Annotated in this window: 55 protein-coding genes (2 of these 55 cut by a window edge); 26 read left to right on the top strand and 29 right to left on the bottom strand. The window is 62.7% G+C overall.

The window, feature by feature from the left end; translation table 11 throughout:
* From ACMTA2_RS19740 to ACMTA2_RS19685, 12 genes are all read right to left on the bottom strand, one after another.
* Positions 1-151: the start of an amino acid ABC transporter ATP-binding protein gene (locus ACMTA2_RS19740; protein ID WP_413791379.1), read on the bottom strand. Its footprint begins 572 nt before the window's first position; the window shows 151 of its 723 coding nt (coding positions 1-151); its start codon is at positions 149-151; its stop codon lies off the left edge, out of view.
* Positions 144-794, bottom strand: coding sequence for an amino acid ABC transporter permease (locus ACMTA2_RS19735; RefSeq protein WP_413791378.1), 651 nt, complete (start codon positions 792-794; stop codon positions 144-146). Before ACMTA2_RS19735 ends, ACMTA2_RS19740 begins: the two co-directional genes overlap by 8 nt.
* A gap of 12 nt (positions 795-806) precedes the next feature.
* Complete coding sequence (locus tag ACMTA2_RS19730) at positions 807-1,472, bottom strand: amino acid ABC transporter permease (RefSeq protein ID WP_305470770.1); 666 nt, start codon at positions 1,470-1,472, stop codon at positions 807-809.
* Positions 1,465-3,243 carry a cis-3-hydroxy-L-proline dehydratase gene (gene lhpI / locus ACMTA2_RS19725; protein WP_413791377.1) on the bottom strand — a complete coding sequence of 593 codons (1,779 nt, stop codon included), beginning with the start codon at positions 3,241-3,243 and terminating at the stop codon, positions 1,465-1,467. Before lhpI ends, ACMTA2_RS19730 begins: the two co-directional genes overlap by 8 nt.
* 10 nt (positions 3,244-3,253) lie before the next feature.
* Positions 3,254-4,072, bottom strand: a complete 819-nt coding sequence (locus ACMTA2_RS19720; protein WP_024616202.1) for an ABC transporter substrate-binding protein — start codon at positions 4,070-4,072, stop codon at positions 3,254-3,256.
* Positions 4,073-4,304: 232 nt separating this feature from the next.
* The gene (locus ACMTA2_RS19715) at positions 4,305-5,054 is read right to left on the bottom strand and encodes an AraC family transcriptional regulator (protein WP_413791376.1); all 750 of its coding nucleotides are present in this window, start codon (positions 5,052-5,054) and stop codon (positions 4,305-4,307) included.
* A gap of 114 nt (positions 5,055-5,168) precedes the next feature.
* Positions 5,169-6,425, bottom strand: coding sequence for an FAD-dependent oxidoreductase (locus ACMTA2_RS19710; protein ID WP_413791375.1), 1,257 nt, complete (start codon positions 6,423-6,425; stop codon positions 5,169-5,171).
* Positions 6,422-6,658 (bottom strand): 2Fe-2S iron-sulfur cluster-binding protein, encoded by a 237-nt coding sequence (locus tag ACMTA2_RS19705; RefSeq protein WP_003202550.1) that lies wholly within the window; start codon positions 6,656-6,658, stop codon positions 6,422-6,424. The genes ACMTA2_RS19710 and ACMTA2_RS19705 overlap by 4 nt, the downstream gene beginning before the upstream one ends.
* A complete protein-coding gene (locus tag ACMTA2_RS19700; RefSeq protein WP_413791374.1) occupies positions 6,651-7,766 on the bottom strand; it encodes an NAD(P)/FAD-dependent oxidoreductase in 1,116 nt (371 codons plus the stop codon). The genes ACMTA2_RS19705 and ACMTA2_RS19700 overlap by 8 nt, the downstream gene beginning before the upstream one ends.
* The gene (locus ACMTA2_RS19695; protein ID WP_413791373.1) at positions 7,763-8,695 is read right to left on the bottom strand and encodes a 4-hydroxyproline epimerase; all 933 of its coding nucleotides are present in this window, start codon (positions 8,693-8,695) and stop codon (positions 7,763-7,765) included. The genes ACMTA2_RS19700 and ACMTA2_RS19695 overlap by 4 nt, the downstream gene beginning before the upstream one ends.
* Positions 8,696-8,807: 112 nt before the next feature.
* Entirely contained in the window at positions 8,808-9,479 is a 672-nt protein-coding gene (locus tag ACMTA2_RS19690) for a GntR family transcriptional regulator (protein WP_413791372.1), read from the bottom strand.
* Between the two features lie 227 nt (positions 9,480-9,706).
* Positions 9,707-10,873: an MFS transporter gene (locus ACMTA2_RS19685; RefSeq protein WP_413791371.1), complete on the bottom strand. Its 1,167-nt coding sequence runs from the start codon at positions 10,871-10,873 to the stop codon at positions 9,707-9,709.
* Positions 10,874-11,010: 137 nt separating this feature from the next.
* Here ACMTA2_RS19685 and ACMTA2_RS19680 point away from each other — a divergent pair, with 137 nt between their 5' ends.
* Both ACMTA2_RS19680 and ACMTA2_RS19675 read left to right on the top strand, forming a co-directional pair.
* The gene (locus tag ACMTA2_RS19680; protein ID WP_413791370.1) at positions 11,011-12,402 is read left to right on the top strand and encodes an aminotransferase-like domain-containing protein; all 1,392 of its coding nucleotides are present in this window, start codon (positions 11,011-11,013) and stop codon (positions 12,400-12,402) included.
* Between the two features lie 584 nt (positions 12,403-12,986).
* Entirely contained in the window at positions 12,987-13,259 is a 273-nt protein-coding gene (locus tag ACMTA2_RS19675) for a hypothetical protein (RefSeq protein ID WP_413791369.1), read from the top strand.
* Positions 13,260-13,935: 676 nt separating this feature from the next.
* Here the strand turns inward: ACMTA2_RS19675 and ACMTA2_RS19670 are convergent.
* The gene (locus tag ACMTA2_RS19670) at positions 13,936-15,111 is read right to left on the bottom strand and encodes an integrase core domain-containing protein (protein ID WP_413790701.1); all 1,176 of its coding nucleotides are present in this window, start codon (positions 15,109-15,111) and stop codon (positions 13,936-13,938) included.
* A 353-nt stretch (positions 15,112-15,464) separates the two neighbouring features.
* On the opposite strand from ACMTA2_RS19670, the gene pdxH reads away from it, so the two are divergent.
* From pdxH to ACMTA2_RS19635, 7 genes are all read left to right on the top strand, one after another.
* On the top strand, positions 15,465-16,112 hold the full coding sequence (pdxH, locus tag ACMTA2_RS19665; protein WP_413791368.1) for a pyridoxamine 5'-phosphate oxidase: 648 nt from the start codon (positions 15,465-15,467) through the stop codon (positions 16,110-16,112).
* Positions 16,113-16,200: 88 nt separating this feature from the next.
* Positions 16,201-16,755 (top strand): molybdenum cofactor biosynthesis protein B, encoded by a 555-nt coding sequence (gene moaB / locus ACMTA2_RS19660; RefSeq protein WP_413791367.1) that lies wholly within the window; start codon positions 16,201-16,203, stop codon positions 16,753-16,755.
* Entirely contained in the window at positions 16,752-17,987 is a 1,236-nt protein-coding gene (locus ACMTA2_RS19655; RefSeq protein WP_413791366.1) for a molybdopterin molybdotransferase MoeA, read from the top strand. Before moaB ends, ACMTA2_RS19655 begins: the two co-directional genes overlap by 4 nt.
* Positions 17,988-18,067: 80 nt before the next feature.
* Entirely contained in the window at positions 18,068-19,063 is a 996-nt protein-coding gene (ubiU, locus tag ACMTA2_RS19650; RefSeq protein WP_413791365.1) for a ubiquinone anaerobic biosynthesis protein UbiU, read from the top strand.
* Between the two features lie 11 nt (positions 19,064-19,074).
* Complete coding sequence (locus ACMTA2_RS19645) at positions 19,075-19,965, top strand: U32 family peptidase (RefSeq protein ID WP_413791364.1); 891 nt, start codon at positions 19,075-19,077, stop codon at positions 19,963-19,965.
* Positions 19,959-20,429, top strand: a complete 471-nt coding sequence (gene ubiT / locus ACMTA2_RS19640) for a ubiquinone anaerobic biosynthesis accessory factor UbiT (protein WP_053184645.1) — start codon at positions 19,959-19,961, stop codon at positions 20,427-20,429. Before ACMTA2_RS19645 ends, ubiT begins: the two co-directional genes overlap by 7 nt.
* Positions 20,429-20,818 (top strand): putative zinc-binding protein, encoded by a 390-nt coding sequence (locus tag ACMTA2_RS19635; protein ID WP_413791363.1) that lies wholly within the window; start codon positions 20,429-20,431, stop codon positions 20,816-20,818. The genes ubiT and ACMTA2_RS19635 overlap by 1 nt, the downstream gene beginning before the upstream one ends.
* A 171-nt stretch (positions 20,819-20,989) precedes the next feature.
* Here ACMTA2_RS19635 and ACMTA2_RS19630 read toward each other — a convergent pair whose 3' ends face one another.
* From ACMTA2_RS19630 to ACMTA2_RS19620, 3 genes are all read right to left on the bottom strand, one after another.
* Positions 20,990-21,667 (bottom strand): Crp/Fnr family transcriptional regulator, encoded by a 678-nt coding sequence (locus tag ACMTA2_RS19630; RefSeq protein WP_413791362.1) that lies wholly within the window; start codon positions 21,665-21,667, stop codon positions 20,990-20,992.
* A 208-nt stretch (positions 21,668-21,875) separates the two neighbouring features.
* On the bottom strand, positions 21,876-22,523 hold the full coding sequence (gene narL / locus ACMTA2_RS19625; RefSeq protein WP_413791361.1) for a two-component system response regulator NarL: 648 nt from the start codon (positions 22,521-22,523) through the stop codon (positions 21,876-21,878).
* Positions 22,520-24,319: a HAMP domain-containing protein gene (locus tag ACMTA2_RS19620; RefSeq protein ID WP_413791360.1), complete on the bottom strand. Its 1,800-nt coding sequence runs from the start codon at positions 24,317-24,319 to the stop codon at positions 22,520-22,522. The genes narL and ACMTA2_RS19620 overlap by 4 nt, the downstream gene beginning before the upstream one ends.
* Before the next feature lie 309 nt (positions 24,320-24,628).
* Here ACMTA2_RS19620 and ACMTA2_RS19615 point away from each other — a divergent pair, with 309 nt between their 5' ends.
* The 12 genes from ACMTA2_RS19615 to ACMTA2_RS19560 all read left to right on the top strand — a co-directional run bounded on the left by ACMTA2_RS19615 (position 24,629) and on the right by ACMTA2_RS19560 (position 39,733).
* On the top strand, positions 24,629-25,930 hold the full coding sequence (locus tag ACMTA2_RS19615; RefSeq protein WP_413795691.1) for an MFS transporter: 1,302 nt from the start codon (positions 24,629-24,631) through the stop codon (positions 25,928-25,930).
* Positions 25,908-27,305: a NarK family nitrate/nitrite MFS transporter gene (locus ACMTA2_RS19610; RefSeq protein ID WP_413791359.1), complete on the top strand. Its 1,398-nt coding sequence runs from the start codon at positions 25,908-25,910 to the stop codon at positions 27,303-27,305. The genes ACMTA2_RS19615 and ACMTA2_RS19610 overlap by 23 nt, the downstream gene beginning before the upstream one ends.
* A 66-nt stretch (positions 27,306-27,371) precedes the next feature.
* Positions 27,372-31,145 (top strand): nitrate reductase subunit alpha, encoded by a 3,774-nt coding sequence (locus tag ACMTA2_RS19605; protein ID WP_413791358.1) that lies wholly within the window; start codon positions 27,372-27,374, stop codon positions 31,143-31,145.
* A 1-nt stretch (position 31,146) separates the two neighbouring features.
* Positions 31,147-32,685, top strand: a complete 1,539-nt coding sequence (gene narH / locus ACMTA2_RS19600) for a nitrate reductase subunit beta (protein WP_413791357.1) — start codon at positions 31,147-31,149, stop codon at positions 32,683-32,685.
* Between the two features lie 2 nt (positions 32,686-32,687).
* Positions 32,688-33,443 (top strand): nitrate reductase molybdenum cofactor assembly chaperone, encoded by a 756-nt coding sequence (gene narJ, locus ACMTA2_RS19595; protein WP_413791356.1) that lies wholly within the window; start codon positions 32,688-32,690, stop codon positions 33,441-33,443.
* Positions 33,436-34,116: a respiratory nitrate reductase subunit gamma gene (narI, locus tag ACMTA2_RS19590; RefSeq protein WP_013693500.1), complete on the top strand. Its 681-nt coding sequence runs from the start codon at positions 33,436-33,438 to the stop codon at positions 34,114-34,116. Before narJ ends, narI begins: the two co-directional genes overlap by 8 nt.
* A 10-nt stretch (positions 34,117-34,126) precedes the next feature.
* Complete coding sequence (locus ACMTA2_RS19585; RefSeq protein WP_413791355.1) at positions 34,127-35,095, top strand: peptidylprolyl isomerase; 969 nt, start codon at positions 34,127-34,129, stop codon at positions 35,093-35,095.
* A 25-nt stretch (positions 35,096-35,120) separates the two neighbouring features.
* A complete protein-coding gene (moaA, locus tag ACMTA2_RS19580) occupies positions 35,121-36,113 on the top strand; it encodes a GTP 3',8-cyclase MoaA (RefSeq protein WP_413791354.1) in 993 nt (330 codons plus the stop codon).
* On the top strand, positions 36,110-36,736 hold the full coding sequence (locus ACMTA2_RS19575; RefSeq protein WP_413791353.1) for a hypothetical protein: 627 nt from the start codon (positions 36,110-36,112) through the stop codon (positions 36,734-36,736). The genes moaA and ACMTA2_RS19575 overlap by 4 nt, the downstream gene beginning before the upstream one ends.
* 96 nt (positions 36,737-36,832) lie before the next feature.
* Positions 36,833-38,848 carry a ribonucleoside triphosphate reductase gene (locus ACMTA2_RS19570; protein WP_413791352.1) on the top strand — a complete coding sequence of 672 codons (2,016 nt, stop codon included), beginning with the start codon at positions 36,833-36,835 and terminating at the stop codon, positions 38,846-38,848.
* Positions 38,849-38,879: 31 nt separating this feature from the next.
* Complete coding sequence (gene nrdD, locus ACMTA2_RS19565) at positions 38,880-39,041, top strand: anaerobic ribonucleoside-triphosphate reductase (RefSeq protein ID WP_413791351.1); 162 nt, start codon at positions 38,880-38,882, stop codon at positions 39,039-39,041.
* Positions 39,038-39,733: an anaerobic ribonucleoside-triphosphate reductase activating protein gene (locus tag ACMTA2_RS19560; protein WP_413791350.1), complete on the top strand. Its 696-nt coding sequence runs from the start codon at positions 39,038-39,040 to the stop codon at positions 39,731-39,733. The genes nrdD and ACMTA2_RS19560 overlap by 4 nt, the downstream gene beginning before the upstream one ends.
* A 120-nt stretch (positions 39,734-39,853) precedes the next feature.
* Here ACMTA2_RS19560 and ACMTA2_RS19555 read toward each other — a convergent pair whose 3' ends face one another.
* From ACMTA2_RS19555 to ACMTA2_RS19540, 4 genes are read right to left on the bottom strand one after another with little or no spacing between them, the layout of a single operon-like run.
* Entirely contained in the window at positions 39,854-41,221 is a 1,368-nt protein-coding gene (locus ACMTA2_RS19555) for a 4Fe-4S binding protein (protein ID WP_413791349.1), read from the bottom strand.
* A complete protein-coding gene (locus tag ACMTA2_RS19550; RefSeq protein WP_413791348.1) occupies positions 41,209-42,063 on the bottom strand; it encodes an FTR1 family iron permease in 855 nt (284 codons plus the stop codon). Before ACMTA2_RS19550 ends, ACMTA2_RS19555 begins: the two co-directional genes overlap by 13 nt.
* Before the next feature lie 22 nt (positions 42,064-42,085).
* Positions 42,086-42,430, bottom strand: coding sequence for a cupredoxin domain-containing protein (locus ACMTA2_RS19545; RefSeq protein ID WP_413791347.1), 345 nt, complete (start codon positions 42,428-42,430; stop codon positions 42,086-42,088).
* 2 nt (positions 42,431-42,432) lie between these two features.
* Positions 42,433-42,963 (bottom strand): iron transporter, encoded by a 531-nt coding sequence (locus ACMTA2_RS19540; protein ID WP_413791346.1) that lies wholly within the window; start codon positions 42,961-42,963, stop codon positions 42,433-42,435.
* A gap of 203 nt (positions 42,964-43,166) precedes the next feature.
* On the opposite strand from ACMTA2_RS19540, the gene ACMTA2_RS19535 reads away from it, so the two are divergent.
* A complete protein-coding gene (locus ACMTA2_RS19535; RefSeq protein WP_413791345.1) occupies positions 43,167-43,394 on the top strand; it encodes a DUF3079 domain-containing protein in 228 nt (75 codons plus the stop codon).
* A gap of 77 nt (positions 43,395-43,471) precedes the next feature.
* Here the strand turns inward: ACMTA2_RS19535 and ACMTA2_RS19530 are convergent, their stop codons facing one another.
* The 3 genes from ACMTA2_RS19530 to ACMTA2_RS19520 all read right to left on the bottom strand — a co-directional run bounded on the left by ACMTA2_RS19530 (position 43,472) and on the right by ACMTA2_RS19520 (position 49,225).
* Positions 43,472-45,211, bottom strand: coding sequence for a dipeptidase (locus ACMTA2_RS19530; protein WP_413791344.1), 1,740 nt, complete (start codon positions 45,209-45,211; stop codon positions 43,472-43,474).
* 326 nt (positions 45,212-45,537) lie between these two features.
* Positions 45,538-47,538 carry a peptidase U32 family protein gene (locus tag ACMTA2_RS19525; RefSeq protein ID WP_413791343.1) on the bottom strand — a complete coding sequence of 667 codons (2,001 nt, stop codon included), beginning with the start codon at positions 47,536-47,538 and terminating at the stop codon, positions 45,538-45,540.
* 118 nt (positions 47,539-47,656) lie between these two features.
* Entirely contained in the window at positions 47,657-49,225 is a 1,569-nt protein-coding gene (locus tag ACMTA2_RS19520; protein ID WP_413791342.1) for a sensor domain-containing diguanylate cyclase, read from the bottom strand.
* Positions 49,226-49,354: 129 nt separating this feature from the next.
* Between ACMTA2_RS19520 and ACMTA2_RS19515 the strand changes: the two genes are divergently transcribed.
* The 4 genes from ACMTA2_RS19515 to ACMTA2_RS19500 all read left to right on the top strand — a co-directional run bounded on the left by ACMTA2_RS19515 (position 49,355) and on the right by ACMTA2_RS19500 (position 51,312).
* Positions 49,355-49,813, top strand: a complete 459-nt coding sequence (locus ACMTA2_RS19515) for a metallophosphoesterase family protein (protein WP_413791341.1) — start codon at positions 49,355-49,357, stop codon at positions 49,811-49,813.
* Positions 49,814-49,907: 94 nt separating this feature from the next.
* Positions 49,908-50,474 (top strand): chalcone isomerase family protein, encoded by a 567-nt coding sequence (locus ACMTA2_RS19510; RefSeq protein ID WP_413791340.1) that lies wholly within the window; start codon positions 49,908-49,910, stop codon positions 50,472-50,474.
* 11 nt (positions 50,475-50,485) lie between these two features.
* A complete protein-coding gene (locus ACMTA2_RS19505; protein WP_413795690.1) occupies positions 50,486-51,010 on the top strand; it encodes a DUF3833 domain-containing protein in 525 nt (174 codons plus the stop codon).
* Complete coding sequence (locus tag ACMTA2_RS19500; RefSeq protein WP_413791339.1) at positions 51,007-51,312, top strand: DUF6482 family protein; 306 nt, start codon at positions 51,007-51,009, stop codon at positions 51,310-51,312. Before ACMTA2_RS19505 ends, ACMTA2_RS19500 begins: the two co-directional genes overlap by 4 nt.
* Positions 51,313-51,328: 16 nt before the next feature.
* On the opposite strand, the gene ACMTA2_RS19495 is transcribed toward ACMTA2_RS19500, so the two are convergent.
* The 6 genes in view from ACMTA2_RS19495 to ACMTA2_RS19470 are tightly spaced (at most 3 nt apart) and all read right to left on the bottom strand, a layout consistent with a single transcriptional unit that may run on beyond the window.
* Positions 51,329-51,817 carry a DUF2878 domain-containing protein gene (locus ACMTA2_RS19495; protein ID WP_413791338.1) on the bottom strand — a complete coding sequence of 163 codons (489 nt, stop codon included), beginning with the start codon at positions 51,815-51,817 and terminating at the stop codon, positions 51,329-51,331.
* Positions 51,817-53,085: a class I SAM-dependent methyltransferase gene (locus ACMTA2_RS19490; protein ID WP_413791337.1), complete on the bottom strand. Its 1,269-nt coding sequence runs from the start codon at positions 53,083-53,085 to the stop codon at positions 51,817-51,819. The genes ACMTA2_RS19495 and ACMTA2_RS19490 overlap by 1 nt, the downstream gene beginning before the upstream one ends.
* Positions 53,048-53,872, bottom strand: a complete 825-nt coding sequence (locus ACMTA2_RS19485; protein ID WP_413791336.1) for a DUF1365 domain-containing protein — start codon at positions 53,870-53,872, stop codon at positions 53,048-53,050. The genes ACMTA2_RS19490 and ACMTA2_RS19485 overlap by 38 nt, the downstream gene beginning before the upstream one ends.
* Positions 53,869-55,116, bottom strand: a complete 1,248-nt coding sequence (locus tag ACMTA2_RS19480; RefSeq protein ID WP_413791335.1) for an NAD(P)/FAD-dependent oxidoreductase — start codon at positions 55,114-55,116, stop codon at positions 53,869-53,871. Before ACMTA2_RS19480 ends, ACMTA2_RS19485 begins: the two co-directional genes overlap by 4 nt.
* Positions 55,117-55,119: 3 nt before the next feature.
* Positions 55,120-55,875, bottom strand: coding sequence for an SDR family NAD(P)-dependent oxidoreductase (locus ACMTA2_RS19475; protein ID WP_413791334.1), 756 nt, complete (start codon positions 55,873-55,875; stop codon positions 55,120-55,122).
* Positions 55,872-56,065, bottom strand: partial view of a nuclear transport factor 2 family protein gene (locus tag ACMTA2_RS19470; RefSeq protein ID WP_413791333.1) — the 3' end only. Its footprint extends 229 nt past the window's final position; the window shows 194 of its 423 coding nt (coding positions 230-423); its start codon lies beyond the right edge, outside the window; the stop codon is at positions 55,872-55,874. Before ACMTA2_RS19470 ends, ACMTA2_RS19475 begins: the two co-directional genes overlap by 4 nt.

The following is a 56,065-nucleotide window of genomic DNA, read 5'->3' as shown; positions in this document are numbered from 1 at the left end:
CCAGGCCGTTGATGCACATCAGCAGGGTCGACTTACCTGAGCCGGAACCGCCGATGATCGATACCACTTCACCCTTGTCCACCGTCAGGCTCACGCCCTTGACCACTTCCAGGTCACCGAAGGATTTGTGCACGTTTTCGATCTCAATCATTTTCCTGCCACCTTCTTTCCAGGCGTGCGCCAAGGCGGGCGACCACCAGGCTCATGACGTAGTAAATGAGGCCCGCGATGCAGAGCACCAGCAGGGGTTCCTGAATGCGCGTAACGATGGTTTGCGATGCCCGCAGCAATTCGACAATGCCGATCCACATCACCAGCGCGGTGTCCTTCATCACGCCCAGCACCAGGTTCAGCCAGCCAGGAAAGGCCACCCGCGTGGCAATCGGCAGGACGATAAAGCGCAGGTCCTGCCCATAGCTCAGGCCCAGCGACCGGCTGGCCCGGCGGGTGCTCAACGGCACCGCCAGCACGCCACCGCGAACAATTTCGGTGAAGTACGCCGCGGCATAGACGCCGAGGACGATGCAACCGACGGCGAAGGCGCTGAGGTTCAGGCCGGCGATGCTCTTGAGCGAGTTGAACAGTACGAACTGGATCAGCAGCGGCACGCTGCGGAACACGTCCAGTAACCAGGCCAACGGCAGGCTGGCCCGTGGCAACAACGCCCGCAACAGACCGAACAGCAACCCGGCCAGGGTGCCCAAAAGGATCGACCAGACGGTCAGTTGCAACGTGACCCAGGCCCCCTCGAGCAAATACAGCAGGTCGTTAACGCTGAGGCTTGTCGAAAACATGACCCACGCTCCTCAATAGCGAAACAAGCGCCAGGACAACAGCCGGGCCAGCCCGACGATCAGCTTGGCGATCAGGTAATACAGCACCGCCGCGAGGGCGAAGTATTCGAAGGTGCGGAAGGTCTTGACGTTGTATTCCTGGGTGACACCGGTGAGGTCGTTGTTCAGGCCGACGACCACGCCCAGGGACGTCATCAGCACCGCCCAGACCATCTGGTTGGTCAACGGGTAGAACACGATGCGCAACAGTTGCGGGACGATGATCATCCGGTACGCCTGGAAGGCGCTCATCCCCAAGGAGCGGGCGGCGCGCATTTGCGTACCGGGCACGGCCTTGAGGCCACCGCGGAAGTTTTCCGCCAGGTAGCCGGCGTTGTTGAAGGTGATCCCGGCCAGCAAGGCCAGCCAGGAGCTGACGTGCAGCCCGAGGGAGCCGAGGCCGAAGTAGAGGATGTAGATCTGGAACAGCGAGGGCGTGTTGCGGGCGATGGACACCCAGCCATTGCCCACGCCCCGCAGCACGCGATTAGGGGCCTGGCGCATCACCGTCAACACCAGGGCGATCAGCACACCGAAAATCATCGACAGCGCGGCGGTCTCGAAGGTCACCCAGGCCCCGGCGAGCATGTCGGGCAGGGCGCGCAAGGCCGGACGCCATTGGAAACTGTAGTCAAACATGGGGCGTCCCCCCTGTGTGGGCGGTGGGTCGCAGCCACGTCGGCGGCTGCCCGTGGGTGGCGGCGGTGCACGCGGCCTCGACGCAATCGGCGAGGGCGGCAAAGTGCACGCCGCGACCGACCAGGCCCGGCGCGTAGTGGGCGTATTTACCGGAGTTGGTCATCAGGGTGGTGGCGTGGGGCGGGATCACCGGTTCACCCAGCATGCACCAGCAGGTGTCGGTCACCACTACCGCGCCGAAGGTCTCGATGGCGGTCAGGTACCCGGCTTTGCGGGCCTGCTCCAGCACTGCCCGGCCGCAGGTGATTGCCAGCACCACGTAGGGATGCTTGACCCGGCCCGTACACAAATGTGCAAGCGCGGCGAATTCGCTGAGGGAGAAGTGCGGATTGCCCAGCGACACCACGTCCACCCAGTTGTCCCGGGCGCTGTTGAGCTCGCGCCAACTGGTAAGCAGGCCGGCGGCATTGACGCGTTCCAGCGGCAAGGTGACGTCGCTCTCCAGGACATCGGCCGGGTCGAGGGCTTCCGGCGTCACTCCGGCGATGTGGAACAACGGCGCGGCGCTGGTGGTGGCGAACGCGGCGCCGAAGGCCTTGAGGTCGTCCAGGCTCGGCGCGGTGTGTTCCAGGCCCCGTATCAGCGGGATGCGCCGGCCCGCCAGGCTGCCAATGTGATAGCCCAGCAACGGGTAGAAACTGTCATCGACTGGGCCCAACGCCGGCACGTCGACGATCAGCCGGGCCTTGCGCGGGTCGTCGAGATGGCAGCCGGTCAACGGCGCTCGGCCGCACAGGGCGATGCAGATGTCGAGGAAGTCCGGGTACTTCTGCGTACGAGCGCCCAGCACGCTGTTGGCGTAGACCACGGCGTTGGATTCGGCCCAGACGATTTGTTCGCCGGCCTTTGGCGCGGTGTCCAGCAGGTAGGGGGCGCAGGTGAAACTCAGTTGCGCGCCCATCGCCATGTAGGCATCGCCCAAGGCACTGGCCGGCTCGCCCAGGGCCGGATCGACGCCCAGTTCCCGCCAGCGTCGCTGGTCCACGGAGATGGCATTGAGGGTGGTGGGTACGCGAACCTTTGCCCCCCACTGCACCAGCTGTTCGGCAAAGCGCAGGCTGGCCGGGCCGGTGTAGATACAGCCGTCGATGTGGGCCTGGGTCACGTCCAGCAGTTGCGTGGCGCCCTGCAGCTCGGCCATGCGCAGCACGATTTGCATCGCCACTTGGGCAGCCTTGCCGTGGGTGCCGTCGAGCAACGCCCGGTCCTGTTCGCTCAGTTCCAGGGTTGAGAAAGTGGACGGCTGTGGCGCTGCATCAGAACCTAGCCAACCGTCATTTGGGGGTCGATCAGACAGTGTCAGGACGTCGCCTTCCAGGCGCACGAAACCCTGGCCGCGAAGCCCATTGAAGGCCTCATGCCCCACGCACACCACCGGCAGCGAGCGCTGGAAAATCACCTGCGCCACCCGCACGCCCAGGGTCAGGATTTCATCGGCTTCGGCCAGCACCAGGGCCGCAGGTGCATGGCCGTTGCTGATCAGTTCCATCAAGACGCTGCTGCCGGTGCAGGAACCGCGTCCACTGGGGATCGCCAGCACGCGACCGGCCAGGCGCTGACCACTCAAGGGATGGTGGCGGTCGATGACCTCGCCGCTGGCTGGATCGACCCCGCCCCAGAAACTCAGCCCCACCTCGGCGAACAGCAGGGCGCCCTGGGCGGCACCCTCCACCAGGCTGCGGCCTTTCACACGGACAGGCGTGCTTGGCATGGGCCGATCCTCAGTAATAGACCTGGGGAACGGTCAGGTTGGCCGGCGGGATGTCGGTGCCCACCCATTTGACGAACAGTTCCTTGTAGCGACCCGTGCGCACCTGCTGGTTGACGAACAGGTTGAGGTAGTTGAGCAGGCCGTATTCGCTGCGCTTGGCACCGAGGGACACGTAGTCGATGACGTAGGGCGCGTCACCGGCGATCTTCAGGCCCTTGTACTTGCCCGACTTGAGGGTCGCGGCGGCTACGGTGTTGGTCACCACCGTGGCATCGATGTGCCCCTGGGCGACGGCCAGCAAGGTGTCGTTCTGCGACTGGTAGGCGCGGAAGCTGCCGCTGCCCCAACTCTTCTGGTCCTTCTCCAGGGCGATGGCTTCGTAGGTGCTGCTGGTGTTGCCCAGGGCCTTGCCCTTGAGGTCGGCGTAGCTGTTGATGCCGGTGTTGTCGCGGGTCAGCACCACCATCTGGAAGGCGAAGTAGGGCACGGTCAGGCCCACGGTCTTGGCCCGCTCCAAGGTGTCGGATGTGGAGGCGACAATGACGTCGGCGCGGCCGGACAGCAACGCGGGGATTCGGTCGGAGAATGGGGTTTCCACCACTTCGGCATCGACACCGAGGACCTTCGCCAGATCGTTGCAATAGTCCACGTCGAATCCCGCCGGTTTGTTGCTTTCGTCGCGAAAGCCCATCGGGGGGAAGTCCAGGGTCACGGCGCAACGCAGCTTGCCGGAGCCGATGATGTCATCGAGCTTGTCGGCGTGGGCGGGGGCGATGAAAAGCGGGGTGAGGACAACGCTGAGGGCTACGGCCAATGCAGGGTTTTTCATAAATGCCTCGCTGTCGAATAAATGCGGTGAGATATCGTATTGAGGATTTCGTATACGATATTAGATAAGCAATCAACGTGCCCGTTTCTGGCAGAGCCGCAGTAATGCCACCGAAGGGTTGGTCTAGAGGCTTTCATGCTGCGCGGTAACAAGCACGGCAACGGTGGTGCTGGAGCCAGGGTGTTACAGATGGGAGCACCCCCGGGCTCGACGCCCCATCAAGGAACAAGGATCAGCGCTGATTCTCGCGATATTGGCTGGGGGACAGGCTGGTCAGGGCCCGGAACTGGCGGCTGAAGGCGCTGTGATCGGTGTAACCGCAGCGCAGGGCGATCTCGGTGATTGGCAGGTCCTTGTCGAGTAACAACCGTGAGGCTTCTTCCAGCCGTGCCTTGTGAATCATCTGTCGCGGCGTGAGTTGGAAGATGCGCTTGCAGTGCCGCTCCAGTTGCGCCACCGACAATTCGGCAATGGCAGTCAGCTCGGCAAGGCTGATGGGGCGGGCGAAGTGTTGCTTGATATGAGCGTCCACGGCCGCCAGCTTGTGAAACGCCGGGTGGCTCGATTGCGGCAGTTGCAGGTCGCGGGAAATGCCGGCCAGGCCGACGATCTGGCCGCTTGGGTCGTGCAGGGCGAGCTTGTGGGTCAGGCACCACACCGGTTGGTTACCGTAATAGAGATGCAGTTCGAGCTGGTCGGCCAACTCCCGCCCGCTGGCCAGCACCCGGCGATCTTGTTCGGTGTACAGCGGGCCGAAGCGCTCGGGGAACACCTGGTCGGCGGTGAGGCCGAGCAGGTCGCCGCTGTGCTTGAAGCCGCAGCGCCGGGCCAGGGTCTGGTTGACGAAGGCGTAGCGGGCTTGCGGGTCCTTGATGAAAAACACCACGTCCGTGAGGGTGTCCAGCAACGGAGCGATGGGTTGCAGGCTGCGCAGCAGGGTGTCGAGGTCGCAGGGGGCGAAGGCGGTGAGCGAGGGGTACATGGCCGGCGTCGTCTTTATTTGTGGGAGCGATGGTGGAGTGTCAATCGAAAATGCGCCCCCTGTCACGCCGCATTCGCGAGCAAGCCCGCTCCCACAGAAGGATCAGGCATTGGTTCAGGTGGGTGGGGCTTCTTCCAGGTTCAGCAAGGTTTCGATCCGCGCCGGGCTGAAGGGCGGGCGAGGTGTTGGCGGTGTCCAACTGAACAGGTGCTCCAGGGCGGCGCCGCACACTCGGCCCTGGCAGGCGCCCATGCCGCAGCGGCTGGCCAGTTTTGCTTCACGCCAGTTTTCGTGGCCGACCAGTTCGCCGTACGGTACGTCTTCGCAACGGCAGACCAGGGTGTCGCTGCGGACCAAGGTCTTGAGCCGTGGATCGAGGGCGAAGGCTGTGTTCAATGCTCGGGCGAAACCCTGCCAGCGTGCACGGCGTGGCCACAGCCGTTGGGCGGCTGCGCTGTTGCCGACGGCGGCATGGCCGGCGATGGCGCCTTCCACCCGCGCCAGTTCGCTGCCGCCGAAACCGGTGCATTCGCCTGCCGCATAATGTTCATGGCGAGTGGTCGCTTGCCAGGCGTCAACTGCCAGCGCCTGGTCTTCAACCACGCAACCCAGGGCCTGGCCTAATTGGGTATTGGGGATGAGCCCGAAACCACAGGCGAGCCGGTCGCAGGCCACTTCAATCGTCTTGCCTTGCTGATGCAGGCGCACGCCCTCCAGCCGCTCCCGACCGAGGGCTTCCACCACGTGGCTGTCGGTGCGGTAGTGTCGGTCGAACAGACTGAACGATTGGAAAAACTTCCCCGGCCAGCGCGGCAGTTGTACGGCGAAACCCGCGACGGCGCCGCGACGGGCCTGCTCGGCGATGCGCAGCACCTGTGCACCTTGATGCTTTGCCGTGGCGGCGCTGGCCAGCAGCAAGGGGCCGCTGCCAGCGATAACCAGCCGTTCGCCGCGCACCGGCAAGCCACTCTTGATCAGCGCCTGCAAGCCGCCAGCACCGGTCACGCCGGGGAGTGTCCAGCCGGGAAACGGCAGCAACAACTCACGGGCACCGGTGCAGAGAATCAAGCGCTCGTAGCTGATCTGCCAGCCGCGCTCGGCATCTTCCACCAGCAAGGTTTTATCCGCCGCGCAGGCGATCACACGGGTGCCGGCATGGCAACGTACGTTGGCGCAGCGTTGCAGTTGCTCGCGCAGGCGTCGGGCTGCGCTGGGCAGGTTGGCCTGGGGGCCGTCGCGCCAGATCTGCCCACCGGGCAGCGGGTTGTCGTCCAGCAGCACGATGCGCGCGCCGCTGCTGGCTGCGGCGAGGGCGGCGGCCATGCCAGCGGGGCCGGCGCCGATGATCAGCAGGTCGGTGGTGTCGTTCATGGTCGGGTCTGTACCTGCATGCCGTCGTGACACAGGGTCTGGCAGGCCAGGCGTCGACGACCGTCGATCAGCACCCGGCACTCCTGGCAGATACCCATGCCGCACAAGGGCGCCCGGCGCTGGCCGCTGACCGAGGTGCGACTGCAACCGTCCGCGCCCAACGCCAATGCCGCCGCGACGCTGGTGCCGTTGGCGACTGACAGCGGGCGGCCGTCCAAAAACAAGTCAGGCATGGGCCGGTTCTCCCAAAAAACGCTGTGGCAGGTAAGGCTGCGCGGCCAGTGGTGAGGTTTCGTCGAACAGCTGCGCGACGAGCAGGTCAGCCGTGGCCGGCGCTGTCGTGACGCCCAGGCCTTCGTGACCCACCGCCAGCCACAGTCCCTGGCGCTGCGGATGTTGGCCCACCAGGGGTAAGCCGTCTGGGCTCGCTGCGCGAAAACCGGTCCAGGCGCGGATGCCGTTCAGATGCGCCAATCCTGGCAGGTATTCGACGGCACGCTTGAGCATTTTTGCCAGCATCCAGCCTTCTACTTGCGGATCGAGGGTGCCGAACTGCCGCGAGGCACCAATGAACAATTGCCCGGTGGGACGTGGCTGGATATTGCACGCCACCGACGGCCCGCTGGCGTGATGGGCGCTGGTGACGTAGCCCAGCTCCACCAGGGTGTGGGTGACCGTGGCGGGGTAGCGGTCGGTGATCAGCAGATGACCTTTTTTGGGCTCGATCGGCAACTCCGGGCACAGTCCGGTGGCCTGGATGCCATTGGCGAGCACCACGGCCTCGGCGCTCAACCAGCGCCCGTCGTCGAGGCGCACGCGAGCCCCATCGACCTCGCTGACCTGCGCCCGTTGCTGGCGAATGTTGGGCGCGTCCAGCATCCAGCGAGCGGCCGCCGGGGCGTAGAGGATGCCGTCGCCCTTGATCAGCAGCCCACCTTCCAGCCCCGGGCGCAGTTCGGGTTCACGCTGACGCAGCGCGGCGTGGCCGATCAGTTCGCAGGTCTCGCCATGGGCCAGCAGGTTCAGGTATTTGCTATGGGCCACCGCCATTTCTTCGGCATTTGCTGCCAGCCACAAGGTGCCGTTGTTGCGCCAGGCGCAGCCGTCGGGCAGGGCTGGGGCCAGCTCGCGCCAGCGTTGCAGGGAATATTGACTGAGGGCCAGCTCCGCCGGGTTGTCATCGAGCACCAGCAGGTGCCCCATGCCGGCCGCCGTGGCGCCGTGCCAACCGGCGTCCAGCACCAGCACGTTGACATTGCGCCGGGCCAAGGCCTGTGCACAGGCCGCGCCAATGATGCCCGCGCCGATGATGATCACGTCGGCGACATGGCCCTCGCTCACGGACGAATGCCCCAGGCGAACGGGTCGTCCGCTTCGATGATCAGTGTGGTTTCGGCGTTGATGTAGGCACGGCCGCGAATAGTTGGCACGATGCGCTCGCCCGAGCGTTCGTAGGAACCCTCGAACTCACTGCCAATGACACTGGCCTGGCGCCAGATCTGGCCGGATTGCAGTTTTCCATCGGCCGCCAGGCACGCCATTTTGGCGCTGGTGCCAGTGCCGCACGGGGAGCGGTCATAAGCCTTGCCCGGGCAGAGTACGAAGTTGCGGCTGTCGGCTTGCGGGTCGTCGGCAAACAGTTCGATGTGGTCGATCAGGCCGCCGTCCTCGCCGCGAAAACCCTGCTGCTCCAAGGCTTGTTGCACGGCGTAGGTGTAGGCGGTCAAGGCGTCGAGGTTATCGCCGGCCACGCGCTGGCCATGTTCGGCGATCAGGAAAAACCAGTTGCCGCCCCAGGCCACGTCGCCCACCACCTGGCCGATGCCGGGCACCTCCAGGGCCAGGGCCTTGCGGTAACGGTAGGCCGGCACGTTGCGCACGCTGACCGAGCGGTCTTCGTGCAAGGTTGCCTGTACCGTGCCTACCGGGGTTTCGATGCTGTGCACGCCGGGGCCGATCCGGCCCAGGTGGGCCAGTGACGCCACCAGGCCGATGGTGCCGTGGCCGCACATGCCCAGGTAGCCGCTGTTATTGAAAAAGATGACGCCGGCACAGGCGCTGGGGTCCACCGGCTCACAGAGCAACGCCCCCACCAACACATCGCTGCCCCGGGGTTCCAGCACGCAGGCGGTGCGCCAGGCGTCGTGTTCCGTGGCCAGGCGTTGCTTGCGCTCGGCCATGCTGCCCCGGCCCAGGTCAGGAAAGCCGTCGATGACCAGTCGGGTCGGTTCGCCGCCGGTATGGGAATCGATCACGGTGATGCGTTTCATGGGAGGGCCACGTCCGTTCAGATGAGTGACGGCAAGCGTGGCCCGCGCCGGGGGGCGACGGCTTGATGGTTTTACCTGTCGCCGATGACGAAATCGGCACAGAGCCGGCCCATCAATGGCTGGAAGGCAGGAACTTGAACAGGGTCTCGCAGACCCCGGCGATGTGTTCGTCCAGCAGCGTCACGGCTCGCTCGACGTCACCGGCGCGGCAGGCCTTGATGATTTCCCGGTGCTCGTGATCGGCGCGCTCCTTGCCGGCCGAAAGGCTCATCTGCATGCGCAAGTACCGCTCCAGCTTGTCGTGCACCGAGCGGATCAGGCTCACCATGAAGGGCCGTTGCGCCGGTTCGTAGAGGCAGGCATGCAGTTGCCAGTTCAATTCGGCCCAGCGTCCCACGTCGTCTTCACCGACGAACTCCCGGCAGATGCCTTCGGCACGGGCGAAGGTGTCTTCGGTCATGTTGGGAATCGCCAGGCGCAGCACTTTGTCTTCCAGGAGCATCCGCACCTCGAACATCTGTGCCAGCTCCGCCTCGGAAATGCGCGTCACCATCGCCCCGCGGTTGCGCTGGAACATCACCAGGCCTTCGGCTTCCAGACGCTTGAGGGCTTCGCGCACGGGGATCTTGCTGACGTTGAACTGCCGGGCGATGTCATCCTGGCGAATCGGCTCGTCCTCGGCAAAGTGACCGGCCACGATGGCATCGCGCAGGTGGCGGGTGATGATTTCCGAAGTGGAAGGGGTGTTGCCCAGGTCGGGCAGGTTGAACTTGGATAAAGTCACGGCGGCGGGTCGTTCGGCTTAGGTGGGGATATGGTATACGACTTTGCCGGGACGGTCGTTGGGGCTATGAGCAGTCAAGCCGACCCCGTTTAGTGGCGAGGGGATTTATCCCCGCTGGGCTGCGCAGCAGCCCCCAACAATGCATAAACACCTGATACAGCGGGTGATGGATTTAAGGGCTGCTGCGCAGCCAACGGGGATAAATCCCCTCGCCACAGGTTCTGTGGTTATCCATGGGAGAAACTGGTCACGCAGGCCTGCGTCCGAACGATGACCCACCCGGTGATACACGCTCCGGCAATCAAGGCCACGCCAAACAGTACCAACGCCACGTTCGCGCCGAAGCCATCCGCCAATAACCCGGTCACCACGACCGGGACGCTGAACCCGACATAGGCGAACAGGAAAAACCCGGCACTGACCCGGGCCTTTTCCGCGCCGGCCATGGCCGTGACGGCTGACAACCCGCCCAGGTACAGGAAACCGTAGCAAGCGCTGCTGGCGCCCAGCGCTCCCAGCAACACGGCGAGCAGGGAGCCGGTGCTCGCGCCCCAGGCCAGCAACGCGTAGCTCGCAGGCAGGATCAACAGGCCCAAGCCCGTGGCCCTGGCCGGCTGCATGCGTCGAACCCAGGGCTGGAAGAGCAAGCCGCAACTGATGACCGTGAAGGTCGACAGGCCAGACCAACGCTGCAAGTCGTGGGTCGCCAGCACCGATGGCAATATGGCGATGACCAGGCCTGAGGTCGCCCAGGCCAGCAGCATGGAAAAACTGTAGGGCAGGCTGCCGGCGGGAAACAAAGGCAGGCGCAGCAACGGTGCATCTTTGATTTTCAGTGCCGGATCCGGTAACCGCCAGACCACGACGATCGCCATGGCAGCCAACATCAGCTGCAACCAGAAGCTGCCGGGTGTGGCGCTGTGATGGACGAACAGGAACAGGCTGGTCAACGCCGCGCCCAGGCCAAAGCCCAGGGAGGTGCTGGCGGTGACCCGGTTGGCCGGTGAGCGGGTATCGCTGGTTGGCATGAGTTCGGCCATATAGGCGGTCGACGTGGCCGAAGCCAGCCCCGTGCCGACCCCCATCATCAACCGCGCCACGCCCAGCGCCACCAGGCTCGGCCAGAGCAAGGTCACGAGCGTCGCCAGCATCGACAGCCCGAGGGCGACCAGGATCAACGGCTTGCGTCCCACCCGGTCGGCGAGCCCACCGAACGCCAGCAGGACCGGCAACACGCCCAGCACATAACCGGAAAACGCCACCGCCGTGGCGCCGGCCCCGTAGCCGGACAACTGCGCGTAGGTGGTGTACAGCGGCGCCTGCAGGTTGACCGCAAGGGTGATCAGGCAAAGGCCGAAAGCCAGCCCCCAGGAATGTCGATGCGATGGGTTCAAGGGTGTTCCTTAAAGGGTGTGCACGAAGTCTCGGGGACTATCACTGCCGGGCACAGCGCAAACAAGGAACAGACCCAGGCCATTTGTGCTTAACTGTTCGCTCGAAATTCGAGAACACTTAGCCAAGAGCGCCAGCCGTGGACCTGAAGATTGATCGCAACGTTGCCGAGCCCGTGATCCGGCAGCTCGTGACGCACCTCATGGGCTGGATCAACGCCCATGGCATCCGTCCCGGTGCGCGCATGCCGTCCATTCGCCAACTGGCCCGGGAAAACAGCCTGAGCCTGTCGAGCGTGATCAAGGCCTATGACCAACTAGTTGCCAGTGGGGTGCTGGAGTCTCGACATGGCGCGGGTTTTTTTGTCGCGCAGCAGTTGGTCCGACCTGTGGAGCCAGAGCCGGATAACGCGCGGTGGCGGTTGTTCGATAATGAATCGACGCAGCTCAAGCTGGGGTGTGGCTGGCTGCCCGACGCCTGGCGCGACGACACTGACCTGGGTCAGGCGATCCGCCAGGTGGTGCGCAGCGACAACCATGCGTTGTTCAACTACAGCACCCCGCTGGGCTCGCCTCATCTGCGCCTGCACCTTCAAAAGCGCCTGGGCCTGATCGATATTCATGTCGACCCGGCGCAGATCATCACCACCCAAGGTGCCAGCCAGGGCCTCGACCTGCTGGTGCGAACCCTGCTCAAGCCCGGTGACCTGGTGCTGGTGGAAAGCCCTGGCTACTACAACCTGTTCAATCTGCTGAAACTGCATGGGGTCAAGACCGTGGCGGTGCCAAGAACCGCCCAAGGGCCGGACATCGCCCGCCTGGAACAGCTTCTCGGCGAGCATAAGCCCTCGTATTTCTTCATCAACAGCATGTACCAGAACCCCACCGGCACTAGTCTGGCGCCGAGCGTGGCCTATCGTCTGCTGCAGCTGGCAACAGCCCATGACTTTCGCCTCATCGAGGACGACATCTACGCCGATTTCCAGAATGGTCCGACCTCACGCCTGGCCTCCCTGGATGCCCTGGACCGGGTGATCTACCTGGCGAGTTTTTCCAAGACGCTGTCCAGTTCGCTGCGCATTGGTTACGTGGTCGCCCATCCGGAGATCATCCAGCGCCTGGCAGAGGTCAAGATGATCACCGGCATCGGTTGTTCGTTGCTGGCGGAAAACGTGGTGGCGACGTTGTTGGCCAACGGTGCTTATCGCAAGTTGATCCAGCGCTTGCGCCAGCGCCTGAACAAGCAGATGGCGAGTACGCTGCGCCAACTGGACCCGGCTTACTGGGAGGTGTTTGCCGAGCCGATGGGAGGGCTGTTCGTCTGGGCCCGGCCTCGGTGCCTGGCTGCGCCACGGGTGCAGCAGATTGCTCGGGAGTTGCAGGTCCAACTGTCCCAGGGGGCGGCGTTCCTGCCCCAGGGGGAGGTGTGCGATTGGTTGCGGTTGAACGTGGCGTATACCCAGGATGTTCGGGCGCAGACGTTTTTTCAGCGGATCGCGAAGGAGTCGATGGTGGCGTCGCCTGAGCTGTAGCGATGGGCGATGTTGTCTGGACGTCTGTCTTTATGACCAAGGAAATCAGTTGTGGCAGCGATGGCGGACATCAGCGTCGGACGCTTCCTGCAAGCCGTGCCGTCTTTGGCTGACTATGCGGTGACGTGATTCATGGCTAAATTCGGTTCGTCGCTGCTCATCAGCGACCGGATGTGGAAGTCCGTTTTCTTGCTAAAGGCGCTCAAGCGTCCATGAGCTGATGTTGATCGTTTTTTGTGTCAACATCGTCGCGTTATGGCAGCTTTGCGCGGGGCACTTTCGGGTGCGCCGGGTTCCTTTAGCCCCGGTCTTCCACACCTGCGTATCGCTGCCACCCTCATGTGGAAGTGAGGTTGGCGGTTCATTGAACTGCTAAAGGAGTTTTACCTATGAAAAAGATCACTCCAAATCCTCCGAAAAGATCCGCTCGCCCGCACACACTACTGTCGGATTTTTCTTACACATCGTGCGACACCATCGCACACCTCCTGAATGGGACGTCAGGTCTCGACTTGCCTCGCTGTTCTGTCGAAGCCATCCGCCACGCACCGCTGGGCGCTCAAGTTTATTCGCAGGAGTGAATCATGGCTCGCTATATGCCCATCACCGGAATCGAAAACAATTACCACGCCTTATTGATCGATACGGAGGCGCCCCTGGATGTGTTGCATGACACGGCGGCTTATCGAATAGCGGCGGTGACACAGTTATTGGAGAGCCTTGCCATGCGCTCGGAAATCAGCAGTGATGCAGTGATTTTGCATGACTTCGCTCAGTTATTGGCCATTCCATTACGCGACGGTTGTGACCTGCTTGATGTGATTGGTCGCCGGTTGCAGGCGCAGGTGTCTGACTGAAAGGGCTCCATACGGGGTCGTGCTGTTTGTGTTTTTTAGAGCAGGGGGGTGTGTATCCGTTGCTGCGGTAACGGCTACTTAGGGTTCCGCCCTTACGGCGGGTCACTTTTGGCAAACGCCCCAAAAGTAACCAAAAGGTCTTGCCCACCACTCGGCACCTCGCCTAGGCTCGGTGTGCCCGAAGGCAGGCATTGCTCCGTGGGCCGCCGCGAAGGGCCATCCATGGCCCAGCGCGGCTACCTCGGCATCCATGCCGAGGTGCCCACTGCGCAACACCTGCCTTCGGCCATCGTGGTTAACGGGGCCCCCCAGATCAAAAGCCTGCGCGAGGCGGCCTTATAGCCGACCTGATTGGATGGGGCGTGGTTATCCTGTGGGAGCGGGCTTGCTCGCGAAAGTGATGGTTCAGCCACCTGGAGGCTGGATATGCGCCGCTCTTGCTCTTGCTCTTGCTCTTGCTCTTGCTCTCGACGCCCGGTTAAACCACGCTGGCCGAACGCAGGCATTGCGCAGTGGGCAACCCGGCATGGATGCCGGGTTAGCCGCGCTGGGCCATGGATGGCCCTTCGCGGCGGGCCCACGGAGCAATGCCGGAGTGAGGGCATGCCGAGCCTGAGCGAGGCACCGAGTGGTGGGGCATGTACGGGACAACCACATGGGTTACAAAAAAGTGCATTCACATAGGTGACACTTTGATTGAAACGTAGCCGTTCTTTGCGTCCCTGGCATTGACGTGACCTAGGATCACCGGACCGAAGATCACATTCCATACGCCGTCCTTGATCATCTCCATTCCAATGTTCTGATGCCTAAGCAGATTCCCTACGTATATCCGCAGACCGGCTCGATTAATGATTCCGCTACCATCTGCCAGGTAACACTCAATATGGCTCGCATACCCCATTTCCGGTAACTTCTCCGGGTAAGCCCGAGTTGAGGGTGTGTAGCAGGAGGCCGGAGTTTTCTGACCGAGCGCCTCGTGTCCCCGCTCGTAATTGTAGTGCTGCATAAATCGATTAAAATGTTTTTGCTGAGCCTCCCAAGCAATTGCCGGCGGTTGGGGAAAGGTACTTTTCAACGTCCGGTGCATGCGCTCATGACGTCCATTTTGATCTGGCCGACCAGGCTCAATTCGCTCAGGAATAATCCCAAGGCGTAGCCACCAGATCGACAATTGCGACAGCCCAGCACGCCCCGTACTGGCAAACGGCACGCCGTTATCGGTGCGGATGCGCTCAGGCATCCCATACTCACGAAAAACGCGCTCGAAAGTTTGCTGGGTCTCCTTGAGATTGGTATTGGCCATGCTCTCGCAGGCAAGCAGGAAGCGACTGGCATGATCCATGATCGTCAGCGGATAACACCAAACGCCCGCCCCAGTCAGAAATTGGCCCTTGTAATCTGCGCTGAAAAGCTGATTAGGCGTTTCTGCCTTACGCAAAGGCTTGGGATAGACAGCGACACGCTGGCGCGACGGCCGAGGCGTGATCAAATCAACGGCCTTGAGGATGTTGTAAATCGTCGTTTTCGACGGCGGATCTTGCCCCGGGAAACGTTTCATCAAATCGTTCTGGATCTTTTTAGGACCCGGAACCGTTTCGCCAGTAGAGCGAAGCTCAATAATGGCCTGCCTCACAACCAGCGGCACTACATAGGTTTGGTTGTGCCGTCGGCGGCTACGTTCGTCAAGCCCACTGGGTCCCTCCAGTTCATAGCGCTCGACCCATTTGTAGCCGGTCTTTCGGCTGATCTGATAGTCCTGGCACAGCCTGCTAAAGCTGTGCTTTTCGGATAGATACTCAGCGATGAACATCACTTTGAGGTCCATAGGTTTCAGCTCTCTCCAGGACATGGTCAGATCCTCGCGAAATCGACCATGCCAGTTAAAAACTGTTACCTATGTGCGTGAACTGATTTGTAACCCATGTGGGTGAGTCATACCGGCAATGCGCTTTTGGTTACTTTTGGCGCTCTTCCAAAAGTGACCCGCTGTAAGAGCGGAACCGTCAGTAGCCGTTACCGCAGCAACGGATATACACACGAACCAACCCCCCCCCATAAAACACAACCAACATCACCCGTGGAGAGCAGGCATGCGCACGAAGAGGCCAGCCCATCCAACGGAGCCCCCTGCATTGACAACGATCAAGGTCGCCCCGAATGGCCCGGCGCAGACTGGGCCAAACCTATCGGGAGATCACCACCATGCCTCTTTCCCTGGCCAAAATGCGCCGCCAGTACACCCGCGACGGGCTGGATGAAACCCTAGCGCCGGACGATCCCCTGGCCTTGTTCGCACTGTGGATGCAACAGGCCCGAGACACCGAAAGCCCGCCGGTGGAAGCCAACGCCATGGCCCTGGCAACGGTGGACGGGCAGGGCCGGCCTCACTGTCGGGTGTTGTTGCTCAAGGGCTTTGATGCCCAGGGCTTTTCGTTTTTCGGCAACTACGACAGTGCAAAGGGCCAGAACCTGGCGGCCAACCCCTGGGCGGCCATGACGTTTTTCTGGCCGGGGCTGGAGCGGCAGGTACGCATCGAAGGGCAGGTCGAAAAACTCGATCCGGCGTTGTCGGATGCCTATTTCGAATCCCGTTCCGTCGCCAGTCGCCTGGGTGCCTGGGCGTCGCCACAAAGCCGACCACTGGAGGACAGGGCCGCGCTCGAGACCTTGCTGGCGCAAACCGAGAAACGCTTTGCCGATCAACCCGTGCGGCGCCCCGACCATTGGGGAGGCTATTGCCTGCGGCCAGAACGGATGGAGTTCTGGCAGGGCCGTGCCGACCGTTTGCACGATCGCCTCGACTACCGCCTGCAGGATGGCGCCTGGCAGCGCAGCCGCCTGGCGCCTTGAGCGCCGAGGGAGGTACCTCCAAGGAGGAATAGGCTCGACAACGATTGCGGTTCAGGCTGGGCCATCTTTTCTGACAGGACGGCTGATCATGGCCCATCTGACGCAACACCTCTTTCAATCACTGAACATCGCGGTCCTCACCATCAGCGATACCCGAACCTTCGAAACCGACACCTCGGGCCAAACCCTGGCGGACCTGCTGCAAACTGCCGGACACCTGCTCATCGACCGTGGGCTGGTGAAGGACGATATCTACCAGATCCGCGCCAAGGTCTCCCAATGGATCGCCGACCCCAAGGTGCAGGTGGTGTTGATGACCGGCGGCACCGGGTTCACCCCGCGCGACAACACCCCCCAAGCGGTGGCGCCGTTGCTGGACAAGCATGTCGACGGTTTCGGCGAGCTGTTCCGCCAGGTGTCGCTGGCGGAGATCGGCATGTCCACCCTGCAGTCGCGCGCCTTGGCGGGCATGAGCAATGGGGTGCTGGTGTGCTGCTTGCCGGGTTCGCCGGGGGCGTGCCGGACCGGGTGGGAGCAGATCCTGGCCGGGCAATTGGACAGCCGCACCGGCCCGTGCAATTTCACCCCGCACCTCAAGCCCCAGGACGGCATTGCCCCAACGGCTTGCGAGACACGCTCGTGAGCGGCCGGGTGTGCGACAGCGGCGTGCTGATGCCGGTGGATGAGGCGATCCGTCATCTGCTCGACCAGGCTCCGCCGCCACCGCCTGTGCAACGGGTTGGCCTGGACCAGGCCCTGGCGCGAGTGCTGGCCACTGACATTGTGTGCCCGATGAACCTGCCGGCCTGGGACAACAGCGCGATGGACGGCTATGCCCTGCGGGCCGCTGACCTGCCGGGTGACGGCGGCTACCTGCTGTTGGGCGGGCGGATCGCCGCGGGTGACGAGCCGGGCGAGCCGTTGCAGGCGGGACACGTCGTGCGGATTTTTACTGGTGCGCCGCTGCCACCGGGGGCCGACACGGTAGTGCCGCAGGAAAGCTGTCGCGTCGATGGCGAGCGGGTCTGGTTGCCGTCGGTCAACGGCGGTGACCATGTTCGCAAGGAAGGCGAGGAACTGCGTCGAGGAGACCGGCTGCTCGAAGCCGGCACGCGCTTGCGCGCCCAGGAGTTGGGGCTGCTCGCCGGTGCCGGCGTCGGCCAGGTGGACGTTTATCGCCCCTTGCAAGTGGGCCTGCTCAGCAGCGGCGATGAGCTGCGCGAGCCGGGCGAGCCACTGGCGCCAGGCCAGATCTACAACAGCAATCGTCATAGCCTCGCCGCACTGTTGCGCGGTTGGGGTGTCGAGGTGCATGACTTCGGGGTCATGCCCGACCAGCTATTGGCCAGTCGACAAGCGTTGCGCCTGGCCGCCGCCGAATGCGATGTGCTGATCACATCGGGCGGTGTCTCGGTGGGTGAAGAAGACCACCTCAAGCAAGCCATCGAAGCCTTGGGCAGCATCGACCTTTGGCGCCTCGCCATCCAGCCGGGCAAACCCCTGGCCTTTGGAGATGTGGAAGGCAAACCTTGGATCGGACTGCCGGGCAACCCGTCGGCGGCATTGATTACCGCGCTGATCGTCGTGCGTCCGTTCCTGTTCCGGGCCCAGGGCATGGGCGACGTGTTACCTGTGCCGTTGCAGGTGCCAGCCGGGTTCGACTGGCTCAAGCGCAACCGACGCCGGCAGTACCTGCGGGCCAGGTTGGTCCCGGATGCCAACGGCCACCTGTGTGCGGAACTGCACCCTCAGCAAAGTTCGGCGATGCTGACGGCCGCTTGCTGGGCCGATGGGCTGGCAGTGGTGGAGTGTGAGGCGCAACTGCACAAGCACGACAACGTGCTGTACCTGCCATTCGCCGAGCTGATGCATTGACGGCAATTGATTGCCGTCAAGGTCACCGGCCGAGGGCTGGCTAGACTGGCGGCGCTTGAGTTTTATCACGAGGATGCCCCATGCAACTGGTTTGCCCGGCAGGGAATCTGCCTGCCCTCAAAGCGGCGGTGCGCCAAGGCGCCGATGCCGTCTATGTCGGCTTTCGCGATGACACCAATGCCCGGCATTTTGCCGGGCTGAACATGGACGACAAGCAGTTCGACGCGGCGGTCGCACACATCCGTCAGCACCAACGCAAGCTGTACGTGGCGGTCAATACTTACCCGCAGCCCAAGGGCTGGGAGCGCTGGCAACGGGCAGTGGACCGTGCCGCCGATTTTGGCGTGGACGCCCTGATTGCCGCCGACCCCGGCGTGCTCAGCTACGCCAGCCAGCGCCATCCGAAACTGGCGCTGCACCTTTCAGTACAAGGCTCGGCGACCCATGCCGCGGCGCTGGCTTTTTACGCCCAGCGCTATAACATCCGCCGCGCCGTGCTGCCGAGGGTGCTGTCCCTTGCCCAGGTGCGTCAAGTGGCGGCGGGCAGCCCGGTGCCGATCGAAGTTTTCGGTTTCGGCAGTCTGTGCATCATGGCTGAAGGCCGTTGCCACTTGTCTTCCTACATCACCGGCGAATCGCCGAACCTGTGCGGCGTCTGTTCGCCCGCCAAGGCGGTGCGCTGGAGCGAGGATGCCCAAGGCCTCAGCGCACGCCTGAGCGAGGTGCTGATCGACCGCTACACCCCCGAAGAACCGGCCGGTTATCCGACCCTGTGCAAAGGCCGCTTCCTGGTCGGCGGCAAGCGCTTCCATGCGCTGGAAGAACCCACCAGTCTCGACACCCTTGACCTGTTGCCGGAGCTGGCGGCCATCGGCGTCGAAGCGGTGAAGATCGAAGGTCGCCAACGCAGCCCGGCCTATGTTGAACAAGTGACCCGTGTCTGGCGCGCGGCACTGGATGCCCACCAGGACGCGCCGCAACGGTTCCGGGTGCAGGAAGAATGGCGCCAGGTGCTGGCTGGCTTGTCCGAAGGCAGCCAGACCACCCTGGGTGCCTACCATCGATCATGGCAATGAGGGGAGGCCAGATGAAACTCAGCCTGGGACCGGTCCTGTTTTACTGGGACAAAGCGCAACTGGGGAATTTCTATGCCGAGATGTCGGCATTGCCGCTGGACGTGATTTACCTGGGGGAAACCGTGTGCTCCAAGCGCCGGGCCTTTTCTCTGGATCAATGGCTGGGTCTGGCGCGCGAGCTACAGACGTGCAGTCAGGCACAGATCGTGTTGTCGAGCCTGACGCTGATTGAAGCAGCCTCGGAGCTGTCTTCGTTGCGCCGCCTGTGTGACAACGGCCAGTTGTTGGTGGAAGCCAATGACATGGGTGCGGTGCAGTTGCTGGCCGAGCGCAAGCTGCCTTTCGTGGGCGGCCCGGCGCTGAACTTGTACAACGGTCACGCCCTGGGGCAATTGCTCGACAGCGGCATGATCCGTTGGGTGCCGCCGGTGGAGTGTTCGGCGGCGCTGATCGGCGATGTGCTGGAGCAGGTGCGGGACATGGACCGCGAGGTGCCCGAGGTGGAGATTTTCGCTTACGGTCATCTGCCGTTGGCGTACTCGGCGCGCTGCTTTACCGCCCGCGCCGAAAATCGCCCCAAGGACGACTGCCAGTTCTGCTGCATCAACTACCCCGATGGCCTTGCTTTGAGCAGTCAGGAAGGCCAGCAGTTATTCACCCTCAACGGCATCCAGACGATGTCCGGCGAGGTGAGCAACCTGCTGGCTGATTACAACGCCCTGGTGGCTTGCGGGGCCGACATGCTGCGCTTGAGTCCGCGGGCCCAGGGCATGGCCGAGGTAGTCAGCGCGTTTGATCGCGTGCGCCAGGGGGAGGCGCCGCCGCTGTTTGTCGAGGGCTGCAACGGCTATTGGCACGGCCATGCCGGTATGTTGAAAGTAGAGGAGGCGGGCCTGTGTTGAGTCCGAAGAAATGGGTGCTCAAAGGTGCCGACCGCTTGCTGCCGCTGGTGGGCAAGGTGCCGTTCGTGGTGCAGCGCCTGGCCTTGCAGCAGGCGCTGAACCGCTGCCTGGCCGAGCCGCTGCGCGATGGCGGGTTCGATGTGCTGCGTGGACGCTGGTTGTGCCTGCGGGTGCCCGACCTGAAGTTGTGTTGGTACCTGACCCTGGCGCGGGATGGATTGCGCATCGCCGAACGGGCCGAGGCCCAGGTCACCATCAGCGGCAACTGGCGCGAATTCCTGTTACTGGCCAGCCGTCAGGAGGATCCGGATACGTTGTTCTTCCGGCGACGGCTGGTGATCGAGGGGGACACGGAGCTGGGGCTGGCACTGAAGAACCTGATCGACAGTCTCGATCCGGAGGTATTGCCGCCGTGGTTGTGGCGCAATCTGGAGCGGGCGGGCAAGGGCTTGGCGACCGTGTGATGAAGCCTTCGAGTGCATTGCCCCTGGTGTATTCCTGCTCCGGTTGCTCCAACGTCGCGCAACTGGCCAACACCGTTGCCTTGCGCCTGGACCGCGCTGGCCTGGCCGAGATGTCCTGCATCGTCGGGGTCGGCGGGCATGTGGCGCCGCTGGTCAACAAGGCACGCTCGGGGCGGCGGATCATTGCGCTGGATGGGTGTCCTTTGCAATGCGTCCAGGCGTGTTTACAGCAGCATGACCTACGGGCGGATGTGCATGTGATTCTGAGTCAGTTGGGTTGGCGCAAGCGCTTCGGGGTCGATTGCTCGCAAGAAGAGGGCGATGCATTGTTCGAGCGGTTGATAGCGATGATAGGGGGTGATGAAATCGATAGGCCGAATGGCGAATAAAGGCTCCACACACACCTGTGGCGAGGGGATTTATCCCCGTTGGGCTGCGAAGCAGCCCCAAAGCCTGGGCCGGCGGTGCGTCAGGCAGTTGAAGGGGGGCGCTGCGCGCCCCAGCGGGGATAAATCCCCTCGCCACAGGGGGATGGGCTGACCGCCATAGAGGATTCGCAGCTATTGCTGGTAAGCCTCCAGCGCCTCTTCAGCGAGAATGCGGATATTGCGCCGTTCCATGGCGATCAGGCCACCGTCCACCAAGCGATGCAGAATCCGCGAAAACGTCTCCGGCTGAATCCCCAGCTTGGAAGCCACCAGACGCTTGGACACCTGCAACACCAGCTGACCATCCCGCGGATCGCGCTCCTGCAGCAGGAAATTGATCACCCGCCGACTGGCGCTGGCCAGGGTCAGGTTGTCGATGTCCTTGAGGCGCTGGTGCAGGTGGATGCTCATGCTCGCCAGGATCGCCAGGCAGACTTTGGGCTGATCCTCCAGGGCCTTGCGGTAGTGGGTGCCCTCGATGCTCACCAGTACGCTGTCCTTGATTGCCGACGCACTGACCGGGTAGCACCGGGCCTCACTGAATAGCAGGGCCTCGGCGAAGGTCTGTCCGGGCTGGATGATCTCCACCAGGTTCTCCTGGCCTTCGCCGGTGACCCGGAACAACTTGATCTGGCCACTGACCAGCAGGAAAAACCGCTTGGCCGGGTCGCCCTGGTGCATGAGCGTGCTGTTGCAGTCCAGGCGCCTGAGGACGGCCAGGCTGCAGACATCTTCAAAGACCCGCTCCGGCAGTTGGCTGAACAGGTGATGACGACGCAACAATAAAACGATGGAAGGGTGGGTCAGCATGGCGTACCTCCGCGTGCCGTCATGGTAGAGCCCAAATCGCCGCCGGCCTATGCCTCGGCAGGCCTACCTCGGAAGAGGGAGGCCTGATGACCATCCTTGTGGCGAGGGAGCTTGCTCCCGCTGGGCTGCGTAGCAGCCCCAAAAACAGGGTCGCTGCGCGCCCCAGCGGGAGCAAGCTCCCTCGCTACGGGGAATCTATTCGCCTGGCCTAACCCGCCCCGCGCAAATGCTCCATCGCCCACACCGCCGCTTCGACCCGTGAGCGCAAGCCGAGCTTGTGCAGCAGGTTCTTCACATGCACCTTGACCGTGCCTTCGGTGATGCCCAGCTTGTGGCCGATGACCTTATTGCTGTAGCCGCCGGCGATGGTCTTGAGGACCTGGCGTTCGCGCTCGGTCAGTTCCACATCGGCCTGGCGCGGTGGCGAGCGCAGGGCCTGGGCCATGACGCGGGTCAGGCCGGGGCTGATCACCAAGGCGCCGTTGAGGGCATCGCGTATGTACTGGATCAATAGCTCCGGCTCCATGTCCTTGAGCAGATAACCGTTGGCGTCCAGGCGCAGGGCATCGCGGATGTCGTCCTCGGCATCGGACACGGTGAACAGCAGCACCTTGCCGGTGTAGTGCATGGCGCGCAGCCGGCGCAGGGTCTCGATGCCGTTCATCTGCGGCATGTTGTTGTCCAGCAGCACCAGGTCGGGCTTGAGCGGTTCGATCAGGGCCAGGGCTTCTTCGCCGTGGCTGGCTTCGCCAACGATCTGCAAATCGTCTTCGAGCTCAAGCATCTGGCGGATCCCGCGACGCATCATCGGGTGGTCGTCGACCAGTAGCAGGGTGTGGCGCAGGGGGGCGTTCATGTTGCGATGCCTTCGGTGGGTTGGCCCAGGAATTCCGGTTGGAAATGCACCTGGATACGGGTGCCCTGGGGTGTACGGGAGTGAATCTGCAGTTGGCCGTGCAGGCTGCGGGCCCGCTCGTTCATGATGTTCAGGCCATGGTGCTCGCGCTGGTCGACCTCGCCGCTGAAGCCCCGGCCGTCGTCTTCGATCGACAGCCGTACGGTCTCGCCATCCTGGCGCAGTTCGAGCCAGGCGTTTTGTGCATGGGCATGGCGCAGGCAGTTGGACAGGGCTTCGCGGGTGATCTGCAGGATGTGGATCTGCTCGCTGGCCGACAGTTCGAAGGCCAGGGTGTCGATGAACAGGTGCACCTGGAAGTCCCCGCGGTTGGAGAATTCTTCGGCGGTGTCCTTGAGTTCCTCGACCAGGCCGTCGTCATGGATTTGCAAGCGGAAGGTGGTGAGCAGTTCGCGCAGCTGCCGATAAGCGTTGTTTAGCCCCTCGCGCAGCTCGCCAGTGACGGTCTCCAGAGTTTGCACCGGTTCGCCCCGGCGCATCAGGGTCTGCATGCGACTGACTTGCAGCTTCATGTACGACAAGGCCTGGGCCAGGGAGTCATGCAGCTCGCGGGCGATGATCGTACGTTCGTCGAGCAGCAGCAGGCGATGGTCTTGTTCGCGCTGGCGCTTGAGGGATAGCGACGTACCAATCAGGTTGGCCAGGGCCTGGATTAATGCGGTTTCCCAGGGCTGCGCGGCGTGGCCGTCGACAAAATGGGCCTTGAGCTCACCCAGTTCGTTGCCCTGGTTGCTGATGCTGAAGGCTTGCGGGCGGGCAGCGTTGTGTTTATGACAACTGGCGCAATCGCTGCTGGCGCAGACCTGGCGGCTGTCGGCGCCATGCAACGCCAGCAAGTGCCTGGCCGGTGCCTGCAATTGCCCTTGCAGGCACAGCGTCAGGCGCAGGCCCGGCAGGCGCTGTTGGAAGCGTCGGATCAGTTCATCCAGCCCTTCGGCATTGGCCTGTCGCGTCGCCAGGCTGCGACTGCTCTGGTACAGCAGCTCCAGGGCGGCGTTGGCCTGTTGCAGGTTCAGGGTCTTTTGCTGGACTTGGTTTTCCAGGGTGCGGTGGGATTGCTCGATGGTCTCGGCCATGGTGTTGAAACTGGTCGCCAACTGGCCCAGTTCATCTTCGGACTGGTGATTGACCCGCACCTGGAATTCGCCACGGCGAAAGCGCTGGGTGGCGTCCACCAACTCCTGCAAGGGCGTGACCACGCCGTACTGCAATTCATACAGGCCGATCAGCAGGATGATCATGGTGCTGAACAGCGCCGCGCCCTGGATCACCTGCTGCCAGCCTTGCTTGTGCTCGCTCTGACGTTGCAGCAGGGTGACGAACTGGTCCAGTTGATCGACGAAGGTGTTGGCGCTGGCCTGGAATAATGCCGAGTCACCACGCTCGATGGCCGGGCGCAAAGTCTGGTTCCAGCGTTGCACAAGGTCGCGATAGCTCTTGTGCAGGGAGGTTTCCGGCCCATCTTCCAGCACGGCGCGCAGGGCAGGGCTGTCGAGGCGTTGTTGCAGGCTGGCGATGATCGCGGGGACGTCGTCGTTGGCCCCCGCCGCCAGTTTCCAGCTCAGGTGATAGGTCTCCATGCGCACGGAGCCAGCGGTATTGATGGCGGCAGCGTCGCCTTGGCTGAACCAGGCGATCAACCCGGCACTCAAGGAACTGGCCAGGGCCAGGATGGCGATCAGGATCACCGCCAGCCCGGCGCGAGCGGGCAGGGAACTGCGCAGCCAACGCATCATCGACGCGGGCCTGCGGGGCAAAACTGTGAACCGAGCATAGGAGGCGCCCTGGACCTGGGGGGTGTAGCAGCCAATCCTGGGCGCACTACCTCTAAAGAGTTGTCGGCCGCTCCATTTCCATAAAAGCTTCGGCAGACTTGATCAAGGTATTGATAAATAAAGGGTTGTATCAATATCCGGGTCTACCTCCTTGGAGGTAGACGGGCCAAGCATAGGCCTGGACCGCCCCGGCACACGTTGACCCAAGTCAAGTTTTCGCGGGGTTCGTATCACTAGGCTGCGCCCATCGAACTGACGGAGTGCCTCGTGATGCGAGCACAAGTGCAACAAGGGCTGGTACTCGGGATGAGTACCCTGGCCTTCACCGTGTGCTTCATGGTCTGGATGATGTTTGCCGTGCTCGGCGTTCCGATCAAGGAACTGCTGGCCCTCAATGAAACCCAGTTTGGCCTGTTGGCCGCCACGCCGGTGTTGACCGGTTCGCTGGTGCGTCTACCCCTGGGGCTTCTGACCGACCGCTTTGGCGGACGGATCGTGTTCTTCCTGCTGATGCTGGCCTGCGTATTGCCGCTGTACCTGATCACCCTCGCCACGGCCTTCTGGCAGTTTCTGGTGCTGGGCCTGTTCGTCGGCCTGGCCGGCGGCTCGTTCTCGGTGGGCATTGCCTACGTCGCCAAATGGTTCGATAAGCAGAACCAGGGGTTCGCCATGGGCGTGTTCGGCGCCGGCAACGCCGGGGCGGCCGTGACCAAGTTCCTCGCCCCGGCCCTGATCGCGTTTGGCACCTGGCACCTGGTGCCGAAGGTGTTCAGTGCGATCCTGTTCATCACCGCATTGCTGTTCTGGTTCCTCACCGCGGAGAAAAAGGAACACTGCAGTGCCGGTGGCGCCACGTTGCGCGAGCAACTCAAGGCGCTGAAGGAACCGGCCGTGTGGCGCTACTGCCAGTACTACTCGATCGTGTTCGGTGGCTACGTGGCCCTGGCCTTGTGGATGACCAAGTACTACGTGCAGGAATACGGCTTCAGCCTGCAAAGCGCGGCGCTGCTGGCGGCGTGTTTCTCCCTGCCCGGGGGCGTGCTGCGTGCCGTCGGTGGCTGGATGTCCGACCGCTGGGGCGCCCAGAGCGTGACCTGGTGGGTGTTGTGGGTCAGCTGGATCTGCCTGTTCCTGCTCTCCTATCCCCAGACTCAACTGCAAGTGCAGACCGTCAACGGCATTGTCGATTTCCACATCGGCCTCAGCCCAACGCTGTTCACCGTGCTGTTGTTCGTGATGGGCATCGCCTTTGCGTTCGGCAAGGCCTCGGTCTTCAAGTACATCGCCAACGACTACCCGAAAAACATGGGCGCGGTGTCCGGCATCGTCGGCCTGGCCGGCGGCCTGGGCGGGTTCGTGCTGCCGATCATGTTCGGCGCCCTGGTGGACCTCACCGGCGTGCGCTCGTCCTGCTTCATGTTGATGTACGGCGTGGTCTGGGTCTCCCTGGCCTGGATGTACTTCAGCGAAATGCGCAAGCGCCCGCTGCTGGGTAAACAGCCGCCGGCCACTCAATTCCCGTTTTCCAGCATTGCCCAAGGAGAAGAACATGTCCGTTCTGCAAACGCCTGAAAAGGGCCCTGTCATTCATGACTGGCGTCCGGAAGACCCTGCTTTCTGGGGCAGTAGCGGCAAGCTGACCGCCCGGCGCAACCTGTGGATTTCCATCCCGGCGCTGCTGTTGGCCTTCGCGGTGTGGATGGTCTGGAGCACGGTGATCGTGCGCCTGAACGCCATCGGCTTCAGCTTCAGCACCGACCAGCTGTTCTGGCTGGCGGCATTGCCGGGGTTGTCCGGCGCGACCTTGCGCATCTTCTACTCGTTCATGGTGCCAATCTTCGGCGGACGCCGCTGGACCGCGCTGAGCACCGCGTCGTTGCTGATACCGGCGTTGTGGATGGGCTTCGCCGTGCAGGATTCGGCCACGCCCTACAGCGTGTTCGTGCTGATCGCATTGCTTTGCGGTTTTGGTGGCGGCAATTTCGCCTCGAGCATGTCCAACATCAGCTTCTTCTACCCCAAGTCCCAGCAGGGCACCGCCCTGGGCCTGAACGCCGGGCTGGGTAACCTGGGCGTGTCGGTGATGCAGTTCAGCGTGCCGCTGGTGATCTCCTTTGGTGTGTTCGGCTTCATGGGTGGCCAGCCCCAGGTGCTGGCTGATGGCAGCTCGCTGTGGTTGCAGAACGCCGGGTTCATCTGGGTGCCGTTCATCCTTGCCGTGACCCTGATTGCCTGGTTCGGCATGAACGACCTGTCCAGTGCCCGGGCGTCGTTCAGCGAACAAGCGGTGATCTTCAAGCGCAAGCACAACTGGCTGATGTGCTGGCTGTACCTGGCCACCTTCGGTTCGTTCATCGGTTTCTCCGCGGCCTTCCCGCTGCTGATCAAGACCTCGTTCCCTGAAGTCATCGCCCTGAAATTCGCCTTCCTCGGTCCACTGGTGGGCGCGCTGGTACGGCCGTTGGGCGGCTGGCTGGCGGACAAGCTCGGTGGCGCGAAGGTCACCCTGTGGAACTTCGTGTTGATGATCGTGATGGTGTTCGGTGTCTTGCACTTTCTTCCGCAGAACGGCCAGGGCGGCAGCTTCTACGGCTTCCTGGGCCTGTTCATGTTGCTGTTCATCACCACGGGCGTGGGCAACGGTTCGACCTTCCGCATGATCCCGGTGATCTTCCGCTCCCTGCACGAGAAGGCCGCCCTGGGCAAAAAGCCCGAGGTGCGCGAGCAAGCGATCAAGAACGCCGGCAAGGAGTCAGCTGCGGTGCTGGGTTTCAGCTCGGCCATGGGCGCCTTCGGTGCGTTCTTCATTCCCAAATCATTCGGCACTTCGATGGCCCTGACCGGCGGCCCGGAGATGGCCTTCTACATGTTCGTCGGCTTCTACCTGAGCTGCATCGTGGTGACCTGGTGGTGGTATGCGCGCAAAGGCGCGGCGACACCCTGCTAAGACGAATTCAACTGTTGCGTGGGCGGGGCGCAGACCCCGCGGAGCAAGCCTGAGAGGAAAGACACTGTGAGTCATTTACTGGATCAATTGCGGTTCTTCAACCGCAAGCAAGGCGAGTTTTCAGACGGGCATGGCGAGACCCGCAAGGAGTCCCGCGACTGGGAGAATGTCTACCGTTCCCGCTGGCAGTACGACAAGATCGTGCGTTCCACCCATGGGGTGAATTGCACCGGCTCGTGCTCGTGGAAAATCTACGTCAAGAACGGCCTGATCACCTGGGAAACCCAGCAGACCGACTATCCGCGCACCCGCAACGACCTGCCCAACCACGAACCACGCGGCTGCCCTCGCGGCGCGAGCTACAGCTGGTACATCTACAGCGCCAACCGGCTCAAGTACCCGAAAATCCGCAAGCCGTTGCTCAAGCTGTGGCGCGAAGCCCGGCAGACCCTGCCGCCTGTCGAGGCGTGGGCCAGCATCGTCGAGAACAAAGCCAAGGCCGACGCCTATAAAAGCAAGCGCGGCATGGGTGGCTTCATCCGTTCCAACTGGGAAGAAGTCAACGAGATCATTGCCGCCGCCAACGTCTACACCATCAAGGAACACGGTCCGGACCGGGTGGTGGGCTTCTCGCCGATCCCGGCCATGTCGATGGTCAGCTACGCTGCCGGCTCGCGCTACCTGTCGCTGATCGGTGGCGTGTGCCTGAGCTTCTACGACTGGTATTGCGACTTGCCGCCCGCTTCGCCGATGGTCTGGGGCGAGCAGACCGACGTGCCGGAATCGGCCGACTGGTACAACTCCAACTACATCATTGCCTGGGGCTCCAACGTCCCGCAGACCCGTACCCCTGACGCCCACTTCTTCACCGAGGTGCGCTACAAGGGCACCAAGACCGTGGCGATCACCCCGGACTATTCGGAAGTCGCCAAGCTCACTGACCTGTGGCTCAACCCCAAGCAGGGCACCGACGCCGCGTTGGCCCAGGCCTTCAACCATGTGATCTTCAAAGAATTCCACCTGGACAAGCCGAGCGCCTATTTCACCGAATACGCCAAGCGCTACACCGACCTGCCGGTACTGGTGATGCTCAAGCCGATGCTTGGTGCTGCGCCGGGTGCGGGTTACCAGCCGGATCGTTTCCTGCGGGCCAGCGACCTGACCGACAACCTCGGCCAGGACAACAACCCGGAATGGAAAACCATCGCCCTGGATGCCGCCGGCGAACTGGTTTCGCCCCAAGGCTCCATCGGCTATCGCTGGGGCGAGAAGGGCAAGTGGAACATCCTGCCCCGTGAAGGCGGCGAGGGGCGTGAGATCGACCTCAAGCTGAGCCTGATCGGCGGCGACGTCGCCGAGGTGGCGTTCCCGTACTTCGCCGGCGAAGCCCAGGAGTACTTCCAGCACGTGGCCGGTGATGCGGTGCAGTTCCGTCGAGTGCCGGTGCACAGCGTGGTGCTGGCCGATGGCAGCGTGGCGAAAGTCGCCACCGTATTCGACCTGTCGGCGGCCAACCTGGCGATCGACCGTGGCCTGGGCGGCGCCAACGTTGCCAAGGACTATGACGATGCTTCGGTGCCCGGCACCCCGGCATGGCAGGAGCAGATCACTGGCGTAAGCCGCGAGAAGGCGATCCAGATCGCCCGCGAGTTTGCCGACAACGCCGACAAGACCCGTGGACGCTCGATGATCATCGTCGGTGCGGCGATGAACCACTGGTACCACATGGACATGAACTACCGCGGGCTGATCAACATGCTCATGCTCTGCGGTTGCGTCGGCCAGACTGGCGGCGGCTGGGCCCACTATGTCGGCCAGGAAAAACTCCGTCCGCAATGCGGCTGGCTGCCCCTGGCCTTCGGCCTGGACTGGAACCGTCCATCACGGCAGATGAACGGTACCAGCTTCTTCTACGGCCACAGTTCGCAATGGCGCCACGAGAAGATGAGCATGCACGATGTGCTCTCGCCCCTGGCCGACAAATCGCAATTCCCCGAGCACGCCCTGGACTACAACATCCGCGCTGAACGGGCTGGCTGGTTGCCGAGCGCGCCGCAACTCAACACCAACCCGCTGCACATTTGCCGTGATGCCGCCGCCGCAGGCCTGGAACCCAAGGACTATGTGGTCAAGTCGCTGCAGGACGGTTCCCTGCGCTTTGCCTGCGAGCAGCCGGACAGCCCGGTGAACTTCCCGCGTAACATGTTCATCTGGCGTTCCAACCTGCTGGGCTCCTCGGGCAAGGGCCACGAGTACATGCTCAAGTACCTGCTGGGCACCAAGAACGGCGTGATGAATGAAGACATCGGCCATAGCACCGAGTGCAAGCCCACCGAAGCCGAATGGGTCGACGAGGGCGCCATTGGCAAGCTCGATCTGGTGACCACCCTGGACTTCCGCATGTCCTCGACCTGCGTGTATTCCGACATCGTCTTGCCGACCGCCACCTGGTACGAAAAAGACGACATGAACACCTCGGACATGCACCCGTTCATTCACCCACTGTCGGCCGCCATCGATCCGGCCTGGGAATCGCGTTCGGACTGGGAAATCTACAAAGGCATCGCCAAGGCGTTTTCCGCCATGTCGGTCGGCCACCTGGGTGTCGAGAAAGACCTGGTCACCGTACCGCTGATGCACGACAGCGTCGGCGAACTGGCCCAGCCATTCGGCGGTACTGACTGGAAAAGTGCCGGCGTTGCACCGGTCCCGGGCAAGAACGCGCCGAACCTGCAAGTGGTGGAACGCGACTACCCGAACATCTACAAGCAGTTCACGTCCCTGGGCCCGATGCTGGAAAAACTCGGCAACGGCGGCAAGGGCATCAACTGGAACACGGATACTGAAGTTAAATTCCTCGGCGAACTGAACCACAAGGAAGTCGAAGCGGGTATCAGCCAAGGGCGGCCAAAAATCGACAGCGCCATCGACGCTGCCGAAGTGATCCTGTCCCTGGCGCCGGAAACCAATGGCCATGTCGCGGTGAAAGCCTGGGCTGCGCTGTCGGAATTCACCGGCATCGACCACAGCCACCTGGCGGTGTCCAAGGAGCACGAGGCGATTCGCTTCCGTGACATCCAGGCCCAGCCACGCAAGATCATTTCCAGCCCGACCTGGTCTGGCCTGGAAGACGATCACGTGAGCTACAACGCCGGCTACACCAACGTCCATGAGTCGATCCCATGGCGCACCATCACCGGTCGCCAGCAGTTCTACCAGGATCACCCGTGGATGCAGGCGTTCGGCGAGCAGTTGATGAGCTATCGGCCACCGGTCAACACCCGCACCATCGCCGGTGTGAAGGGCAAGCGCAGCAATGGCGAGACCGAGATCGTCCTGAACTGGATCACCCCGCACCAGAAGTGGGGCATCCACAGCACCTACAGCGACAACCTGCTGATGCTGACCTTGAGCCGTGGCGGACCGATTGTCTGGCTCTCGGAAATCGACGCCAAGCGCGCCGGTATCGAGGACAACGACTGGGTCGAATGCTTCAACGTCAACGGCGCGCTGACCGCCCGGGCGGTGGTCAGCCAACGAGTCAAGGAAGGCATGGTGATGATGTATCACGCTCAGGAACGGATCGTGAACGTGCCGGGTTCGGAAACCACCAAGACCCGTGGCGGTCACCACAACTCGGTGACCCGCGTGGTGCTCAAGCCCACCCACATGATTGGCGGCTACGCCCAACAGGCCTACGGCTTCAACTATTACGGCACGGTCGGTTGCAACCGCGACGAATTCGTCGTGGTGCGCAAGATGGTCAAGGTCGATTGGCTCGATGGTTCCAGTGGCGATGATTTGCCGCGTCCACTGCCGACTGATATCGAGGAGAACTGAGATGAAGATTCGCTCACAAATCGGCATGGTCCTGAACCTGGACAAATGCATCGGCTGCCACACCTGCTCAATTACCTGCAAGAACGTCTGGACCAGCCGTGAAGGCATGGAATACGCATGGTTCAACAACGTCGAATCCAAGCCTGGCATCGGCTATCCCAAGGAGTGGGAAAACCAGGATAAGTGGAAAGGCGGCTGGATCCGCAACGCTGACGGTTCGATCAACCCGCGCATCGGCGGCAAATTCCGCGTACTGGCGAACATCTTCGCCAACCCGGACCTGCCGAGCCTGGACGATTACTACGAACCGTTCGACTTCGACTACCAGCACCTGCACACCGCACCGCTGGGCGAGCACCAGCCCACCGCGCGACCACGCTCGGTGGTGTCCGGCAAGCGCATCCAGAAGATCGAGTGGGGCCCGAACTGGGAGGAAATCCTCGGCACTGAATTCGCCAAGCGGCGCAAGGACAAGAACTTCGACAAGATCCAGGCGGACATCTACGGCGAGTACGAAAACACGTTCATGATGTACCTGCCGCGTCTGTGCGAGCACTGCCTGAACCCGGCGTGCGCGGCGTCGTGCCCGAGCGGTGCGATCTACAAGCGTGAAGAGGATGGCATCGTCCTGATCGACCAGGAGAAATGCCGCGGCTGGCGCATGTGCATCAGCGGCTGCCCGTACAAGAAAATCTACTTCAACTGGAAGAGCGGCAAGTCGGAAAAATGCATCTTCTGCTACCCGCGCATCGAAGCCGGCATGCCGACTGTCTGCGCCGAAACCTGCGTGGGCCGGATCCGTTACCTCGGCGTGCTGCTGTATGACGCCGACCGCATCAGCGAAGTGGCAAGCACCGCCAATGAGCAGGATCTGTACGAGAAACAACTGGAGATCTTCCTCGACCCGAACGACCCGGCGGTGATTCGCCAGGCCCTGGCCGATGGCGTGCCGCAGTCGGTGATCGATTCGGCGCAACGCTCGCCGGTCTACAAAATGGCCGTGGACTGGAAACTCGCATTGCCGCTGCACCCGGAATACCGCACCTTGCCAATGGTCTGGTACGTGCCGCCATTGTCGCCGATCCAGAACGCTGCCACGGCTGGCACCGTGGGCATGAACGGGGTGATCCCGGACGTCGACAGCCTGCGTATCCCGCTGCGCTACCTGGCGAACATGCTCACCGCCGGTGATGAAAAACCGGTCAAGCTTGCGCTGAAACGCTTGCTGGCGATGCGTGCCTACAAACGTTCCGAGCAGGTCGACGGTGTGCAGGACCTGCAAGTGCTGGCCGACGTCGGCTTGAGCGTGAACCAGGTGGAAGAGATGTATCGCTACCTGGCCATCGCCAACTACGAAGACCGCTTCGTCGTACCAAGCGCCCACCGCGAAGACGCCATGAGCGACGCGTTTGCCGAGCGCTCCGGTTGCGGCTTCAGCTTTGGCAGCGGTTGCAGTGGCAGCTCCGACACCAACATGTTCGGTGGCAAGAAGGCCAACCGCCGCGACGTGATCAAGACCGTGCAGTTGTGGGAGGAATGAGCATGCGCATTCTCAAGGTGATTTCGTTGCTGCTCGACTACCCGACCGAGACCCTGGTGGCCGGTCGGGATGAGCTGGAACAAGCGATTCTCCAGGCACGGGAAATCAGCCCCAACCAGCGCGCCGGGCTGTTTGAATTGCTGGAGGTGATCTGCGGCAAGGACCTGATGGATGGCCAGGAGCACTACGGTGCGTTGTTCGGCCGCGGTCGTTCGCTGTCGCTGCTGCTGTTCGAACATGTCCATGGCGAATCCCGCGACCGTGGCCAGGCCATGGTCGACATGATGGCCCAGTACGAAGAGGCCGGTTTCGCCATCGGCGTCAAGGAACTGCCTGACTACATCCCGCTTTACCTGGAGTACCTCTCCACCCGCGAAGCCATCGAGGCCCGCGAGGGCCTGGCCGATGTAGCGCATCTGCTGGCCTTGCTCGCGGCGCGCCTGGACGAACGTGAAAGCGCCTACGCCAGTTGCTTCCGGGCCTTGCTGCAAATCGCCGGGGCCGAGCCTCAGGTGGCCGTGGCCGAGTTGCGTGAGCAAGTGAAGGCCGAGCCACGGGATGACTCCCTCGAGGCTCTGGACAAGGTCTGGGAAGAAGAGGCAGTGGATTTCATGAAGGCCGAACAGCAGGACCGTTGCAGCTCGATGCCCAGCGCGCCGGGCAAGACGCGAGACGAAAGTGCGGTGCCGCTGCACTGGGTGGATTTTCAGCATGAAGGGCTGGCCGCAGCGCCAGCCGGGGAGGTGGGCAATGTCTAAATGGGATCTGTTGTTGTTCGGGGTCTACCCCTATGTCGCTTTGGCGATTTGCCTGCTTGGCAGTTGGGCACGCTTTGATCTGTCCCAGTACACCTGGAAGGCCGGTTCCAGCCAGATGCTGAACAAGCGCGGCATGCGCGTGGCCAGCAACCTGTTTCACATCGGCGTGCTGTTCGTGCTGGCCGGCCACTTCGTCGGCCTGCTGACACCCTCGGCGATCTATCACCATGTGTTGAGCACCGAGAACAAGCAGTTGCTGGCGATGGTCTCCGGCGGTTTCTTCGGCGTACTGGGCCTGATCGGCCTGGTGATGCTGCTCAACCGTCGCCTGACCGACCCACGGGTTCGCGCCACCTCCAATGTGTCGGACATCCTCGTGCTGGTGGTGCTGCTGGTGCAACTGGTACTGGGGCTGATGACCATCGTGGCCTCTACCGCCCACATGGACGGCTCGGTGATGGTGATGCTGGCCGACTGGGCCCAGAACACCGTGCTGTTGCGTCCGGTTGAAGCCGCTACCTCGATAGCGCCGGTGGGCCTGGTCTACAAGCTCCACGTGGTGCTGGGCCTGACCTTGTTCGTGTTGTTCCCGTTCACTCGTCTGGTCCATATCGTCAGTGCACCAGTCTGGTACCTGGGGCGTCGTTATCAAATCGTTCGGCAGAAGTTCTGAGGAGAAGATCATGGCGAGTGGATGCGGATGTGGCGGTAGTGGTGGCGGCAGCGGCGGCTGCGGTTCTTCGACAAAAGCGGCACCGGTGATCGCGCCGGTGGCCGATGCCGAACCGGCGGGGGCGGTGCAGTTCGAGCCAGCCCAGGCCGGGCCGGTGGCGGAGGATGAAGCGCCACAGTTGATTGCCAGCAGTGAGCAAGAGTGGCCGATCATCAGCGTCAACGGGGTGTCGGTCACCCCCCAGACGATGGCCCAGGAGCTGCAATATCACCCGGCGCAAAGCCGCGAGGAGGCGGTTTATCAGGCAGCACGGGCCTTGGTGATCCGTGAGTTGCTGCAGCAACGAATCGCCGAACTGGGCCTGGCGTTACAGGTCGGCGCCGGCGAAAACGAAGAGGAAGCGGCCACGCGGCTATTGCTCGAACGTGAGGTGCAGGTGCCGCAATGCGACGAGGCCACCTGCCTGCGTTATTACGAAAGCAACCGGGCGCGGTTTCACAGCGCACCGTTGCTGGCGGTGCGGCACATCCTGCTCGAATGTGCGCCGGATGATGCCGAGGCGCGCAGCCTGGCCCATGTCCAGGCCGAGATGCTACTGGAGCGGCTGGACCAGTTCCCGGGCAGTTTTGCCGAGTTGGCGCTGAAGCATTCGGCGTGTCCATCCAAGGAGCAGGGCGGCTCGCTGGGGCAGATCAGCAAGGGTCAGACCGTGCCTGAACTGGAGCGCCAGTTGTTCACCCTGCCTGCGGGCCTGGCTGGTAAACCGCTGGAAAGTCGTTACGGTTGGCACGTGATCAGCATCGACCAGCGAATCGATGGCCAGCCATTGCCGTATGAGGCGGTGGCGACGGCGATTCGTACCCAGTTGCAGCAGGGTGTATGGCAAAAAGCGCTGGTGCAGTACCTGCAGACCCTGATCGGTGCGGCGGACATTCGCGGCATTCACCTTCAGGGTGCCGACTCGCCGCTGGTGCAGTGAGCACGGGCTCAATCGGGAGATCTTCATGAACGCGGTGTTGCAGGACGGATTTGGGCGCCAGATCGATTATTTGCGGATGTCGGTGACCGATCGTTGTGATTTTCGTTGTGTGTATTGCATGGCGAAAAACATGACTTTCCTGCCGCGTCAGCAAGTGTTGACCTTGGAGGAGTTGCAGCGCCTGGCGCGGCTGTTCGTCGGCCTGGGGGTGAAGAAAATCCGCCTGACCGGTGGCGAGCCGCTGATCCGTCCGGGCATCGTCGGGCTGTGTCGCGAGATCGCGGCATTGCCCGGCCTGCGGGAACTGGTGATGACCAGCAACGGCTCGCAGCTGGGGCGATTGGCCCAGCCGCTGGTCGAGGCGGGGGTCAAGCGCATGAACATCAGCCTCGACAGCCTGGACGGTGAACGTTTTCGGGCGATCACCCGCAACGGCAACCTGGACCAGGTGCTGGCCGGCATCGAAGCGGCGAGGGTCGCCGGGTTCGAGCGGATCAAGCTCAACTGTGTGGTCATGAAGGGACGCAACTTCGATGAGGTTCCGGCGCTGGTGCAGTACGCCATCGACCAAGGCATCGACATCAGCTTTATCGAGGAGATGCCGTTGGGGGAGGTCGGGCGTTCCCGGGGCGAGTCGTTCTGTTCCAGCGATGAGGTCCGGGCCGAGATCGCTCGCCATCATCGCCTGCTCGACAGCGCCGAGAGCAGCGGCGGGCCGGCGCGGTATGTGCGCCTGGAGCGTCATCCGGAGACCCGAATCGGTTTCATTTCGCCCAATACCCACAACTTCTGCGCCAGTTGCAACCGCGTGCGCATGACCGTCGAAGGGCGTTTGCTGTTGTGCCTGGGACAGGAGGATTCCCTCGACCTGCGCGGCTTGCTGCGACGTTATCCGCTGGAAGACCAGCCGGTGATCCAGGCGGTGCAACAGGCGCTGCGTGGCAAGCCACTGCGCCATGACTTCAACCCGGGTGGGGAAGTGCAGATTGTGCGGTTCATGAACATGAGTGGGGGGTGAGCAGTACACAGGCCCCACAAGGGATTTGCGATGAATACAAATCTTGCAGTCACCCCGAAACCAGTGTGGGAGCGGGCTTGCTCGCGAAGGCGGCGGGTCAGCTTGCGTTGATGTTGAATGTCACGACGCTATCGCGAGCAAGCTCGCTCCCACAGGGGAACTGTGGTGAATCCAGATCCAACAATCACCCTGAAACCAATGTGGGAGCGGGCTTGCTCGCGAAGGCGGTGGGTCAGCTTGCGTTGATGTTGAATGTCATGACGCTATCGCGAGCAAGCTCGCTCCCACAGGGGATCTGCGGTGAATCCAGATCCAACAATCACCCTGAAACCAATGTGGGAGCGAGCTTGCTCGCGAAGGCGGCGGGTCAGCTTGCGTTGATGTTGAATGTCCTGACGCTATCGCGAGCAAGCTCGCTCCCACAGGGGATCTGCGGTGAATCCAGATCCAACAATCACCCTGAAACCAATGTGGGAGCGAGCCTGCTCGCGAAGGCGGCGGGTCAGCTTGTAGTGATGTTGAATGTCCTGACGCTATCGCGAGCAGCTCGCTCCCACAGGGGAACTGCGGCGCTTGCAGAAAAGACGTTTCGAGCCCGAATGGAGGTCGCTCCCGATTCTTGATATCGATCAATTGCAAGCCTGCCTTTTGTGCGTACCCTCTACTGCATATTGTGTTTAAAGATCTAAAAAAGCCTATATGTAGTGTTTGGAGCCAAAATGCAGAGCACATTGATCACAGTAGGGTGTAACCGCTTGCACAAGCGCGATGGCAGTGTGGTCGCCTTTGATGCGGACAAGATCCGCCAGGCGCTGATCGCCGCCGGCAAGGCCACGGGTGAGTACACCGAAGCCGAGGCCGAAGGGTTGCTGGAGGCGGTGCTGGCTCGGTTGGAAGGGCAGACGCGTTTGAACGTCGAACAGATCCAGGACCGTGTCGAACGGGTGTTGATGGACGCCGGGTTCTTCCTTTCCATGCGCGCCTACATCGTCTACCGCGAACAACACGGACGCTTGCGCCGGGATCGCCGTACCCTGGTGGAAGTTGCCACGTCGATGAACGAATACCTGGACCGTGAGGACTGGCGTGTGCAGGCCAACGCCAACCAGGGCTATTCCCTCGGTGGACTGATCCTCAACGTGTCGGGCAAGGTCACCGCCAACTACTGGCTCGACGAGGTCTACAGCCAGGCCATCGGCCAGGCGCACCGCGAGGCGGACCTGCATATCCACGACCTCGACATGCTCGCCGGATACTGTGCCGGTTGGTCCCTGCGCACCCTGTTGCACGAGGGCCTCAACGGCGTGCCCGGGCGGGTCGAGGCCGGGCCGCCCAAGCACTTGAGCAGTGCCTTGGGGCAGATGGTGAACTTTCTCGGCACTTTGCAGAACGAATGGGCAGGTGCCCAGGCGTTCAGCTCGTTCGACACCTACCTGGCGCCCTATGTGCGCAAGGACAAACTCAGCTACGACGAGGTCCGCCAGTCGTTGCAGGAGTTCATCTACAACCTCAACGTTCCATCGCGCTGGGGCACGCAAACCCCGTTCACCAACCTGACGTTCGACTGGGTCTGCCCTCAGGACCTGCGTGAACAGATCCCGGTCATCGGCGGTGAGGAAATGCCGTTCGCCTACGGTGACCTGCAAGCGGAAATGGAACTGATCAACCGCGCCTACATCGAGGTGATGCAGGCCGGTGATGCGAAAGGCCGGGTGTTCACCTTTCCGATCCCGACCTACAACATCACCCACGATTTCCCGTGGGACAGCGAGAACGCCGACCGGCTGTTCGAAATGACCGCCCGCTACGGCTTGCCGTATTTCCAGAACTTCCTCAACTCGGACATGCAACCCAACCAGGTGCGGTCGATGTGCTGCCGCCTGCAACTGGACGTGCGCGAGCTGCTCAAGCGCGGTGGCGGTTTGTTCGGTTCGGCGGAACAGACCGGCTCCCTGGGGGTGGTGACGATCAATTGCGCGCGCCTGGGTTACCTGTACAAAGGCGACACCAGTGGGCTACTGCAGCGCATCGATACTCTGATGGAGCTGGCGAAGGAGAGCCTGGAGGTCAAGCGCAAGGTCATCCAGCATCACATGGATGCCGGTTTGTACCCTTACACCAAACGCTACCTCGGCACGTTGCGCAATCACTTCTCCACCATCGGCGTGAATGGCCTGCACGAAATGCTGCGTAACTTCACCGACGACCAGCAAGGCCTGCACACCGAGCAGGGCCGGGCATTCGCCCTGAAGCTGCTGGATCATGTGCGGGCCACGCTGCTGCGTTTCCAGGAGGAAACCGGCCACCTCTACAACCTCGAAGCCACGCCAGCCGAAGGCACCACGTATCGCTTCGCCAAGGAAGACCTCAAGCGTTACCCGGATATCTTGCAGGCCGGCAGCCCGGTCGCGCCGTACTACACCAACTCGTCGCAACTGCCGGTGGGCTTTACCGAGGATCCGTTCGAAGCCCTGGAATTGCAGGACGAACTGCAATGCAAATACACCGGCGGCACCGTGTTGCACCTGTACATGGCCGAGCAGATTTCCTCCACGCAGGCCTGCAAGCAACTGGTGCGCAAGGCCCTGGGGCGTTTCCGCCTGCCGTACTTGACCATCACGCCGACCTTTTCCATCTGCCCGGTGCATGGCTACCTGGCCGGCGAACACGAGTTTTGCCCCAAATGCGACGAGGCCTTGCTGCTGCAACAACAGCGCCAGGGCAGCGTTCACTGATCCACTCCATCGACCGCAAGGAGCTTCATCCATGAGCACAGCACACACATTGCCCCAGGCACAGCGTCAACGTTGCGAAGTCTGGACCCGCGTGATGGGCTATCACCGCCCGGTGGCGGCCTTCAACCCGGGCAAGCAATCCGAGCACCGAGAGCGGGCGCACTTCACCGAACGCGCGGCCGGGCGTCCATGAGTCGAATGCTACGGGTCGGGGGCATGGTGCCCCTGACCACCCTCGACTATCCGGGCCAACTGGCCTGTGTGCTCTTTTGCCAGGGATGTGCCTGGCGTTGCCGTTATTGCCATAACCCGCAACTGATTCCGCCTCGTGGTAGCGAGGAGGTGGAGTGGTGTCGGGTTTTGGCGTTCCTGCAACGCCGTCAGGATCTACTCGACGCCGTGGTGTTCAGTGGTGGCGAGCCGACCTTGCAGGACGGCCTGGCGCCGGCCATGGAGCAAGTGCGGCAGATGGGCTTTCGCATCGGCCTGCACAGCGCCGGTATCAAGCCGGCGGCCTTTGCCAAAGTGGTCGGCCTGGCTGATTGGGTCGGCTTCGACATCAAGGCCTTGCCCGAAGATGCCCTGGAGGTGACCCGGGTCGAAGGCAGCGGCGCCGCCAACTGGCGCAGCCTGGACCATCTGCTGGACAGCGGCGTGGATTATGAATGTCGCACGACGGTGCACTGGCACCTGTTCGACCCCGAACGGTTGCTGACCCTGGCCCGGCGCTTGAGCGAGCGCGGCGTCAGCCGGTTTGCCGTGCAGTTGGTGCGCACCGCGCGCATGCTCGACCCCCACCTCTGCAGCGTCTCGACGCAGGCTTTGCAGCCCGAGTTATGGGCCGCCATGCGCGAGCTGTTTCCTTCGTTTGTGTTGCGCAGTTGAGCGTTCTATAGTGGTGGGTCAGTTTGCGTGGATGCCGACTGGCACGCCGCTTTCGCGAGCAGGCTCGCGCCCACAGGGGCTTGTGGTGGATATGACTTTTGTGGTCCCGCAGTCCCTCGATCACCAGCCCCAGAATTGCAACCACCAGCCATAGCCCACCAGCCCGCCGGCCATGACCAGGCATGCCATGGCGGGCAAGCGCCGGATCGGCGATGCCGCCGTGGCCTGCAGGCGCCTCCAACCCAGCCAAAGACTCCAGGCCATGGCCGTGACCAACAATGCCGCACGCGCCGGTGGGACCCATTCCAACAGCAACCCTTCATAGCGCAGCAGCTTGACGGTGGTGGCCGACAGGCCGAGGAACAACCCGGCACCGCCAAGGGGCGTCAGGGTGAGGGCCAGGGGTCGATAGTCTGTGACATTGCCCGAGAACCAGGCCGCCAAGCGCATCAGTAGCATCAACGAAGTGCCCAGCAACAGCGCACTGAGGCCCAGGTACGCGACGATGCAAAAACCATCGAGCCAACTGAAACTGTCATTGAGTGATGGATAGTGGGTCAGCAGCCACCAGGGCGCATTATCCTGGAGCGCCCAAGGCCAATCGTGACTCACCAGCCATTCGGCCAAGCCCTGCTTGAGGTCGATGAACCAAGGGCTGACGGTCCACTGAAAGGCGCCCATGGCCAGGCCGATGACGCCGAACAGCAGCAAGCGAGCATCCCAGGGAGAAAGCGTGTTGGCCGTCGAATGGAGGATTTCCGCGTTGCTGGAACGGACAATCAGCCTTACCGCGTCGCGCTGGCCGCTGCAGCGCCCACAGGCGTGGCAGTCGGCGGCGCCGCGCAGGCGGCGGATGTCCAGCAGCGGCGCGCAGTTGGGAGGCGGGCGCCTCGGTGCCGGGTTTTCCAGCCAGCGCTGTTCGTCCACCTGGAAGTGCACCGGAGCCAGGCGAGCGAGCAGGGCAAACACACCACTGACCGGGCACAGGTAACGGCACCACACCCGCTTGCCCCGGGCGAACAACAGGCCGACGATCACCGCGGCAACGGTGGAGCCCCCCAGGATCAACAGTGCCGCCTGGGCATAGTCGTACACGCTGATCAACTGGCCGTAGACAGTGGTCAGGCAGAACGCCAGGGTCGGCCAGCCGGCCCAGCGCACCCCGCGCGGCACCCCGAGGCCCTTGCCGTACTGGCTGGCCCATTCGCTCAAGGCGCCTTCCGGGCACAGCACGCCACACCAGAGGCGACCGAACAGCACGATCGACAGCAACACGAACGGCCACCAGATTCCCCAGAACAGGAACTGGGCCAAGAGCGTCAGGTTGTCCAACAGCCGCGCCTGGCTGTCCGGAAATGGCAGCATGGCCGGCACGACCAACAGTACCCCGTAGAACAGCACCACCGCCCATTGCACGGCACGAATGGTTGCGCCGTGGCGGCGCATGCCGTCGCCCAGGCGTTGGAGCCAGGGGTTCAGGCCGGGCATGGCAGGGTTCCCGCCTTGCGCGGCCGCAACCACCCCGCGACCAGCCCCCAATAGCCCAGCCACACCAGCAACGTCATCGCACTCGGGCTGGCCCGATATCCGGTAAAATCCGCCAGGAAGCCGCCGAAGCCATGGCCGTCGTCCAGTAGTGCGCTGCTGTCCCACAGCGCATCGCCGATGCCGCGATACACCACCTCGGGCCAATCCATCGCCAGCAATTGCCCGCCGACCCGTTCGATGGCGCTGACCAGCAACGCCGCGCCCAACAGCAGCAGGATCGCTTCGCTGATGGCAAAAAAACGCGGCCACGAGATGAACCGGCGACTGCCGTGCAGCAAGGCGACGGTCAGCAGCGACAACGCCAGCCCAGCCAGCGCCCCCACGGCGAACAAACCCAGTGGCGGCCCTTGCAGGCGCGCACCGGCGCCGTAGAGGAACACCACGGTTTCACTGCCTTCGCGGCTCACGGCGAGCAAGGCCAGCACCAGCAGCCCCAGCCCGCCCTGGCGGTCCAGGCGCTGGTCGGCATGGCGTGCCAGGTCATGCTTGAGCGTCCTCGCATTTCGATGCATCCAGGCCACCATCTGCACGATCAGCAAGCTGGCGACCAAGGCCAATGACGCCTGGAACCATTCACTGGTGGTCCCGCTCATGGCCTCGCCGGCGAGCAGGATCAGGCCCGCCAGCACGCCGGAAAGCAGCAAGCCCAACGCCGCGCCGGCCCATACATAGCGCCGCAGCTGGCTGGCTTGTTGCTGCTGGCTGACCCAGGCCTGGAGAATCCCGATCACCAACAACGCCTCGACGCTTTCGCGCCAGACAATAAACATCGATTGAGTCATGCAAGTGCCTCCTGCTGACCGATCACTGGGCGAGAATCCCGCCCTCGGGTAGCTGCGGATTGAATTCGTCGAAGAACGGATAATGCCCGGGGCGCAGCGGATGGATGACCACGAAGGTCGTGACCCCGGGCGAGAGCACTTTCTCCACGCGCAATGGCGTGCTTTCGAACTCTGCCGGGCCCTGGCCGACATTCTTCAACACGATCTTGAAGCGTTGCCCGGCCGGCACTTCCAGTTGCGACGGGGTGAAATGCCCGTCGCGAATGCTCAACTCATAGGTGGGCAGTTCGGCCTGGGCAATTGACGGCAGCAGCAGCCCGGCCAGCATCAGCCGGGCCAGGCATGACGGCCAGGGTCGACGGCCCATGTTCAATACCCGCCTTTTTTACCGATCCCGGCGTAGACGAATTCGTAATGCAGTTCGCAGCGTTCGAACCACGGCGCCACGCCGGTTTCCTTGTCGGTATGACGCCCCAGGGATGCATGGCCACCCGGTGGCAGGACGGTGAAGGTCAATTGATATTTGCCAGGGCCCAGCAGCTTGACGTTGTCGCCGTAGTGCGGCCCGTCATTGGCGACCATGGCGTGGAAGTCGCCCTTGAGCTCGGTGTCGTTGCCTTGTTTCTTCAGTTGGAACGACACATTCAGGTAGGGCACGAAGCTGCCTTCCTGAAAGCCTTGGGAGTTGTCCGCCGTGGCGCGGATGTCGGCCTCCAGATGGACGTCGGAGTCTGCCGTGGCGCGCATCATCCCGGCGGGGGCCATTTCGATCGGTTGCAGGTACACCGCACCGACCTCCAGGCCCGGGCACAGTTGCGGTTCGCCAATGGGGTATTCCTTGGCCTGGGCCAGTGGTGCGAGCAAGAGCAGGGCGAGGGACAAAGGAGCGAGGGTGCGCATGATGACTTCCTGGTTGGCTAAATGATGGCGCCGAGTCTAGGAAGCTTCGCTGCGAATAATAATGATTCTTGTCAATTTTCAGTGCGAATTCTTGATGGGGAACGCCGGTGGTTCCCGCGCGGCCGATTCTTGATCGGGATCAAGGGTGACAGTGGCCCGCTGGCGTAAGGTACGGGTACACCCATCGGTTATGCGGGGTCGTCATGGCAAAGCCCTTTCCCATCAGTCCCAAGCACCCTGAGCGCATTTGCTGGGGGTGTGATCGTTACTGTCCCACCAGTGCGCTGGCCTGCGGCAACGGTGCCGATCGAACGATGCACCCGGCCGAGATGATTGGGGACGATTGGTACCTGCATGGGAATTGGGGGCTGGAGTCGGTCGACATGACTGCCAAGGTCATCGATCCAAGTGCGCCGACCGAGAAGCCATGACGTCAACCCGTAGCGAGAGAGCAAGCTCCCTCGCTACGGTTCAGGCGAGCTTCAAGTGAACGGACTGGCAGGGGCAATCACAGCTTCGGCAACTGCCCGATCCGGCCCATCATCTCGGTCACGATCTGCAAGTCCAACAGGAACTGCTCCACCGTCTTGAACTCGTTGTCGTTGTGCCCGGTGTACTTGACGTCGGGCATCGCCAGGCCGAATTGCACGCCGTTGGGCAGGTCATGAACCGACGTGGCGCCAGCGGAAGTGCCGTATTTGTGTTCCATACCCAGGTTCTCACTGGCGACGGCCAGCAGCGCCTTGACCCATTCACCCTCGGGGTTGCGGTACATCGGCGCGTCAATGGACAAATCGAAGGCCACCGCAACGTGGGATTTCTTGCTCCAGGCAGCCAGCTTGTCGGCGATCTCCGTCTTGAGCGCTTCCGTGGTCTTGCCGACCGGCACTCGCAAGTTGACCGCCAGTTTGAAGGTCTTTTCATCCATGCCGACGAACGTCAGGGACGCGGTCAGCGGGCCCATGAACCCGTCGGAAAAGCCGATCCCCAGTTTGCCGCCCAGGTAGTCCAGGCCCCAGTTCTCGGCGGCGTAGCGGGCGGCGTCGGTGATGTGGTTGTGTTTGAGCGCGACTTTGCCGTCCAGGCCGTTGATGAAGTCCAGCATCCGCGCCACCGGGTTGACGCCTGACTCAGGTTCGGAGGAGTGGGCGGACACGCCGGTGAAGGTCAGCTTCACGTCCTTGCCGACCACCTGGGTGGCCACTTGGAAATCGTCGCCGTTGCCCTTGGCATAGTCGGTCGCGGCGTTGAGCAGGTTGGCGGCCAGCTCGGCGGGCTGGTCGCTGGCAAAGGTGGCCACGGACGTCGACGGAATCTGGTTGGTGGCCAGGCCGCCCGTCAATGCGGTGATTTGCGCGCCCTTGCCCTGTGCGGTACGCCGGGCGAAGTTCGCCATGACGGTGCCGTAGCCTTTCTCGGCGATCACCACGGGGTAGCCGCCATCCAGCGCCAGGTTGTAGTTGGGCGTCGGGTTGCGTTCGAAATAATAGGGTATGGCGTCGCCGGTGGTTTCCTCGGTGGTGTCCACCAGCAGCTTGAAGTGGCGCGCCAGCGGCAATTTCTCTTCTTTGATGATCTTCATGGCGTAGAGCGCCACGACGATGCCGTTCTTGTCGTCCTCGGTGCCGCGGCCATACAGGCGGTCGCCCACCTGGGTGACCTTGAACGGATCGAGGCGGGTGCCATCTTTCAATACCCAGTTTTCCGGCGTGACCGGCACTACGTCGGCATGGGCGTGGATACCGACGACTTCTTCGCCGCTGCCGTCGAGCGAGACCTCGTAGACGCGGTTGTCGATGTTGCGGAAGCCCAGGTTGAAGGACTGGGCAAGGTTTTTGATCTTGTCGGCGATCTTGAGGAATTCCGGGTTCTCGTGCTGGGCGACGCCGTCCTTGCGGTAGGTCGGGATGGCGACCAGTTCCTTCAGGGTTTCGGTGGCCGCAGCGCCATACTTCACCCTCGCGTAGAGGCCCAGCAGGCGATGGATTTCGTTCTGTTGCTGCGACGAAAGCGCTTGGTTGCCGAGGAACGCGCTGATGGCCGGGCCGAGATTGGCGGTTTTGGCGAGGTCGCTCTTGGCGAGGCTTCCCAGGAACTGCCTGAAATCGGTGACCGACTGATCGGCGAAGGTCTTGACCAGGGCCGCGCTCTGTTGCGCGGTGATATTGGCGAACGCGGGGGCGGGGAGCATGGTGAAGCTGGACAGCAGCAGGGTGGCCACGGCCAGGTGTTTGAGCGAGAAGTCCATTGCTGGGCATTCCTTTGCAGGCGGTAGGAGGGAAGTGTCTGATTTGATGACACAAACCTTTACAACCTAACAGGCGACTGTGGGGCAGGGGAGTCTGGCGGGGGAATTTGTCGCACAGTGAGGCAAAAACGGCGCAGAAATGAAAAATCCTTTCCAACCACCCCAACACTTCAGTGTGGGAACGGGCTTGCTCGCGAAGAGGCCAACACATTCAACATCATCGTCGACTGTTATGCCGCTTTCGCGAGCAAGCCCGCTCCCACAGAGGATCGGTGGTGGACACAAGTGCTGTGAACACCCGCAAATCCACTGTGGGAGCGCATGGCTTAATGCGGTGCGCGGGGGATGGTCTTGAGCAGGTCTTCAGGGCTGATGTAACCGACCACGGGCTGCGCCGTGCTGCCGGGCAATGGCAGGTCAAGGATGTGTCCCTTGATCTTGCCCACCACATGCATCTCGCAGGGTTTGCAGTCGAATTTCAGCGTCAGCACTTCATCGCCATGGATCAGTTGCATCGGCGCGACCTTGGTGCGCACGCCGGTGACGCCCTTGGCCTGCTTGGGGCAGAGGTTGAACGAGAAGCGCAGGCAGTGCTTGGTGATCATCACCGGCACTTCACCGGTTTCCTCATGGGCTTCGAATGCCGCATCGATCAGCTTGACCCCGTGGCGATGGTAGAAGTCCCGGGCCTTCTGGTTGTAGACGTTGGCCAGGAACGACAGGTGCGACTCCGGGTACACCGGCGGCGGGCTGGTCTCGGCCTTGCGGCCACCGCGTGGGTGGGCTTCGATGCGGGCGGTGGTCAGGGCTTCGATGGCTTCGCGGCGCAATGCCTTGAGCTGCGAGTTGGGGATGAAGAACGCCTGGGGCGCATCCAGTTCGATCGCGGTGGCGTGGTACTCGGTGGTGCCCAGCTGGCCGAGCAGGTCGTGCAGTTGCTCCAAGGCCTGTTCCGGTTTGTTCGCCAGGCCGAACGGTCCGTCCAGGGCAACGCAGGCGCCGATGCCTTCTTCGCTGGTGGCGGTCAGTTCCAGGCACTCTTCACGCAGGCGTGCGACCCAGGCCAGGCCGACCCGGCGCTCGGAGGAGGTCTTGAGCAACGCTTGCTGCCAGTTGTGATCCAGGTTGCGGCTCAACGGGTGGTTGGGACGCAACTGGTACAGGCCGGCCGGCATTTCGTTGGGCTCGACGCGGTAGCGGTAGCGCTTCTGGCCGTCCTCTTCGAATTCACCCTTGGGCTCGGCGATGTTGGCGCGAAAGCCGACGACTTCGCGCTTGACCAGCACATTGAGGCCGTCGCCGTTGGACAGCTGATCGAAGGTCACCACTTGCAGGTCACGCTTGCCGACTTTCTCCACCACGCCCACCGGCACACCGGTAAAGGTCGGCGAATCGAAGGCGCCGATGTCGATCTTGCGCTCGCTGACGAAATAGTCGGTGCTGCCACGGTGGAAGGTCTTGTCCGGGTCAGGGACGAAGAAGTGCGCGGTGCGGCCGCTGGACGCGCGGGCAAGGTCCGGACGGTCTTCGAGGACATCGTCCAGGCGCTGGCGGTAATAGGCGGTGATGTTTTTCACATAGCCCATGTCCTTGTAGCGCCCTTCGATCTTGAACGAACGCACGCCGGCTTCGACCAGGTCGCGGATGTTGGCGCTCTGGTTGTTGTCTTTCATCGACAACAGGTGCTTTTCATAGGCGACCACCCGGCCCTGGTCATCCTTGAGGGTGTAGGGCAGGCGGCAGGCCTGGGAGCAATCGCCACGGTTGGCGCTGCGGCCGTTCTGGGCGTGGGAGATGTTGCACTGGCCGGAAAACGCCACGCACAGCGCACCGTGGATGAAGAACTCGATGGCTGCATCGGTCTCGTCGGCGATGGCACGGATCTCTTGCAGGTTCAGCTCACGGGCCAGGACCAGTTGCGAGAAACCGGCCTGGTCGAGGAACTTCGCCCGGGCCAGGGTGCGGATGTCGGTCTGGGTGCTGGCGTGCAACTCGATGGGCGGGATATCCAGCTCCATCACCCCCAGGTCCTGGACGATCAACGCGTCGACGCCGGCATCGTACAACTGGTGGATCAGCTGGCGGGCCGGTTCCAGCTCGTTGTCGTGCAGGATGGTGTTGATGGTCGTGAACACACGGGCGTGGTAGCGGTGGGCGAACTCCACCAGCCGGGCAATATCGCCCACCTCGTTGCAGGCGTTGTGCCGGGCACCGAAACTCGGGCCACCGATGTACACGGCGTCGGCGCCATGCAGGATGGCCTCGCGGGCGATGGTCACGTCGCGGGCGGGGCTGAGCAATTCCAGATGATGTTTGGGCAAGGACATTTGTTTTTAGTCAGGCTGGTCACGGTCGAAGCGCGCATTGTAGCCGCCAGGCGCCTCGTCGGCACCTGTGGACTTGGGTTTGCACGACCTTGACCGATACGCGGCCGTCCTGCGGGGGTCACCCCGGCGTCGAACCGGCGCTGCACCAGCGGTTGCGCCCGGTGTTCTTGGCCAGGTACAGGAAGGCGTCCGCCGCCTTGATCAGCATGGCCGGGGTGACGTCCTCGCCGCTCGGCTGGCAGGTGGTGATGCCCGCGCTGATGGTCACGATGCCCAAGGGGTGATCGCCATGTTCAATGCTCAAGGCCCTGACGGCCTCGAGGAGTTGCTGCGCCACCTTGGCGGCCCCGGCGCCGTCGGTGTTCGGCAGCAACACGGTGAACTCTTCACCGCCGTAGCGGACGGCGAGGTCACCCGGCCGTTTGATGGTCTGCCCGATCGCGCCGGCAATCGCCCGCAGGCAATCGTCACCGGCGGCATGGCCATATTTGTCGTTGAAGCGCTTGAAGTAATCGACGTCAAGCATGATCAGGGCCAGGGACGAACCCTGGCGCCTGGCCAGGCGCAGTTCATCGGCCAAGGCGATGTCCAGCCGCCTGCGGTTTCCCAGCCCGGTCAGGCTATCGGTGAGCGCCATGTCGCGCATCGCCTGGTGGGCGCTGCGAATATGCTTTTCCATGGTCATCCGGTAGCGCAGTTGACTCAACACAATGAGCCCGAAGCCCACCAGTATCGCGATAAGGAAAATCAACACCAGGCCGGTCTTGAACAGGTCGCGGCGCCATGGAGCGATGATGGACTCACGCGACAACCCGGCTTCCACCACCAACGGGTAGGTGGTCAAGGCCCGATAGCCGTACAGGCGCTCGGTGTCATCGATCACTGCCTTGGCCTCGGCGACACCCTGGTTCGAGGTGGGCAGGTGATTTCTGAAAATCACGCTGTTGACCAGGCTTTTGCCGATCACCGATTCGACGAAGGGGCGACGTACCAAGATGGTCCCGCTGCGTGTGGCCAGGACCAGCGCACCCTTGTCGTCGATCTTGAAGTCGCCGTAGTAGTCGACAAAATAACTGACCTTGACAGTGCCGAGCAGCACACCGGCGAACGAGCCGTCGGGGTTGTTCAAGCGACGGGACACCGGAATGATCAGGTCGTTGGTGGATCGACTCCTGATCACTGCGCCGATGCGCACGCCCCGGTCCTCGTGGGTACGGTGATATTGGAAGTAGTCGCGGTCGGCGTTGTTCGCCGGTTCCGGGATGACTTCCTTGTCCGTGACCAGCCATTGGCCGTCTGGGCCATAAATGAACAACCCGTGCAGTTGCGGCATGATGGCGGCCTGTTGCACCAGTAGCTTATGTATACGCGGGACGTCCATGTTCTGCAGGCCATCGCCTTCCACCCGTTCACTGAGGGATGCGGTGACCACATCCACTTGTCGAATGGTGTCTTCGGCGTGCTGGGCCGTCGCCCGTGCCAGGTTCGTCACCGAATCCCGGGCAGACGCAAACGCGGCGCGGTAATCGCGCCAGGTCCGCCAGCCCTCGACAGCCAGGAAGGCGATGACGACCACAAGCATGAAACTCACGGTCAGCCGAAACGCAGTTCCGGCCCGCACAGCCTGCTGGGAGAAGGCTTCATCGGGGCTTTCGATTTTGGGCTCTGGCTGCTTGCGTCCGAGCATTGACATTTCCTTTGCGCGACGAGGCTGCACCTTTTCAGGGGCGCAGCCTATCCTATTCGACTCCAGCACGTTAGCTAACTGCGACGAGGCAGGTACAACTGGCGACACAGGATCAAGGAGAAAGGTTTCATGAGAGTGGGCGTGATTTCGGATACCCACGGCCTGCTGCGCCCCGAGGCGCTCACCGCGCTGCAAGGGTGTGAGCGGATCATTCATGCCGGTGATATCGGCAACCCGGAAATCCTCGACGCCCTGGCTTCCATCGGCGAGCTGCAGGTGGTGCGCGGAAACAACGATCTGGCGGCGGAGTGGGCAGGGCACCTTGCCGATTGCCTGCAATTCGACCTGAGGGGATGGCAGGTGCTGCTGGTCCATGACATCGCGGATGTACCGGCGTCGCTCGACCCGGGCGTGAGGCTGGTGATCACCGGCCATTCCCATAAACCGCTGATCGAATGGCGTGGCGAGCGGCTCTATCTCAACCCGGGCAGCGCCGGCCGGCGCCGGTTCAAGTTGCCGGTGACGCTGGCGCTGCTCGAAGTGAGTGAACAGGCGATCGAGCCGCGGATCGTGCCACTGCTCCCGTGACGGGCATGGCCTACCTGCTGCTCGCTTGAAAAGCTGTACAAATCTAATTTTTTGTACAATTATCGGGCTTCTTTAATGCACCGGTAACGCCCTCATGTCCCGGTCGTTTGTGCTCAGCAAAAGCGTGCTCGCCATCGTGGTCTGCCTGACTACGTTTTATGGCTCTCAGGCCTTGTCGGACTGGCGCGGCGTATTGTCAGGCACGCGCCTGGTCGGGCAAGCCGATTTCGACTGGTATGGGTTCGACCTCTATCAGGCCAGGTTCTGGAGTGCGGCCGCTGCGCCAAGCCTGGAAACGGCGTTTGCCCTGGAACTCAATTACCGACGCGCCATCGACAAAGAATCTTTGGTCGAAACGAGCCTGAAGGAAATGCAGCGCCTCAACGGTGCGCCCCTGGACGCCAAGCGCCGGGACGAATGGGCCGCTCTTATGCGCCGCGCCTTTATTGATGTGAAGCCTGGAAGTCGTATCACTGGCCTGTACCTGCCGGGGCAGGGCTGTCGTTTCTATGTGGGTGAAAAACTGTCTCTGGCGGTGACGGACCCGCTATTCGCCCGGGCATTCTTTGCTATCTGGCTCGATCCTCGAACTCGAGAGCCTGACCTTCGAAATCAATTACTTGGAATCCAAACCTCAAGTGAAGGGAGAAATAATCAGTGAGGCATTTCTTGATGGCGTTGCTGCTGATACTGGGCCTGACCAGTTGCGGGAATGTGAATGTCGAACGTTATGCCGACCAGCAACCCCGACTGGATCTGGAGCGCTTTTTCAGCCAACCCGTCAAGGCCTGGGGGATCTATCAGAAGCGTTCGGGTGAAGTGATCAAGCGCTTTGAAGTGGACATTTCCAGCCGTCACGAGGGAGAGCACCTGATCCTCGATGAGCGCTTTCTCTATAGCGACGGCAGCCGTCAGCGACGGGTCTGGACGCTGACTCCCGAGGGTCCCGGCCTGTGGCGTGGTCGCGCTGACGATGTGATCGGCCTGGCGCGAGGAGAAGTGGCCGGCAATGCCCTGCGCTGGCGTTATCGGTTGAACCTGCCGGTGGATGGTTCGACCTACGAGGTGGAGTTTGATGACTGGATGTACCTGATGGATGAGGACACGCTGATCAATCGCTCCAGCATGAGCAAGCTGGGTGTCGAATTGGGGCAGGTGACCCTGTTTTTCCGTCGCCAGGCCGCGAGCGCGCCATGAACTTGCAGGCGCTTACGGAGTTGGCCATCGACGGGCGGATCCATGAACTGGAGTTGTTGTCGCTGGAGGGTGGCATCTACGTATTGCGCGCCCGACTGGACGGCGGCCTGCGTACGTTGCTCGATGAGTCTGGAAAGACTTTGCCTATACGTTCCACCACCCATTTGCGTGAGCTGCTGCGTTTCGTCCCGCGGCTGCCCTGCACGCTGGTGCAGCAGGTTGTCCATGATGAGATGTGCGGCCAGCGCGAGGGGCCGATCGAGCCGTTGCGCGTGCCGCTTTTCCTCGACGAACCCTGGTAGCGATTGCGTCCTGCGGTCAGTTGGGTTTGGCCAGGCGCAGCGCCAGGGGCATCCATAAAGCCCAAATCGGGGCGAGGATCAGCGCAGTGCCCACGACCCCGAGTGGCAAGGCGACACCCGCCAGTGGCGCCCCCACGCAATAGGCCAGCGGACCACCGACCAAGCCCAGCAATACACCACGCGATACCGGCTGCCTGGCCCAGGCCAGGCTATGACGCAGGCCTGTGGCAAACACCAGCCAGAGCAGCGCCAGCCAGAGCGGCAACGGGGTTTGCTTGAATATGAACACGCCCTGAGTACCCAGGCTCCAGTCCAGCAGCATGCCACTGAGCCCGACGCGCATCACCGCCAACAGCTCTGCCCGGGGCGCGGGACACAGCCACAAGTGGCCCAGCAATCCGATGACCACCAACGACAGCCACCATGGATCCTGTGCCCCGAGCACACAGCCCCACCAACCCAGTTGCAGCCAGACGGCGTTGGCGATCAGACCGGTGCGGCTCATCACGGCGCCTGGTGTTCCAGCAGGGCCGGACGACGGGCTCCGGGCGCGGCGAAGAGCAGTTGGGCAACGCCGATGGCGCGTTCGAGGAAGCCACCTTCGCAGTAACACAGGTAGAACTCCCAGAGGCGCTGGAAGGTTTCGTCGTAGCCCAACTGCGCCAACGCCTGGTGCGATTGGCGAAAGTTGTCGTGCCAGTGCCGCAGTGTACGGGCGTAGTGCGCGCCGAAATCCTCGAGGTGCAGGAGGTTGAGCGGCGTCTGGGTGCTGGCCGTCTTCAGCAGGATCGACAAGGACGGTAACGCGCCACCGGGAAAAACATGGCGCTGGATAAAGTCCACGGAGCGTCTGGCCTGCTCATAACGCTGGTCGCGAATGGTGATCGATTGCAGCAGCATCAGCCCGTCGTCCTTGAGCAGCGCGGCGCAGCGCCGGAAGTACTCGGGCAGATAGCGATGCCCGACGGCTTCGATCATTTCGATGGAGACCAGTTTGTCATAGCGCCCTTGCAAGTCGCGGTAGTCCTTGCGCAACACGTGAACCTGCTGGGCCAGGCCGAGCTCCTCGACACGTCGACAGGTGTGGGTGTATTGCTCCAGGGACAGCGTGGTCGTGGTGACCTTGCAGCCATAATGACTGGCTGCGTAGATGGCGAGGCTGCCCCAGCCGGTGCCGATTTCCAGCAAATGGTCACCGGGACGCAGGTCGAGCTTGCGGCAGATACGGGCGAGCTTGTTGAGCTGGGCCTCTTCCAGGCTTTGTTCGGGGCTTTCGAACAGGGCGGCTGAATACATCATGGTAGGGTCGAGCAGTCGCTCGAACAGACCATTGCCCAAGTCGTAATGTGCCATGATATTGCGCCGCGAGCCTCGCCGACTGTTGCGGTTCAGCCAGTGCAGCCAGCGCAACAGCGGGCGGCCGATGCGGGCCAGGCCGCTGTCCATGGCATCGAGCACATCCAGGTTGGCAACGAACAGGCGTGTGACCGCCGTCAGGTCGCCGCTGCGCCAGTAGCCGTGGACATAAGCCTCGCCGGCGCCGATGGAACCGTTGCCGGCAACCATGCCCCAGACAGCGTCGTCGAGGATTTCTACCTCTGCCTGCAAGGGGCTGGCCAGGTCGCCGAAGCTCAATGGCTCGCCATTCAATAGCAGCCGCAGGTGGCCGTGACGCAGACGGCGTAACTGACCCAGCACGGCTTGTTTGAAAAAGCCCCCGTTAAAGAGGCTGTAACTACCAGCCTTGGTAGCGCTCAGGGTCGGTTCGGGCATGATTGGGGTCCTTGTGGGCGGGTTGACCCAGGCTCAGGCCGTCTTCGCTGGCCTGGTGGGCGTAGAGGGGCGTGCGTTTGAAAAGCAGGCGCAGGGCCTGCCAATAGATGGCGCTTACGGTACGCAGGCTCATCCAGGGGAAAGCCAGGACATGTCGGCGCAGCGAAGAGGCGTCGAGGGGTTGGCGCTTGAGTGCCAGGTCGGCCTGGAACACCTTGTGGCCGTCGCGCCAGTTCTCCATGCGTATGCGGATGTGCGTGTCCTGGATCAGGAATGCCATGTGGTAGTCCATCTCCCGGGGCAGGAACGGTGATACGTGAAACGCCTTGGCCACGTTGAAGGCACAGGACTCGCCGGGCGGTACCGGCAATACATAGTGATGGCGCTCGCGCCACGGCGTGTTGCGCACTTCACACAGGATCGCCGCCAGGCGCCCGTTGGTTTCATGGCAGAAATAGAAGCTCACCGGGTTGAACGAGAGCCCCCAGCTGCGCGGTTGAGTCAGCAGGTGAATCGCCCCTTGAGGCGCGGCTCCCAGGGCTTCGTCGAGGATCTGGCGCACGGCATCGACCAAGGGAACCCCAAGGTGGGTGCGCGATGGCAGGTAATCGCGTTCGCGCCAGCACAGGGGGGCCCAGGCCCAGGGGCGCAGCAGACGCGACAACCCCAGCAGGTGTTCCTGTTCGGCGAGGTCCACGTAAAGCATGCCGATCGGATAGCGGAATGCGTGAGGGCGCGGCGTATGGCGCCGATGATCGATCCAGCCGCGACACACGCTGCTGTTCAAAGCTGTTCTCCGAAATGCTTCGCCACGTGGAGCGCACTGACCACGCCATCCTCATGGAAGCCGTTGCCCCAGTAGGCCCCACAGAAATAGCTGTGCTGATGCCCTTGCAGATCACTTTGGCGGGCCTGGGCGGCAATGGCGGCGAGGCTGTACTGAGGGTGTGCATAATCGAAGCGCGCAAGGACCTTGGCCGGGTCGACCGCATCGCCCAGGTTGAGGCTTACGCAGAAGGTCACCGGGGCGTCCAGGCCCTGGAGCAGGTTCATGTTGTAGGTCACCGCGGCAGGTGCTTGCGCCGGGCCGCCGAGGCGGTAGTTCCAGCTTGCCCAGGCCTGGGGACGCTGGGGCAACAGGCGGGTGTCGGTGTGCAGCAGCACTTCATTGCTGGCGTAGGCCAGGGCGCCGAGTACTTCACGCTCAGCCGTGCTGGGCGTATCGAGCAGGGCGAGGGCCTGGTCGCTGTGACAGGCGAACACCACTTTGTCGAAATGCTCGGTGCCAGCGGTGCTGGTCACGCTGACGCCAGTGGCATTGCGGCTCACTTGCTGCACGGCGCAGTCGAGCCGGACCTGTTGGCGAAAAGAGGCGCACAAAGGGTCGATGTAGCCCCGTGAACCGCCAGCGATCACGCGCCATTGGGGGCGTCGATTGACGGACAGGAGGCCATGGTTGTGGCAGAAGCGCACGAAGAACTCGAGCGGGAACTCCAGCATCCCGGCCGGAGACATCGACCAGATCGCCGCGCCCATGGGAACGATGTAGTGATCAATGAAGCGCTGGCTATACCCGTGGCTGTGCAGGTAGTCGCCGAGCCGGGTGCTGCGGTCGATGCGCTGTGCCCTCAGGTCGGTGGTGGCCTGCCGATTGAACCTGAGTATGTCCCACAGCATCCTCCAGAACGCGGGCGAAAATAGATTGCGACGCCGGGCGAACAGGCTACGCAGTGTGTGGCCCTTATACTCCTGGCCGGTGGCCGGATCATGCACCGAGAAGCTCATTTCGGTGGGGCGGGACGCGACGCCCAACTGGTCCAGCAGACGGATGAAATTGGGGTAGGTCCAGTCGTTGTACACAATGAAGCCCGTGTCTACGCCATAGCGCTGCCCCAGCCAATCGACATCCACGGTGTGGGTGTGGCCACCGATCCTGTCGTCGGCCTCGAACAGGGTGATCGTGTGTCTGCGGGCCAACAGGTAGGCACAGGTCAGTCCGGAAATACCGCTGCCGATGATCGCGATGCGCATGTTTCAAGGTTCCTTGGAAGGGCGTGCCAGGCGTTGGCCAAGGGCCAGCTGCCAGCGGGCGGGCAAATGTCCGAGCAGGCGCAGGATCAGCGTGAAGAACCCTGGAAACGAAATCCCCATCGGCCGCGCCGGCAGGCGTCGCGCGATATGGCGGGCGGCTCGTTGCGCCGACCAGCGCATGGGCATGGGAAAGTCGTTGCGTCGGGTCAGTGGCGTGTCGACGAAGCCCGGACTGACCAGCGTGACATCGATGCCCTCGGCGGCCAGGTCGATGCGCAAGGATTCGATCAGATAACGCAACGCGGCTTTGGACGCACCGTAGGCGCCGGCGCGAGGCAGGGCCAGCCAGGTGACCGCACTGCTCACCGCCACCAGATGCGGACGCTGGCCCCGGCGCAGCAAGGGCAAGGCGGCCTCCAGGCAATGGCAAGTGCCCAGGAGGTTGGTGTTGATGAGCCGTTCCACCAGGCGGGTGTCGAAGTGGCCTGGCTCCAGGTATTCGCAGGTGCCGGCATTGAGGATTACCAGGTCGAGCGCCCCCCAATGAAGGTCGATCTGCTGGCAGATCGTGGCGACCTGGTGCGGATCGGTCAGGTCGCCCGGCAGCACCAATATCTGGTCTTGATAGCGTGTGGCTAACGTTTCCAGGGGCTGGGTCCGGCGCGCACTCACGGCCAGGTGATGCCCCTGTTCCAGAAGGACGGCGGCCAATGCCGCGCCAATGCCACTGCTGGCGCCGGTCAGCCAGACGCGGCTCATGCCAACCTCCGCTTGAGCCAGCGAATCACCGATCCAAACAGTGGCAGGTGTTCGTAGAGCAGGGCGCCTGCGTCGAAGAAGTCTTGATGAAAGTAGACGCGGTCATTCCAACGCAGATGACTGCAACCTTGCAGCGCGATGGGCGCTCCTTGCGCCAGGCGAGGATGACTGAAATGCAGGGTCCAGCGCA

This window comes from Pseudomonas medicaginis (genome assembly GCF_965119365.1).
Lineage (GTDB): Bacteria > Pseudomonadota > Gammaproteobacteria > Pseudomonadales > Pseudomonadaceae > Aquipseudomonas.
This window is presented reverse-complemented; position numbering and strand designations above follow the sequence as displayed.

Bases quoted from the DNA above. Each gene is read 5' to 3' on its own strand.
- ACMTA2_RS19715 (WP_413791376.1), bottom strand. From the start codon at position 5,054: ATGTACCCCTCGCTCACCGCCTTCGCCCCCTGCGACCTCGACACCCTG.
- narI (WP_013693500.1), top strand. From the start codon at position 33,436: ATGTCTAAATGGGATCTGTTGTTGTTCGGGGTCTACCCCTATGTCGCT.
- ACMTA2_RS19675 (WP_413791369.1), top strand. From the start codon at position 12,987: ATGGCTCGCTATATGCCCATCACCGGAATCGAAAACAATTACCACGCC.
- ACMTA2_RS19630 (WP_413791362.1), bottom strand. From the start codon at position 21,667: ATGCTGACCCACCCTTCCATCGTTTTATTGTTGCGTCGTCATCACCTG.
- ubiU (WP_413791365.1), top strand. From the start codon at position 18,068: ATGCAACTGGTTTGCCCGGCAGGGAATCTGCCTGCCCTCAAAGCGGCG.
- ACMTA2_RS19510 (WP_413791340.1), top strand. From the start codon at position 49,908: ATGTCCCGGTCGTTTGTGCTCAGCAAAAGCGTGCTCGCCATCGTGGTC.
- ACMTA2_RS19480 (WP_413791335.1), bottom strand. From the start codon at position 55,116: ATGCGCATCGCGATCATCGGCAGCGGTATTTCCGGACTGACCTGTGCC.
- ACMTA2_RS19615 (WP_413795691.1), top strand. From the start codon at position 24,629: ATGCGAGCACAAGTGCAACAAGGGCTGGTACTCGGGATGAGTACCCTG.
- ACMTA2_RS19550 (WP_413791348.1), bottom strand. From the start codon at position 42,063: ATGACTCAATCGATGTTTATTGTCTGGCGCGAAAGCGTCGAGGCGTTG.
- ACMTA2_RS19540 (WP_413791346.1), bottom strand. From the start codon at position 42,963: ATGCGCACCCTCGCTCCTTTGTCCCTCGCCCTGCTCTTGCTCGCACCA.
- ACMTA2_RS19520 (WP_413791342.1), bottom strand. From the start codon at position 49,225: ATGCTCGGACGCAAGCAGCCAGAGCCCAAAATCGAAAGCCCCGATGAA.
- narH (WP_413791357.1), top strand. From the start codon at position 31,147: ATGAAGATTCGCTCACAAATCGGCATGGTCCTGAACCTGGACAAATGC.
- ACMTA2_RS19695 (WP_413791373.1), bottom strand. From the start codon at position 8,695: ATGAAACGCATCACCGTGATCGATTCCCATACCGGCGGCGAACCGACC.
- ACMTA2_RS19635 (WP_413791363.1), top strand. From the start codon at position 20,429: ATGAAGCCTTCGAGTGCATTGCCCCTGGTGTATTCCTGCTCCGGTTGC.
- ACMTA2_RS19730 (WP_305470770.1), bottom strand. From the start codon at position 1,472: ATGTTTGACTACAGTTTCCAATGGCGTCCGGCCTTGCGCGCCCTGCCC.
- ACMTA2_RS19545 (WP_413791347.1), bottom strand. From the start codon at position 42,430: ATGGGCCGTCGACCCTGGCCGTCATGCCTGGCCCGGCTGATGCTGGCC.
- ACMTA2_RS19505 (WP_413795690.1), top strand. From the start codon at position 50,486: ATGGCGTTGCTGCTGATACTGGGCCTGACCAGTTGCGGGAATGTGAAT.
- ACMTA2_RS19530 (WP_413791344.1), bottom strand. From the start codon at position 45,211: ATGGACTTCTCGCTCAAACACCTGGCCGTGGCCACCCTGCTGCTGTCC.
- ACMTA2_RS19705 (WP_003202550.1), bottom strand. From the start codon at position 6,658: ATGCCTGACTTGTTTTTGGACGGCCGCCCGCTGTCAGTCGCCAACGGC.
- ACMTA2_RS19710 (WP_413791375.1), bottom strand. From the start codon at position 6,425: ATGAACGACACCACCGACCTGCTGATCATCGGCGCCGGCCCCGCTGGC.
- nrdD (WP_413791351.1), top strand. From the start codon at position 38,880: ATGAGCACAGCACACACATTGCCCCAGGCACAGCGTCAACGTTGCGAA.
- ACMTA2_RS19515 (WP_413791341.1), top strand. From the start codon at position 49,355: ATGAGAGTGGGCGTGATTTCGGATACCCACGGCCTGCTGCGCCCCGAG.
- ACMTA2_RS19610 (WP_413791359.1), top strand. From the start codon at position 25,908: ATGTCCGTTCTGCAAACGCCTGAAAAGGGCCCTGTCATTCATGACTGG.
- ACMTA2_RS19490 (WP_413791337.1), bottom strand. From the start codon at position 53,085: ATGCCCGAACCGACCCTGAGCGCTACCAAGGCTGGTAGTTACAGCCTC.
- ACMTA2_RS19585 (WP_413791355.1), top strand. From the start codon at position 34,127: ATGGCGAGTGGATGCGGATGTGGCGGTAGTGGTGGCGGCAGCGGCGGC.
- ACMTA2_RS19525 (WP_413791343.1), bottom strand. From the start codon at position 47,538: ATGTCCTTGCCCAAACATCATCTGGAATTGCTCAGCCCCGCCCGCGAC.
- narJ (WP_413791356.1), top strand. From the start codon at position 32,688: ATGCGCATTCTCAAGGTGATTTCGTTGCTGCTCGACTACCCGACCGAG.
- ACMTA2_RS19495 (WP_413791338.1), bottom strand. From the start codon at position 51,817: ATGAGCCGCACCGGTCTGATCGCCAACGCCGTCTGGCTGCAACTGGGT.
- ACMTA2_RS19555 (WP_413791349.1), bottom strand. From the start codon at position 41,221: ATGCCCGGCCTGAACCCCTGGCTCCAACGCCTGGGCGACGGCATGCGC.
- ACMTA2_RS19720 (WP_024616202.1), bottom strand. From the start codon at position 4,072: ATGAAAAACCCTGCATTGGCCGTAGCCCTCAGCGTTGTCCTCACCCCG.
- ACMTA2_RS19475 (WP_413791334.1), bottom strand. From the start codon at position 55,875: ATGAGCCGCGTCTGGCTGACCGGCGCCAGCAGTGGCATTGGCGCGGCA.
- ACMTA2_RS19500 (WP_413791339.1), top strand. From the start codon at position 51,007: ATGAACTTGCAGGCGCTTACGGAGTTGGCCATCGACGGGCGGATCCAT.
- pdxH (WP_413791368.1), top strand. From the start codon at position 15,465: ATGCCTCTTTCCCTGGCCAAAATGCGCCGCCAGTACACCCGCGACGGG.
- ACMTA2_RS19670 (WP_413790701.1), bottom strand. From the start codon at position 15,111: ATGTCCTGGAGAGAGCTGAAACCTATGGACCTCAAAGTGATGTTCATC.
- moaB (WP_413791367.1), top strand. From the start codon at position 16,201: ATGGCCCATCTGACGCAACACCTCTTTCAATCACTGAACATCGCGGTC.
- ACMTA2_RS19645 (WP_413791364.1), top strand. From the start codon at position 19,075: ATGAAACTCAGCCTGGGACCGGTCCTGTTTTACTGGGACAAAGCGCAA.
- ACMTA2_RS19620 (WP_413791360.1), bottom strand. From the start codon at position 24,319: ATGATGCGTTGGCTGCGCAGTTCCCTGCCCGCTCGCGCCGGGCTGGCG.
- ACMTA2_RS19735 (WP_413791378.1), bottom strand. From the start codon at position 794: ATGTTTTCGACAAGCCTCAGCGTTAACGACCTGCTGTATTTGCTCGAG.
- ACMTA2_RS19535 (WP_413791345.1), top strand. From the start codon at position 43,167: ATGGCAAAGCCCTTTCCCATCAGTCCCAAGCACCCTGAGCGCATTTGC.
- ACMTA2_RS19570 (WP_413791352.1), top strand. From the start codon at position 36,833: ATGCAGAGCACATTGATCACAGTAGGGTGTAACCGCTTGCACAAGCGC.
- narL (WP_413791361.1), bottom strand. From the start codon at position 22,523: ATGAACGCCCCCCTGCGCCACACCCTGCTACTGGTCGACGACCACCCG.
- moaA (WP_413791354.1), top strand. From the start codon at position 35,121: ATGAACGCGGTGTTGCAGGACGGATTTGGGCGCCAGATCGATTATTTG.
- lhpI (WP_413791377.1), bottom strand. From the start codon at position 3,243: ATGCCAAGCACGCCTGTCCGTGTGAAAGGCCGCAGCCTGGTGGAGGGT.
- ACMTA2_RS19560 (WP_413791350.1), top strand. From the start codon at position 39,038: ATGAGTCGAATGCTACGGGTCGGGGGCATGGTGCCCCTGACCACCCTC.